At 51.2% G+C, this 57131-nt stretch carries 52 protein-coding genes and 2 tRNA genes (1 of these 54 only partly in view); 24 read left to right on the plus strand and 30 right to left on the minus strand.

What is annotated here, in order from left to right; genetic code table 11:
* From AC3QL0_RS14580 to AC3QL0_RS14590, 3 genes are all read left to right on the plus strand, one after another.
* Positions 1-749, plus strand: the 3' portion of a protein-coding gene (locus AC3QL0_RS14580) for a MurR/RpiR family transcriptional regulator (RefSeq protein WP_493009123.1). 142 nt of this gene lie to the left of the window's left edge; 749 of the gene's 891 nt are visible here — the last part of the coding sequence; its start codon lies beyond the left edge, outside the window; the stop codon is at positions 747-749.
* A gap of 239 nt (positions 750-988) precedes the next feature.
* A complete protein-coding gene (locus AC3QL0_RS14585) occupies positions 989-2026 on the plus strand; it encodes a C45 family autoproteolytic acyltransferase/hydrolase (protein ID WP_493009124.1) in 1038 nt (345 codons plus the stop codon).
* Between the two features lie 5 nt (positions 2027-2031).
* Positions 2032-2955: a MurR/RpiR family transcriptional regulator gene (locus AC3QL0_RS14590; RefSeq protein ID WP_493009125.1), complete on the plus strand. Its 924-nt coding sequence runs from the start codon at positions 2032-2034 to the stop codon at positions 2953-2955.
* A 61-nt stretch (positions 2956-3016) separates the two neighbouring features.
* Here the strand turns inward: AC3QL0_RS14590 and argE are convergent, their stop codons facing one another.
* The 6 genes from argE to AC3QL0_RS14620 all read right to left on the minus strand — a co-directional run bounded on the left by argE (position 3017) and on the right by AC3QL0_RS14620 (position 8435).
* Positions 3017-4183 (minus strand): acetylornithine deacetylase, encoded by a 1167-nt coding sequence (argE, locus tag AC3QL0_RS14595; protein ID WP_430221002.1) that lies wholly within the window; start codon positions 4181-4183, stop codon positions 3017-3019.
* Positions 4176-4853: a DUF1028 domain-containing protein gene (locus AC3QL0_RS14600; RefSeq protein ID WP_493009126.1), complete on the minus strand. Its 678-nt coding sequence runs from the start codon at positions 4851-4853 to the stop codon at positions 4176-4178. Before AC3QL0_RS14600 ends, argE begins: the two co-directional genes overlap by 8 nt.
* A gap of 15 nt (positions 4854-4868) precedes the next feature.
* Positions 4869-5300: a RidA family protein gene (locus AC3QL0_RS14605; RefSeq protein ID WP_166407454.1), complete on the minus strand. Its 432-nt coding sequence runs from the start codon at positions 5298-5300 to the stop codon at positions 4869-4871.
* Positions 5301-5338: 38 nt separating this feature from the next.
* Positions 5339-6622 carry a flavin-containing monooxygenase gene (locus AC3QL0_RS14610; protein ID WP_493009127.1) on the minus strand — a complete coding sequence of 428 codons (1284 nt, stop codon included), beginning with the start codon at positions 6620-6622 and terminating at the stop codon, positions 5339-5341.
* 177 nt (positions 6623-6799) lie between these two features.
* Complete coding sequence (locus AC3QL0_RS14615; RefSeq protein ID WP_493009128.1) at positions 6800-8206, minus strand: sodium:solute symporter family protein; 1407 nt, start codon at positions 8204-8206, stop codon at positions 6800-6802.
* 22 nt (positions 8207-8228) lie between these two features.
* Positions 8229-8435, minus strand: a complete 207-nt coding sequence (locus AC3QL0_RS14620; RefSeq protein ID WP_135861959.1) for a DUF3311 domain-containing protein — start codon at positions 8433-8435, stop codon at positions 8229-8231.
* Between the two features lie 329 nt (positions 8436-8764).
* On the opposite strand from AC3QL0_RS14620, the gene AC3QL0_RS14625 reads away from it, so the two are divergent.
* Positions 8765-9703 carry a LysR family transcriptional regulator gene (locus AC3QL0_RS14625; RefSeq protein WP_493009129.1) on the plus strand — a complete coding sequence of 313 codons (939 nt, stop codon included), beginning with the start codon at positions 8765-8767 and terminating at the stop codon, positions 9701-9703.
* A 96-nt stretch (positions 9704-9799) separates the two neighbouring features.
* Here AC3QL0_RS14625 and AC3QL0_RS14630 read toward each other — a convergent pair whose 3' ends face one another.
* The 4 genes from AC3QL0_RS14630 to AC3QL0_RS14645 all read right to left on the minus strand — a co-directional run bounded on the left by AC3QL0_RS14630 (position 9800) and on the right by AC3QL0_RS14645 (position 14955).
* Entirely contained in the window at positions 9800-10672 is an 873-nt protein-coding gene (locus tag AC3QL0_RS14630; protein ID WP_493009130.1) for a hypothetical protein, read from the minus strand.
* Between the two features lie 194 nt (positions 10673-10866).
* The gene (locus tag AC3QL0_RS14635) at positions 10867-12351 is read right to left on the minus strand and encodes a nucleobase:cation symporter-2 family protein (protein ID WP_493009131.1); all 1485 of its coding nucleotides are present in this window, start codon (positions 12349-12351) and stop codon (positions 10867-10869) included.
* A 472-nt stretch (positions 12352-12823) separates the two neighbouring features.
* Entirely contained in the window at positions 12824-13621 is a 798-nt protein-coding gene (locus tag AC3QL0_RS14640) for an EamA family transporter (RefSeq protein ID WP_493011006.1), read from the minus strand.
* Positions 13622-13785: 164 nt separating this feature from the next.
* Positions 13786-14955: a benzoate/H(+) symporter BenE family transporter gene (locus AC3QL0_RS14645; protein ID WP_493009132.1), complete on the minus strand. Its 1170-nt coding sequence runs from the start codon at positions 14953-14955 to the stop codon at positions 13786-13788.
* A gap of 334 nt (positions 14956-15289) precedes the next feature.
* On the opposite strand from AC3QL0_RS14645, the gene AC3QL0_RS14650 reads away from it, so the two are divergent.
* Positions 15290-17122: an ABC transporter ATP-binding protein gene (locus AC3QL0_RS14650; protein ID WP_493009133.1), complete on the plus strand. Its 1833-nt coding sequence runs from the start codon at positions 15290-15292 to the stop codon at positions 17120-17122.
* Positions 17123-17242: 120 nt separating this feature from the next.
* On the opposite strand, the gene AC3QL0_RS14655 is transcribed toward AC3QL0_RS14650, so the two are convergent.
* A complete protein-coding gene (locus AC3QL0_RS14655) occupies positions 17243-18052 on the minus strand; it encodes an AraC family transcriptional regulator (protein ID WP_493009134.1) in 810 nt (269 codons plus the stop codon).
* Between the two features lie 120 nt (positions 18053-18172).
* Between AC3QL0_RS14655 and AC3QL0_RS14660 the strand changes: the two genes are divergently transcribed.
* The 5 genes from AC3QL0_RS14660 (at position 18173) to AC3QL0_RS14680 (ending at position 24624) form a co-directional block, all read left to right on the plus strand.
* Positions 18173-19381 carry an FAD-dependent oxidoreductase gene (locus tag AC3QL0_RS14660; RefSeq protein WP_493009135.1) on the plus strand — a complete coding sequence of 403 codons (1209 nt, stop codon included), beginning with the start codon at positions 18173-18175 and terminating at the stop codon, positions 19379-19381.
* A 25-nt stretch (positions 19382-19406) separates the two neighbouring features.
* Positions 19407-19829: a hypothetical protein gene (locus AC3QL0_RS14665; RefSeq protein WP_493009136.1), complete on the plus strand. Its 423-nt coding sequence runs from the start codon at positions 19407-19409 to the stop codon at positions 19827-19829.
* 339 nt (positions 19830-20168) lie between these two features.
* Entirely contained in the window at positions 20169-23522 is a 3354-nt protein-coding gene (locus tag AC3QL0_RS14670; RefSeq protein ID WP_493009137.1) for an autotransporter outer membrane beta-barrel domain-containing protein, read from the plus strand.
* Positions 23523-23699: 177 nt separating this feature from the next.
* A complete protein-coding gene (locus AC3QL0_RS14675; protein ID WP_493009138.1) occupies positions 23700-24152 on the plus strand; it encodes an energy transducer TonB in 453 nt (150 codons plus the stop codon).
* A 40-nt stretch (positions 24153-24192) separates the two neighbouring features.
* Positions 24193-24624 carry a hypothetical protein gene (locus AC3QL0_RS14680; RefSeq protein ID WP_493009139.1) on the plus strand — a complete coding sequence of 144 codons (432 nt, stop codon included), beginning with the start codon at positions 24193-24195 and terminating at the stop codon, positions 24622-24624.
* On the opposite strand, the gene AC3QL0_RS14685 is transcribed toward AC3QL0_RS14680, so the two are convergent.
* From AC3QL0_RS14685 to AC3QL0_RS14700, 4 genes are all read right to left on the minus strand, one after another.
* Positions 24611-25669, minus strand: coding sequence for a DUF72 domain-containing protein (locus tag AC3QL0_RS14685; RefSeq protein ID WP_493009140.1), 1059 nt, complete (start codon positions 25667-25669; stop codon positions 24611-24613). The genes AC3QL0_RS14680 and AC3QL0_RS14685 overlap by 14 nt on opposite strands.
* Before the next feature lie 317 nt (positions 25670-25986).
* Positions 25987-26574: a lipid-binding SYLF domain-containing protein gene (locus AC3QL0_RS14690; protein WP_493009141.1), complete on the minus strand. Its 588-nt coding sequence runs from the start codon at positions 26572-26574 to the stop codon at positions 25987-25989.
* 18 nt (positions 26575-26592) lie between these two features.
* On the minus strand, positions 26593-27336 hold the full coding sequence (locus AC3QL0_RS14695; RefSeq protein ID WP_493009142.1) for a 2'-5' RNA ligase family protein: 744 nt from the start codon (positions 27334-27336) through the stop codon (positions 26593-26595).
* Between the two features lie 78 nt (positions 27337-27414).
* Positions 27415-28824 carry a DUF1254 domain-containing protein gene (locus AC3QL0_RS14700; RefSeq protein ID WP_493009143.1) on the minus strand — a complete coding sequence of 470 codons (1410 nt, stop codon included), beginning with the start codon at positions 28822-28824 and terminating at the stop codon, positions 27415-27417.
* 331 nt (positions 28825-29155) lie between these two features.
* Between AC3QL0_RS14700 and AC3QL0_RS14705 the strand changes: the two genes are divergently transcribed.
* The 4 genes from AC3QL0_RS14705 (at position 29156) to AC3QL0_RS14720 (ending at position 32945) form a co-directional block, all read left to right on the plus strand.
* Complete coding sequence (locus AC3QL0_RS14705) at positions 29156-29917, plus strand: transporter (protein ID WP_493009144.1); 762 nt, start codon at positions 29156-29158, stop codon at positions 29915-29917.
* 51 nt (positions 29918-29968) lie between these two features.
* Positions 29969-30937, plus strand: a complete 969-nt coding sequence (locus tag AC3QL0_RS14710) for an AraC family transcriptional regulator (RefSeq protein ID WP_493009145.1) — start codon at positions 29969-29971, stop codon at positions 30935-30937.
* 194 nt (positions 30938-31131) lie between these two features.
* On the plus strand, positions 31132-31677 hold the full coding sequence (locus AC3QL0_RS14715) for a helix-turn-helix domain-containing protein (protein ID WP_493009146.1): 546 nt from the start codon (positions 31132-31134) through the stop codon (positions 31675-31677).
* Complete coding sequence (locus AC3QL0_RS14720) at positions 31674-32945, plus strand: type II toxin-antitoxin system HipA family toxin (RefSeq protein WP_493009147.1); 1272 nt, start codon at positions 31674-31676, stop codon at positions 32943-32945. Before AC3QL0_RS14715 ends, AC3QL0_RS14720 begins: the two co-directional genes overlap by 4 nt.
* A gap of 83 nt (positions 32946-33028) precedes the next feature.
* Here the strand turns inward: AC3QL0_RS14720 and AC3QL0_RS14725 are convergent.
* Positions 33029-33102: transfer RNA gene (locus AC3QL0_RS14725), tRNA-Gly, on the minus strand.
* A 120-nt stretch (positions 33103-33222) separates the two neighbouring features.
* Between AC3QL0_RS14725 and trmB the strand changes: the two genes are divergently transcribed.
* The 3 genes from trmB (at position 33223) to lysM (ending at position 34699) form a co-directional block, all read left to right on the plus strand.
* Positions 33223-33927 carry a tRNA (guanosine(46)-N7)-methyltransferase TrmB gene (gene trmB / locus AC3QL0_RS14730; RefSeq protein WP_135864189.1) on the plus strand — a complete coding sequence of 235 codons (705 nt, stop codon included), beginning with the start codon at positions 33223-33225 and terminating at the stop codon, positions 33925-33927.
* A gap of 29 nt (positions 33928-33956) precedes the next feature.
* Complete coding sequence (gene thiS, locus AC3QL0_RS14735) at positions 33957-34157, plus strand: sulfur carrier protein ThiS (protein WP_135864191.1); 201 nt, start codon at positions 33957-33959, stop codon at positions 34155-34157.
* Positions 34158-34255: 98 nt separating this feature from the next.
* Positions 34256-34699 carry a peptidoglycan-binding protein LysM gene (lysM, locus tag AC3QL0_RS14740; protein WP_493009148.1) on the plus strand — a complete coding sequence of 148 codons (444 nt, stop codon included), beginning with the start codon at positions 34256-34258 and terminating at the stop codon, positions 34697-34699.
* Between the two features lie 104 nt (positions 34700-34803).
* Here the strand turns inward: lysM and ydiJ are convergent, their stop codons facing one another.
* Positions 34804-37851, minus strand: coding sequence for a D-2-hydroxyglutarate dehydrogenase YdiJ (ydiJ, locus tag AC3QL0_RS14745; protein WP_493009149.1), 3048 nt, complete (start codon positions 37849-37851; stop codon positions 34804-34806).
* A gap of 127 nt (positions 37852-37978) precedes the next feature.
* On the opposite strand from ydiJ, the gene AC3QL0_RS14750 reads away from it, so the two are divergent.
* The gene (locus AC3QL0_RS14750; RefSeq protein ID WP_493009150.1) at positions 37979-38884 is read left to right on the plus strand and encodes a LysR substrate-binding domain-containing protein; all 906 of its coding nucleotides are present in this window, start codon (positions 37979-37981) and stop codon (positions 38882-38884) included.
* Between the two features lie 2 nt (positions 38885-38886).
* Here the strand turns inward: AC3QL0_RS14750 and AC3QL0_RS14755 are convergent, their stop codons facing one another.
* From AC3QL0_RS14755 to AC3QL0_RS14770, 4 genes are read right to left on the minus strand one after another with little or no spacing between them, the layout of a single operon-like run.
* Positions 38887-39795, minus strand: a complete 909-nt coding sequence (locus AC3QL0_RS14755; protein WP_493009151.1) for an amidohydrolase family protein — start codon at positions 39793-39795, stop codon at positions 38887-38889.
* 6 nt (positions 39796-39801) lie between these two features.
* Positions 39802-41082 (minus strand): TRAP transporter large permease, encoded by a 1281-nt coding sequence (locus AC3QL0_RS14760; RefSeq protein WP_493009152.1) that lies wholly within the window; start codon positions 41080-41082, stop codon positions 39802-39804.
* Entirely contained in the window at positions 41079-41576 is a 498-nt protein-coding gene (locus AC3QL0_RS14765) for a TRAP transporter small permease (RefSeq protein ID WP_493009153.1), read from the minus strand. The genes AC3QL0_RS14760 and AC3QL0_RS14765 overlap by 4 nt, the downstream gene beginning before the upstream one ends.
* A 43-nt stretch (positions 41577-41619) precedes the next feature.
* Positions 41620-42618 carry a TRAP transporter substrate-binding protein gene (locus tag AC3QL0_RS14770; RefSeq protein WP_493009154.1) on the minus strand — a complete coding sequence of 333 codons (999 nt, stop codon included), beginning with the start codon at positions 42616-42618 and terminating at the stop codon, positions 41620-41622.
* Between the two features lie 334 nt (positions 42619-42952).
* On the opposite strand from AC3QL0_RS14770, the gene AC3QL0_RS14775 reads away from it, so the two are divergent.
* Positions 42953-44563, plus strand: coding sequence for an amidohydrolase family protein (locus tag AC3QL0_RS14775; protein WP_493009155.1), 1611 nt, complete (start codon positions 42953-42955; stop codon positions 44561-44563).
* 73 nt (positions 44564-44636) lie between these two features.
* Here the strand turns inward: AC3QL0_RS14775 and ffh are convergent, their stop codons facing one another.
* The gene (gene ffh / locus AC3QL0_RS14780; protein WP_493009156.1) at positions 44637-46097 is read right to left on the minus strand and encodes a signal recognition particle protein; all 1461 of its coding nucleotides are present in this window, start codon (positions 46095-46097) and stop codon (positions 44637-44639) included.
* Positions 46098-46191: 94 nt separating this feature from the next.
* Between ffh and AC3QL0_RS14785 the strand changes: the two genes are divergently transcribed.
* From AC3QL0_RS14785 to ampD, 3 genes are read left to right on the plus strand one after another with little or no spacing between them, the layout of a single operon-like run.
* On the plus strand, positions 46192-47043 hold the full coding sequence (locus AC3QL0_RS14785; RefSeq protein WP_493009157.1) for a cytochrome C assembly family protein: 852 nt from the start codon (positions 46192-46194) through the stop codon (positions 47041-47043).
* Entirely contained in the window at positions 47036-47293 is a 258-nt protein-coding gene (locus tag AC3QL0_RS14790) for a PP0621 family protein (protein ID WP_493009158.1), read from the plus strand. Before AC3QL0_RS14785 ends, AC3QL0_RS14790 begins: the two co-directional genes overlap by 8 nt.
* Positions 47277-47885 (plus strand): 1,6-anhydro-N-acetylmuramyl-L-alanine amidase AmpD, encoded by a 609-nt coding sequence (gene ampD, locus AC3QL0_RS14795; protein ID WP_493009159.1) that lies wholly within the window; start codon positions 47277-47279, stop codon positions 47883-47885. The genes AC3QL0_RS14790 and ampD overlap by 17 nt, the downstream gene beginning before the upstream one ends.
* A 6-nt stretch (positions 47886-47891) precedes the next feature.
* On the opposite strand, the gene AC3QL0_RS14800 is transcribed toward ampD, so the two are convergent.
* Positions 47892-48560, minus strand: a complete 669-nt coding sequence (locus tag AC3QL0_RS14800; protein ID WP_493009160.1) for a helix-turn-helix domain-containing protein — start codon at positions 48558-48560, stop codon at positions 47892-47894.
* A 143-nt stretch (positions 48561-48703) separates the two neighbouring features.
* Between AC3QL0_RS14800 and AC3QL0_RS14805 the strand changes: the two genes are divergently transcribed.
* On the plus strand, positions 48704-49432 hold the full coding sequence (locus AC3QL0_RS14805; RefSeq protein ID WP_493009161.1) for an aspartate/glutamate racemase family protein: 729 nt from the start codon (positions 48704-48706) through the stop codon (positions 49430-49432).
* Positions 49433-49558: 126 nt separating this feature from the next.
* Here AC3QL0_RS14805 and htpG read toward each other — a convergent pair whose 3' ends face one another.
* Both htpG and AC3QL0_RS14815 read right to left on the minus strand, forming a co-directional pair.
* Positions 49559-51466, minus strand: coding sequence for a molecular chaperone HtpG (htpG, locus tag AC3QL0_RS14810; RefSeq protein ID WP_493009162.1), 1908 nt, complete (start codon positions 51464-51466; stop codon positions 49559-49561).
* 106 nt (positions 51467-51572) lie between these two features.
* On the minus strand, positions 51573-52040 hold the full coding sequence (locus tag AC3QL0_RS14815) for an NUDIX hydrolase (RefSeq protein WP_493009163.1): 468 nt from the start codon (positions 52038-52040) through the stop codon (positions 51573-51575).
* 296 nt (positions 52041-52336) lie between these two features.
* Between AC3QL0_RS14815 and AC3QL0_RS14820 the strand changes: the two genes are divergently transcribed.
* A tRNA-Leu gene (locus AC3QL0_RS14820) sits at positions 52337-52421 on the plus strand.
* A gap of 86 nt (positions 52422-52507) precedes the next feature.
* Here AC3QL0_RS14820 and AC3QL0_RS14825 read toward each other — a convergent pair.
* The 5 genes from AC3QL0_RS14825 to AC3QL0_RS14845 all read right to left on the minus strand — a co-directional run bounded on the left by AC3QL0_RS14825 (position 52508) and on the right by AC3QL0_RS14845 (position 57087).
* Positions 52508-53680: a flavin-containing monooxygenase gene (locus AC3QL0_RS14825; protein WP_493009164.1), complete on the minus strand. Its 1173-nt coding sequence runs from the start codon at positions 53678-53680 to the stop codon at positions 52508-52510.
* Entirely contained in the window at positions 53677-54249 is a 573-nt protein-coding gene (locus tag AC3QL0_RS14830) for an OsmC family protein (RefSeq protein WP_493009165.1), read from the minus strand. The genes AC3QL0_RS14825 and AC3QL0_RS14830 overlap by 4 nt, the downstream gene beginning before the upstream one ends.
* Positions 54250-54321: 72 nt before the next feature.
* A complete protein-coding gene (locus AC3QL0_RS14835) occupies positions 54322-55110 on the minus strand; it encodes an ABC transporter ATP-binding protein (protein ID WP_493009166.1) in 789 nt (262 codons plus the stop codon).
* Positions 55107-55997, minus strand: a complete 891-nt coding sequence (locus AC3QL0_RS14840) for an ABC transporter permease (RefSeq protein WP_493009167.1) — start codon at positions 55995-55997, stop codon at positions 55107-55109. The genes AC3QL0_RS14835 and AC3QL0_RS14840 overlap by 4 nt, the downstream gene beginning before the upstream one ends.
* A gap of 19 nt (positions 55998-56016) precedes the next feature.
* Entirely contained in the window at positions 56017-57087 is a 1071-nt protein-coding gene (locus AC3QL0_RS14845) for an ABC transporter substrate-binding protein (RefSeq protein WP_493009168.1), read from the minus strand.
* Positions 57088-57131 lie beyond the last annotated feature (44 nt).

Raw genomic sequence — 57131 nt, forward strand, 5'->3', positions numbered from 1 at the left:
CCATGCGCACGGTTGCTAGCCAAGCAGGTGTACAGCCCGCCACTCTGGTTCGTCTGGCTCAGTCATTGGGCTATAGCGGTTGGGCAGGGCTAAAAACAGTGTTTGTGCACTCACTGCCGCAAACTGTGGTGAAAGGCTATGCCGAGCAAGCACAACGCGTAGTACGCAGCAAACGCTCACCCAACAAGCAGCAGAAAATGCTGGATGCACAAATGCTGAACATCCAAGCGTTAGAAAATCTGAATACAGAAAAGCTGCCTGCTGTTACCGACATGATTCACAAAGCCAAGCGTGTGTACGTAGCGGGGTTTAGAGCCTCGTATCCACCTGCATTTGGTTTTCACTATCTATATAGGCTGTTTCGCCCTTCCGTTTATATGCTACGCAGTGATGCGGGCACATTGGAGATGGAACTACGCAGCCTAGGCCCCCAAGATGTGGTGTTGTTGATTGGCTTTGCTCCCTACTCTCAAGAAATCGTACGGGTATACGAAGCAGCTAAAGCGGCGGGTAGTCAAATCGTCGCACTGTGTGACAGTGCTGTTGCCCCCATTGCGCTAGAGGCCAATGGTTTATTGTTGTTCAACACCGAAACCTCGTCGTTTTTCCCCTCGATCACAGCGGCGTCTGCATTGATAGAAGTGCTGGCTGAACAATTGCTAGCACGTACAGGCATGCGCGCCGTCAACGATATTGCTAAAGCCGAACAGCAACTACACCACACTGGTGCCTACTGGGCCAAGCACTAACGACAAACCTACTCTGGGCACTCGCTAACATGGCATGCCCAGTGCATGCTCTACGCATATAACCGTGCCTTGCTGCGCCTGCAGCTATAGCGATTCATACCCCAATTAAGCAAATAAATTTGCATACAATTTTAAATGCAAATTTATTTGCTTAATCCTGTCAACTATCCCATAATGCAAAAAACGAAGCGCATACTCCCAGTGCGTACGTCTATCCCCATTTTGCCGGGCCTAGAACGATGTCCAGTCTTCACTATTTGCAGATCAGTGGCTCACACCATGAAATAGGTGTGCAACTTGGTCAATTCGGGGCGCAAGCCATCCACCAAAAACTGCTGCCCAGCGATACCTGGCAGCAGTTGCAAAAATGGTTAGGCTCTGCCGAACTACAGCACATGAAAGCACAGGTGCAAACCCACTTCCCCACCATTTGGGAAGAAATTGAAGGCCTCGCCGTAGGTTTGCAGTTGTCAGTCGATGAAACCTTTATGTGGAACTGTAGGGGTGACCTGTGGGCCATGGCGCCTGATGGTTGTACCACCGTGCAGCAAGTGACACCCCCGCACCGACGCATTACCCACAATGAAGATGGTGACCCTAGTTTTTATGGTCACTGCGCCATCGTACATGCCACGCCCAAAGAAGATACCGCTTTTGTATCCTTCGCGTACCCTGGCTCTATACCCGGCCACACCTTTGCTACCAACGTGAATCAGTTGGTCATGACGGTGAACAACATACGTTCATTAGATGCCAAGCCCGGTATTCCTCGCATGGTGTTGTGCCGTGCCATTCTTAGCCAACCCTCGGTAGAAGCAGCCATTCGTTTGCTACGTAGCCATGCGCGCTCAGGTGCCTTTCACCTTAGTTTGTGTGATGCGTATAGCAGCATACACAGTGTGGAATTCAATAGAGCTGACGTGTCGGTGGAACCCATTGAGCATCTGGGCTTTCACGCTAACCATGCCATTCATGCGGCACAGCGCGATTACCCACAAATCATCACCGGTTCATCAGGCTACCGGCAAGTACAAGGCAAACGCCTGCTACAAGATGCCCGTACCCGACCAAACAGCACGGTAGATGCGCTCGCCATACTCAGTAATCATGAGCACGACACCTACCCTATCTACAGACGTGAAGCGAACGACAGCGACAACGAAAACACCATGGCAACGGCTGACTTCTTGTTTGAGGGTCACAACCTTAGGTGGTCGGTCTATGACGGCCCTAGTCATGCACCGTTGTTCTCATTTACTGGCTTACAGCGTAACTAACCTATATGAGCATTTCTCGCCCTGCCGATCTAGAGGCCCTGCGCCAACTGGCTCACCATATTAGTGATCAAAACAGTTCCGTGCGTTTGGGGGAAAAGACGCTGACTGCGCTGGGCAAAATTTTGTCTCATCCGCAAGAGGCTGCACTGCTGTCCATCACAGAATTGGCCGAGCGGCTCTATATCAACCCCTCTTCCCTGACCCGCTTAGTCAAGAAGCTAGGGTTTAGCGGTTTTGCCGACTTTCAACGTTTGTTGCGAGAGCACTTAGCATCACAATCTTCATCGTTTTACAGTGTGCAGGCCACACAACTACTCAAAGCATCGCAGCCACAGTCTCCATTACACGCTGACGATGATGCGCTGGCACATGCCACCACCTTAGCCACAGAAGCCTGTCACACTATCCAGCACAGCCTGCAACTGCTGTCTGCCGAAGCTATTATCGCGGCAGCACAGGAACTCGCACACGCACCACGTGTGCGCATTCATGGCAAACGCCAATACAGTTCGCTGGCACAGTTTTTTTGTTATGGGTTAGGCCTCATTCGTAGTGACGTAGGGTTGTTAGACCCTGCTAACTTGGGTGCGGCTGAGGGGTTGGCACAGCTAGAACCCGGTGATGTGCTGGTCACCGCCAGTGTCTACCCGTATACCCGCGAAGTCATCGCTGTTGCAGAACTGGCAAACGTAGCAGGCATTACGGTGATCGCGCTTACCGACCAAGAGCTATCACCGCTTGCTCGTGCTGCCACACATACTTTTGTCGTGCCCTATCGCAATAACTTCTTCAACAACAGCATCAGCGCCTATTTCGTGCTCTCTGAAGCTCTGATCAACCAAACGGCACGTCAGCTAGAAGACACCGCCATCGCCGCGTTGGAGAAACGCGAAAAGTATCTTGTTGCACTACAAATAGAGCAGCCCTGAGGTATTGCCGCATCACCAGCACCTCAGGGCCCTCTTCTTCACAACAACACCTACTTATTTTTTATAAGCTATGGTGGGCAAGGTGATTCGCCAGTTTCACCAGCATCGCATCGCACGCCGCTAACTGCTGCACGTGGATGAATTCGTCTGGCTTATGGCCTTGATCCATACTGCCCGGACCGCAGACCACGGTGGGAATACCGGCTTGCTCAAACAACCCACCTTCGGTACCAAATGCCACCGTACCAAAATCATCTGAACCACTGATCAGCGCCAGCAATTGTGCTGCAGTGCTATCTGGCGGTGTTACCAACCCTGGGTAGGCACTGAGTGGCTGCATTTCAATACCCGTATCTGGCTGCACGGCTTGCATAGCAGGCACCAACTCGTTCTGTGCGTACTGCTGCAGTTCATCTGCCACGGTTTGCGCATCAAAATCGGGCAAAGCACGCACTTCAAAATCGAACTCGCACTCGGCAGGAACAATGTTTAAGGCTCTACCACCCTTAATCACACCGGTCTGAATGGTGGAATACGGCGGGTCGAAACGGGCATCGTGTAGTTCAGGTTGCGCCTGACGTTTACCCATTTCACCTAAACGCGTGATCAGTTGGGCAGCGTACTCAATGGCGTTCACACCATAAGGCGCATACGCCGAATGGCACGCGGCCCCTTTGATGCAGCAACGCATAGCCAGCTTGCCTTTGTGACCCAGTACTGGCTTCATTTCAGTAGGTTCACCGATCAAGCACAGACTGTATTTCAATGGGCGCTTAGCCAGCTCTGCCAACATAGGGCGCACACCCAAACAGCCTATTTCCTCGTCATAGGAAAATGCCAAATGGATGGGTGTTTTTAATTCAGTTTTGACAAACAACGGTACCGCTGCCAACACCGAGGCAATAAAGCCCTTCATGTCAGCCGTGCCACGTCCGTATAACTTGCTGTCGTGTTCGCTTAACTGAAAAGGGTCTACCGTCCAGTTTTGGCCATCTACAGGCACTACATCGGTGTGCCCAGACAGCACCACCCCGCCCCTGTCTTTGGGGCCGATGGTGGCAAACAAGCTGGCTTTGGTGCCCTCTTCGTTATGGAACAACTCACTCTCTACGCCGTGACTCGCCAAGTAGTCACGCACAAAAGTGATGAGCTGCAAGTTGGAATCTCTACTGACCGTCGCAAAGGAGATCAGTTTTTCCAAGATGTCACGGCTAGAGAGATTACTCATCTCCAGGTACCCCGTAGCTAGGTGCTGCTGTAGGGTTCAACGCGCGAGTTAAGTAATCTTGCATTTGGGGCTTGTAGGCATGCCACAGGGCTTCCAACTTATCTATAGGCGCTTCGTCTGCCCAATCCACACGCAGATCCACCATAGGCCAGCTCACGTCACCCGCAATTTTCATTGCAGCAGAGTGCACAGGGCCTGCTTCACCACCAGCGGCCATCGCTGCTTGCATGGCAGCAAGCAATCGATCAGCCAACATGCCGATGGTGGTTTCAAACGCCTTGGTCATGGCTTCAATCACCGCCTTGCTGGACAGCAGGTTGCCGGCCGCAACACATTGCTGCCCTTCAACGGCGTGATAAATCCCCAATGCTTCACTACCACTGAACAAAGCAGTACGCCCTTGTGCATCCACCACCGTTACTTGGCGGTAGTCGTTCCAGTCGTCTGTGGATAGCGCCTGTTTCAATGCATCTGCTGCACCCAGCTTATGCTGCTGCAACTGATCCAACACACGATGCCCCAACGCTGGCAAGGTCACATTCTGAGTAGCTACTACGCCCACTCCAGCACGCACCCATGGGCAACGCGCACCCACGGCAATACTGGAGGAACTAATGGCCACACCCAACTGACCGGTTTCTGCACAACGTCCAATAATAGAGAAGGTCATGGTCTGACTCCTTACTTAGGCTTTGCTGGCTTCCCAACCTTCAGGGATCACAGCGATTACATCAATTTCCATCAACCACTGGGGCTGGCCCAGCGCTACAACTACCAAACCGGTAGAAATGGGGTACACACCTTTCAGCCATTTGCCCACTGCTTGGTACACCGGCTCGCGGTAGCGCGGGTCGATGATGTAGGTAGTGGTTTTCACGATGTGTGACAGGTCGCTGCCGGCTTCTTCCAGCAACTGCTTCACGTTTTTCATCGCTTGTTCGGCTTGCGCAGCAGGATCGCCCAAACCCACCAAGTTACCGTCAAAGTCAGTACCTACTTGGCCACGAACATAAACAGTGTTACCAGCACGTACGGCCTGGCACAGATCGTTGTCCAACGTCTGGTTAGGGTACGTGTCTTTGGTGTTGAACATACGGATACGAGTATGTGTAGGCATTGCGTTATTCCTCATCAATGGAATGCACTATTAGGTAATTACTCAGCGGTTACCGCTTGGGCTATAGGGTTTTCTTCGTGGTAAGCACGGTAGGTTTGCTGTGTAGCAATGTGACCGGCTACGTGTTTAGCGTCATGCCATACACCCCAGATAAAGGAGGAGCCACGACGTGACTGCCATGGCAAGCCCAAGAAGTACACACCACGCTCTTCTGTAGACACACCGCGCTGATGCAATGGTTTGCCTTTTTCATCAAAGGTTTCCACTTCCAACCAGCTGTAGTCAGTGGCGTAGCCCGTTGCCCAAATAATGGTGCGTACACCCGCGTTGATCAGGTCCAGTTCCAGCACAGGGTTCACCATGCAGTCTGGATCAGCCAACAGCGCACGCGCTTCTGGATCTTCAGGCAAATCCAAACCGTTACGTGTGACATACTCATCCGCTGCATCCAACAAGGCCATCAAGTTGGCATCGCCAGCGCGAATGTTGTCGCCCAAATCATTTTGGAAAGACACTTTGCCGTCGGCAAACGATTTAGTCAGACCTACCAGTTTCATGCCTTGGGCAGCCAATTTGCGGAAGTCGATGGTGTAACCACCATTAGCGCCGCTCACGGCAATGGTCACGTGCTCACGACCGGGGGTGACTTTCTCTGCATCCCACAAGCCCAACACGCCCAACCACCAGCAGAAATCACGGTTACGGTAGCTACGTGGTGGACGGTCGTGCGGGCCTACTGACAGGTAGACATCACGGCCTGCACGCAGCAATTCTTCTGCGATCTGCACACCTGATGAACCCGCACCGACCACCAACACACCACCCTCAGGCAACTGCTCAGGGTTCAGGTATGCCGCAGAGTGAATCTGGTGCAAGCGCTCATCTTTAGGCGCAATCGCAGGAATCACTGGGCATTGGAAAGGGCCAGTTGCCACCACCAAGTTCAACGCATCAAACACACCAGCGGAGGTTTCAACGCGGAAGCCTGGGCGGCCTTCGTTGCGTACAGCGCGTTTTACTTCTACGCCAGTACGAATGGGCGCATCAATTTGTTTGGCGTAGGCTTCAAAGTAATCAGCAACCTGATCTTTGCTCGCGAACGCATCAGGGCTGATACCTTGGAATGTCAAACCAGGAAAGCGATCGTGCCATGCTGGGCCGTTAGCCACTAGGGAATCCCAGCGGCCTGTACGCCAGCGCTCGGCGATACGATCACGTTCCAGCACCACGTGTGCCACACCCAATTTGCTCAAATGCTCACTGGCCGCAACACCAGCTTGGCCGGCACCAATCACCAGCGTATCAATGGATTCAATAGTCATTTTTCGGTTTCCTTCTGAACGGATATAGTCCGGCAGCGTTATCTCGCTGCTACAGCTGCCACCACACCTGCCCGGTATATGTTTGCGCTGCGTTAAATATCAAAATTAGAGTTACGACGGCACTGCTCTATCAGTGTTGGCGGTCAGGCCATGTACTGGCCTGACACGCTAGGAAAATCATGCAGTTTTGGTGCTCAAACCTGTTACGGCGCTACGCTGTGTCAATGCACTCACCACGAATACAGTGATGGAGTTCAAGACCAAGGCGATCAAACCGATGTTGATGGCGTACAGGTTAAATTCGCTGAAGTACATGGCGAACACAGCTGCAATACCTACCAACAAACCACTCAATACACCTGCTGCAGTCGCTCGTTTGAAGAACACGACAGACAACAGACCTGGCAACATCTGGCCAAAACCGGCATAAGCGGTGTTCATCAGGTTCAGCATCAAGCTTGGCAATACCACGGTCAGAATCATGGAGATGATCAGGTACACCAGAATCACGATCTGCGACAAACGCTTCTGTGATTGCAGAGGCACGTTGCTCACCAAGTTACGGGTAAAAATACCGCCCACTGACAAGGAAATTACCGAGATCAGAATCAAGCCAGACAACGCTGCACCTGCAGCCACAAAACCTACCGCCCAGCTTGGCAACACATCAATAGCCGTTGCGATAAACGCGTGGTTAGGGCTTGGCAGATTCGGAATCTTCACCATGGCGTAGTAGGCTGCTGCAATCAGGAACGGGAACATCAGCATGTACAGAGGCATGAAGCGTTTAGCGCGCTTAATACCGCCTTCGGACTTACTGGTGAACAAGATCGTGATCATGAATGGCAAGCAGTAGAACGCCATGGACTGGAACACGATGGTGGACATAGAGAACACCACTTCATCTTGGTTAGCGTACGCAATGGACGCACCTTGATCACGTGCTGCAGTAAACAGTTCTTCCACACCACCCATTTTGTGGAACGCCGCCCAACCCACACCTACAATCGCGCCAAACAGCAGAATGTCTTTCAACACAGCAATCATGGCGGGTGCTTTCACACCAGAAATAGAGATGTAGATAAAGGCAATCGCACCCGCAATAATCACTGCAATCACAGGGTCAATTTCATAGCCCAGCGCATTCAATGCCACGATCAAACCTTGGAATTGCATTTGTGCCCAAGGGATCAAGAACATCAGGTAGCACACTGCCACTACCAGTTCCAAGGTACGGTTTTTGAAATGGCTTTTAAACAAATCGGGCGCGGTCATCGCATCGTAATGCTTACCAGCTTTCCAGATTTTGGGAGCCAAGAAGTAGCCCACAGGGTAGATCAACAGCAAGAAAGCCATGAACCAAATACCGTAGTTCACGCCTTTGGCATAAATACTGCCGGGCAAACCAATCACGGTTGCCACACTGTAGATTTCACCTACGGCCAAGAAGAACAGGATGATCACGCCAAACGAGCGGCCACCCACCAAGAAATCAGCCACGTCCCCTTTCTTGGCATTGCGATTGACCATCAAGGCCAACAGCAACGAGAACAGGATGATTGAAATGAAAATAAAAGCTGCCATGAGTATTCCTTAGCGATTGTTGTTATTCGTCTTGGTAGTCTTTTTTATCCAATAACCACGCTGTGGAAATACAGATGGTGGTCAGGAAGAACCACAAGAACACCCAGAAATACAAAGGCGGAAAACCTAAGATGAACTCGGTACTGAAACGAAAATGGTAAATACCCAGCATGACGCTGGCGTAGGGAATGATCAGCCCAATAAATAGGCTCAAGAAACGTCTTGTCATGACCCCTCCTCGTGTGATGACTTGATGAGGTTGTGATGCTAGCGCAGGGATGCTTCAATCCTTAACTACTAAAAAGCTTGTCAAGCCATAAGCTAAATATCACTAGTCAGGCTAAGCCGCGCCACGATTGGGCTTCAGGGATATGTAAAAAACTCAATCTTTTAAGCTTCTAGGGAAAACCCCAGCGCCAACAACCGCCCTCAACATTGCGTTATGAGCTCTCAATTGCCGGTATTTAACGTAAAAATCCCTCACGCATCGCTTTTCAGCCCCTACAATAGTGGCAAGTACACCGGTGCAAGGACAAGCACCCCAAGCAGGAGGGCCTCATGGCTTTCTACACATTACGACAACTCAAATACTTCGTGACCACCGTACAAGCCGGTAGCGTCGCAGGCGCATCACGCCAACTGCATATTGCCCAACCTTCCATATCCAACGCCATCAAGAACCTGGAAGACAGTTTTGGGGTGCAATTATTTATTCGCCACCACGCGCAAGGCGTAACCCTCACCTCTAGTGGCGAGCGTTTTTATCGCAAAGCGGAAGAACTGCTGCGCATGTCTTACGAGTTTGAGCAAAACGCGCTGGCCGATAACGATGTGGTCACCGGCAAGATAGATATTGGCTGTTTTGAAACCGTGGCTCCGCTGTATTTGCCAATGCTCTTAGCAGAGTTTCGTGATCGTCATCCCGGGCTGAATCTGCGTCTGCGCGATGGTGATCAGCAAGACTTGGTACAAGGGCTTACTGCAGGTACATTTGACTTGGTGTTTCTGTACGAGCATGAGTTAGACGGCACCATCGAAACAGAACCCTTAATGCCGCCACAAAAGCCCTATGTCTTGCTACCCGAAAACCACCCTTTTGCGCAGCAAGAAAGCATTTCCATGTTTGATCTGTGTGCCGAGCCCATGATCTTGCTGGATATACAGCCTAGCCGTACTTTCTTTGTCAGCTTGTTCCACGATCTGGGGCTAACCCCCAATATTGTATTTGGCTCGCCATCCATTGAAATGGTACGCGGCATGGTAGCCCAAGGCTTTGGTTTCTCGCTGCTGGTAACGCGCCCGGTGATTGACCGCACCTACGACGGCAAGCGCATTGTGTGTGTGGATATCAAAGAGCCAGTAGCGCGTTCAGGCCTTGTGTGCGCCCGCTTAAAACGCACTCAACTTACCAAGCCTGCCCAACTATTCTTAGACTTCTGCCGCACCCGTCTATCGCAACTGGACGCCGTCGGGCGACTGCCACCGCCCCTAGACTGACGCTATTTCACGAATCATAAAAAACGCCCCACTACGAGGAAACTTCCTGTGTGTGGGGCGAACTCACTTATCCACGTTTTACCGCAATTTAACTACTTAGAAGTGCCACTCAGCCTGCAGCATAGGCGCTGTAGTTTTAATACCCGGTTTTAGGTTGCCATTGGCCATGTAGCGGTTACCAAATTTGTTATGCCAGTATTCGTAGCCCACGCCTAGCCAGAAGGTGTTTTTGGTGTCGAACATCACCTTACCCACGTCCATCATCAACGAGGCACGCACAAGCACTTCAGACTTAGTGCTGATACCTGCATAGTCACGACCTTTGGGGCTGTTGTAGTTAGCAAAACCTTGGAATTTGAAGGGTACAGAACCCACATCAAAGGGTAGATTCCACGTCAAGCTGGCCATAAACTGCGGATCAAACGAGGCATTACTGTCTGGACACGCCGGAGCACCCAACCCGCAGTGGTTCCACTCTTTACCGTACATCAGACTCAAATCCAAGAACCCACGAGGCACATCAAACTTCAAGGTAGGCCCTATCACCAACAACCGCTTGCGCGGGCCAAAGGCCGTGTTTTTAGTGTTCAGGTCAAACCCAGCGGTTAAGGCTACATCTCTCACGGGGCCAAAGCTTAAGTCCGTATCAAATACTTTGCCCATAGACAACTGATGACGGTAGGTAGCGTAGAACTCGGTCGCCCCGTTATTGCCACCACTAGAGGGGTCCGCCTTGCTGGATTGCAGCATGTCTACGTTGAAAAAATTTTGGCCGTAGTTATAGCCGCTGACGTGCGTGAAGCTGAGAATGTTTTTGGTCACATCCTTATCGTTCATGGGCTCGTGAAACTGTGTGCCATAACGATAACTAAAGAAGTTGTCGCTCCATGTGATCGCTTGTGCGGATGTGCTGAACGCTGCCATCGCCACTACTGATGCACCCAGCAGCGTAGTACTTAAGGTTTTCATTATTGTCTCCCCTTCGTTCTAGAGTGCGCCGTAGATCTTTGTCCGTTGTAGACGCACCTTTGGTGTAAAAAATCGTAGTGTTTACTTTCTTTTGATTACCAAAAAGGAGGTGGCTGGGCGTTAACCCTTAGATGAGCTAGCCACCAAAGCAAGAAGGCTGCCCACCACCGGACAGCCTTCTATGTTTTTTTCGTTTAGTGCTGAGAAGCCAGCTGTTGTGTAGAGCTAGGTTCCTGAGTGAGCAGCCTAGGCCCTACCTCAGTAGGGGTGGCTGCAGCAGGTGCGCTGCTGTCTTGTTTACGACGCTCTGGGCGGCTGATGCCATTGAAGAACAGGTTCAATGTGATTGCCGATACCGCCGCCAACAAAATACCACTGTGCAGCAACGGTGCCAGTACGCTAGGCATTTTGTCCAGCAAGTGTTCTGCTACCAGAGGAATCATGCCCATACCCAAGCTGATCGCCACGATGTAAGGGTTGTAGCGGTTGCTGTTCAGATCAGCGGACATCAGGATTTTGATACCTGTAGACGCCACCATACCGAACATCACAATCCCTGCACCACCCAACACATAGTTAGGGATAGAGGCCACGATGAATGCCATTTTAGGGAACAGACCTAGGGCAATCAGGAACACACCGCCCATCACACATACCCAACGGCTACGTACACCCGTCACACTCACCAAACCCACGTTTTGCGAGAATGAGCTGTGTGGGAACGTGTTCATCACACCGCCAATCAAGGTACCCAGACCATCCGTAGACAAACCACGTACCAAGTCTTCGCGGCTAGGTGGGCGACCACAAATAGAGCCCAGCGCCAGGAACATACCCAGCGATTCCACCATGATCACCACCATGATCAACGACAAGATAGCAGCAGCACCCAATAAGCTCCAGCTCAGTGTAGGCACACCAAAGGCGAAAGGTTTAACAATCGCAACCCAGCTTGCATCGCCCAAACCATCAAAGTTAATGCGACCTTGAGCCAGCGCAATAAAGAAACCCGCCAACAAACCAATTAATACGGCCACGTTAGACAAGAAGCCTTTAGCGAATTTGGTGATTCCCAAGATGATCAACAACACGACCAGTGCCGTACCCAAGTTCTGCATAGAACCGTATTCTGGGTTAGCAATCATTTGACCGGTTACTTGATCTAGGATTTGCGGCTTACCGCCCCCTACCCACTCCAACCCCACACGCATCAAGGTAATACCAATCACGGTAATGATGATGCCAGTGACGACTGGCGGGAACAGCCCCATCATGCGACTAAATATAGGCGCAATCAGAATACTGAAAATACCAGCCAAAATAGTGGCCCCGAAAATCCCCGTCAACCCTAGATTAGGATCCAGACCAATTGCAATCATGGGGCTCACCGCCGCAAACGACACACCCATCATCACCGGTAACTTAATGCCAAACACGCCTACCCCACGCGCTTGGATAATCGTGATCAGACCACAGCACAACAAGTCTGCATTAATCAACAAAGCAATCTGCTCTTTGGTCAGACCCAGCGCGGCACCGATAATCAACGGCACAGCCACCGCACCCGCATACATGACCATCACGTGTTGAATGCCCAGCGTAGCCAGACTACCTAGCGGTAATTTCTCGTCTACACCACCACAATCGACCGGCTGGCTTTTCTCTGTTTGAGCTGACATCTAGGGTCTCCTTTTTAATATACGTTCAGACTCCCTACATATCCCCAGAAATGGCCTATGGCCGTCAAACAGGTTTAGAGAGTCGGTCAGGCTTCGGGCTTGTTATGTTTGTCCCTTTGGGTTGTGATGACCACAACCACAGCCTGTACATGCTGCGATGTCTAGCAGCACACGCATAAAGTTAAAGGAAGGGTGATATCACCGAAAGGTGGTACGGTTTAATAAGTGGAATATGCAAACGCTTATAGCCCCGAAGCGTTTTCTTGCATTTGCTGATAGAGCCGATGAAATGGGGCTTAGCGTGGGTATAGCGTGATGTATATGCCACGTTTTTCTACGTTTTTTAGCCCTTAGGGGTATTGCCCATCTAGTAGGTGCAAAAAAAGTATGTTATTGCCCGTTTGCTTAATCCTGCGCAACCGTAGCCTGATCTCCTTATCAGGCTATCTTCCTTCCTGTCGTTGACGCTAGTTTAGCGTCTAGAACTTACCGCCGCCCCTGCAGAAGCGATAATCACTGCCGCAATGCCCAACCACTGTAGGCCTTGCAACTGCTCGTGCAAGAAGAGCAGGCCAAATAACGCCGCAAAAGCGGGTTCTAAACTTAGCATCATGCCAAACACGCTAGCAGGCATGCGCGTTAACGCCATCACCTCTAAGGTAAAGGGAATAGCGGTAGACAACACACCCACCGCTAGCGCTACTGGAATCAAAGAGGGGTTTAATAAGGACGAACCTGCCGTCCACACACCTACAGGTAGCACCACCAAGGTAGCAATTAAGGTCCCCCATGCCGCCGTAGACGTACCGTAGGCAGACCCCGCTTTCTTGCCGAACACGATATAAAGAGCCCAGCACCCACCCGCCGCTAACGCAAACAGCATACCAATGGGGTCTAAATCTACGCCGCTTACGCTAGGCAACAGCAGTATCAAACCGCCCGCCGCAATCACCACCCAGACAATATCGCGTATACGCCGGGAGCCCGCCAAGGCCACCACCAGCGGCCCTAGAAACTCTAGCGACACGGCAATACCCAATGGGATCGTAGACAGCGATGTATAGAACAGCATATTCATCATGCCTAATGACACGCCATACGCCAGCAACGCTTTAAACTGCCCACTGCCAGACACCGGCGTACGCCACGGGCGCAGCACCAGCATCATTAACATTGCGCCCACAGCTAGACGCAGCGTTGTAGTGCCCAACGCCCCCACAGCCGGAAACATGCTCTTTGCGAGCGTTGCCCCAAACTGCAGTGACGCCATCGCCACCAATAACACACCAATCGCAAATAATGGCACCGACACAGGCGATGCAGTAGGCTTATTCAACACAACAACCATCAAAGAAAACGAAATAACCCTTGTGCCTAAACGCACAAGACCCGTGCTAGCAGCAGAACTGTAGAAAAAACAGTATGACGCTGTGTTTACGACCGCTTGGTGACTCTGCCCATTCTAAGTACCCAGTACGCAATTAATCCTATCACCACACCCCAAAACGCTGAACCCAAGCCGCCCAGCGACATACCGGATGCCGTCACCAAAAAAGTAATGACCGAAGGCTCTATATAGGTAAGGTCATCGGCCAATAAACGTATATTGGCCACGATAGCTCCTATTAAGGCCAACCCTGCCAATGCCGACACTAACGCCGCTGGTATGGCCGAAAAAATCAGCACAATACTGCCGGCCAACGTACCGCCAATTAGATAGACCACACCACTTGCAATACCTGCCACATAGCGTTTTTCTGGGTCGGCATGGCTTTCTTTACCTGTACATAATGCAGCGGTAATAGCGGCCAGCACAATGGTGATGCCACCAAAAAACGCCACCGCCATAGACGCTAACCCTGCGCCCGTTACCACGGCTCGTGACGGTGCGTTGTAACCTGCCAAACGCATGACCACCATACCGGGTAAAAACTGGCCTGTCAGGCTCACCACTACCAACGGTATGGTGAAACTGAAAAACACTTTTAACGAAAACTCCGGCATGGTGAAAATGGGAGTACCCCATTCCAGACTTAAGGTATCCAACTGCGTATGACCTTGCAGATACGCCATCAAAAAACCCGTAATCGCGACCAGAATTACCGTGTAGCTAGGCCATAAGCGTTTGCTAATTAAATACACGCCCAGCATGGCAAACACTACCGAGGGCAAATCCATACTGGCCTGAAAGGCTTGTATACCAAACTGGAACAAAATCCCTGCCATCATGGCTGCTGCAATCCCCTTGGGGATGTATTGCACAATGCGTTCAAAGTAGCCGGTGAAACCAATCACTGCCGTAATTACCGCAGCACTGAAATACGCCCCCACCACTTCTGCCATGGAAATTTCAGGGAATAAATTAATCAGCAGTGCCGTACCTGGTGCAGTCCACGCCGTAATAACGGGCATACGCAACCACAAGCTCAGCACCAGACCACTCACGCCCGACCCAATGGAAATTGCCCAAATCCACGAGCTCAACATTTCTGCTGAAAAGCCACCTACGTGCGCTGCCTGAATAAAAATTACCAACGGCCCACAATAGGAAATCAACACAGCCAAAAAGCCGGCCACCCATGCCGACAACGACCAATTCTTCATCTAGATGTCTCTCTGTTTTATTCTCCGCCGTCAGTACTGTACACCCATCTTTTAGCCTTAGCGAAAACACGACATTTTGCTGAATTTCTTTTGCGTCTTTCATGCATCTGGATATAGACTACTTAGTCTAATTTCTAAAAATCCTTTTTAGGGGCCTGCTGAGCCCCCGAGGTCTGTACCCCTTCGTGGTACGTAGCTAGGCCGCCATTCCTTTTATCGTTACCTCACCAACCTTACTAACCAGTTAGGTTGAAACCAACCATTTACGTCGTCACCCCACCTGTGTGATGACACTACTGTTGAAAATTCCGTCTTACCCTTTCGGAGCGTTATAGTGTTACGTCGCTTTGAGGGTCTAGTTGACCCTTTCCCCCCAATGGAAAGCAAAGTCCCCCCAAAGGGCTTAGCTTCGTTTCTTTGGTATTGCACGCAGGGTTCGCGCAAGTACCTAGCCTTATTGGCGATATTCAGTGCCAGCGTCTCTATTTTTGAGGCATGGCTATTTGCGTTTTTAGGCCAAGTCGTCGATTTGTTGTCGGTGTGGCAAGCGGGCGAGCCGCTGTCTAGCAATGAGCAAACTGTGCTGTGGAGCATAGGTGCCGTGCTGGCAGGTAGCGTCTTACTGGTCGCGCTGCACACCTTTGTACAGCATCAAACCTTGGCGATTAACTTTCCATTGCGATTGCGTTGGAACTTCCACCGCCTGATGCTGCGCCAAAGCATGTCCTTTTTCTCGGACGAGTTTGCAGGCCGCGTGACCACTAAAGTCATGCAAACCGCCTTGGCCGTGCGAGAAGTGCTATTCACCTTCATTGAAATCGTGCTGGGCATAGGGGTGTACTTCTTAACCATTCTGGCCTTGGCCGCTGGTTTTGACATACGCCTGATTATTCCCTTTGTGGTCTGGATCATCGCCTTCTGCTTAACCATGTGGTATTTCGTGCCACGCTTGGGGGCAGTCGGTGCAGAGCAAGCCCACGCCCGCTCGTCCATGACTGGCCGTATTACCGACGCCTACTCCAATATCACCACCGTCAAACTGTTCTCGCACACCAAGCGTGAAGCACTGTTTGCACGCTCGGCGATGGAAGACTTTCAAGAAACTGGCTACAGGCAAATGCGCCTGATCAGTATGTTTGAAATCGTTAACCAAATACTGGTTGCAGCCTTAATTGCGAGTGCTGGTGGTTACGCCTTACTGCTCTGGCATAACGGTGAAATCGGTACAGGTGCAGTGGCCGCCGTAACGGCAATGGCTGTGCGTGTAAACGGCATGTCACACTGGATTATGTGGCAAATGGCTTCCATGTTTGAAAACATTGGTACGGTGCAAGATGGCCTAGGTACGCTCACACGCGCCGCCTCGGTACAAGACGCCCCCAATGCCACAACACTGGAGGTTAAGCACGGCGAAGTCGCCTTTGATCAGGTGAGCTTTAACTACAACGGCGAACGCCAAGTGTTAGACAACCTGTCACTAAACATCAAACCCGGTGAAAAAATCGGCTTGGTGGGACGATCGGGTGCTGGTAAATCAACGCTGATTAATCTGCTGCTGCGCTTTTACGATGTAGACAGTGGCCAAATCCGCATTGATAACCAAAACATTGCTACCGTCACTCAAGACAGTTTGCGTAGTGCCATTGGTATGGTGACGCAAGACACATCGTTATTGCACCGTTCTATTCGCGACAACATTGCCTATGGTCACCCTGATGCCACGGATGAAGACGTACGCGCGGCCGCTATTCGCGCCCAAGCAGACGAGTTTATCCAGCAGCTTAGCGATCAACACGGCAAAACTGGCTACGACACCATGGTGGGTGAACGCGGTGTAAAACTGTCTGGCGGCCAACGTCAGCGTATTGCCATTGCTCGCGTGATGCTGAAAAATGCCCCTATCCTACTGTTAGATGAGGCAACCAGCGCGCTGGATTCAGAGGTGGAAATCGCCATTCAAGACAGCTTGAACGAAGTGATGGCAGGTAAAACAGTAATCGCTATTGCGCACCGTTTATCTACCATTGCGGCCATGGACCGCTTAATCGTGATGGACCAAGGTCAGATCATCGAAGAAGGCAGCCATGCCGAATTGCTGAAACTAAACGGTGTATACGCCCGCCTGTGGCATCACCAAAGTGGTGGTTTCTTAGCGCAAGACGAGTAATTCACGTCACAAAAAAGCCCCAGCAATGGGGCTTTTTTTATGGCTGTCATAATCAATATGATTGATAAATCTCGCCATAGAGAACTATATAACTTCTAATATTTCAAAAGGCAGCGAACATTACCGCTTAGCTGAAAAGTAATGCGCCGGTGAGTCACCAAACACCTTACGGAACATGGCGATGAAATTGCTGGGGGTGGCGTAGCCCAAGGCATCAGACACCTCTGTCACCGATGCTCCACGCGCCAACAAATCTAACCCGTGCATTAACCGCATTTGCTGACGCCACTGCCCAAAGGTATGGCCAGTTTCTACCGTAAACAACCTACGCAGGGTACGCGGTGACATGGCCCCAAACGACGCCCATTCATCTAAGCTACGCGTGCTGCCTGGGTCTGCAATCATGGCATGCACTACCCGTACCAAACGCGGATCACGTGGCATGGGTACATGCAGTGACTCATGCGGGGCGCGTCGTATTTCATCGTGAACAACCGCAGCAACTCTGTCTTGCTCTGGTGACATCAAAGGCTGTATTTCCCACTGTACGGCCCGCTTCGCCAATGCCCGCAATACGTCACTAATCACCACCACACAAGGTGTTTGCGGTAACCCATCACAAAAATCCAGCTTCATGAACATCGTCCACCCGCTCATCGCGCCACTCACACGCACTTTGTGAGGCACATTAGGCGGCACCCACCCAGCTCGGTAAGGCGGTAGCACCCACGAGCCATGCTCGGTTTGTATCTGTATCAGCCCCGCTTCCACACAAAACAACTGCCCACGTATGTGGTGATGCCAATCGTATTCACGAGTGCCCAGTCGGTATTCCGTTGTTGCACTGTCGTCACCCTGAATGGCGATCACCGAGGGGCCGTCTTGCCACTCGCTGTAGTCGTCGCTGGGAGTTTCTACGTGTGTATTCATCTTGGCCATATTTCATTGTTTTGAGTCCTTTTACCGTTATAAAGCATGGCGATTCCTGTGTAAACATAAACCCATATCACTTTCTTGCCTAAGAAAGACATGACCAAACAGGAGTCAATCATGCACACATTACATATCGCTATCGTAGGCGCCGGGCTAGGTGGCTTGGCGCTGGGGCAAGCACTCAAACGTGCCAACATCGCTTTTACTATCTATGAGTACGACCTGGCGCTGGACTCTCGTTCGCAGGGTTACCGTATCCGTATTGATGCCGAAGGCCAGCGTGCATTAGCCCATACCTTGCCACCTACGCTGTACCAACTATTCAGACACAGCGCATCGATATCGTCTACCTCTGGCAGTTTCCTAACTCCACAGTTAACCCCTGCTTTTGGACGTGTTCCAGAAAGCTGGCATGACGATGCCGATGACTCTGATTCCCTAGATGCTGACCTCAGCATTAACCGACGCACATTACGTGAGATTCTGATGTGCGGCATAGAGGAGCACATCCATTTTGGATACGGCCTAAACCACTACCGAGTGCTGGACAATGGGCGCGTAGAGCTGCACTTCAACGGCCACAAAGCCTCCGCCTATTGCGACGTATTGGTAGGCGCCGATGGGGTGAATTCCAAAGTGCGGGCACAACTTGCACCCGATGCCATCCCCACCGACACAGGTGCGCTGTGCATCTATGGCAAAACAGACGTTGCTACAGTAGAAGATAAAACTGCCGCCCTGCAAGGCACCAACATCATTTTTGCCAATGGTTTCACCGCTATTTTGGATGAAATGCGCTTTGCAGCTGACCTCGCCACACAAGCAGCCAACACCTCGCCTGCATGCACGCTTAGCCCTGTAGACGACTATTTGTACTGGGCGATTATCGGCCCTCGCAGCACCATAGGTGTACCCGTCACACACGATGCAGCACCAGCCATACATCACACGCTGGCAGCCCTCAGCACCGATTGGCACCCTGCTCTACAACAGATGCTGCAAAACAGCGATGCTGCTGGCATTGCCTCGCTACCCATCCGTAATGGACGCCCTGATGTGACGTGGCCCACCGGTCCCGTTACTTTATTGGGCGACGCCATACACGCCATGAGCCCGGCGGGCGGTTTAGGTGCAAACACGGCATTACGTGATGCTTTGGCGCTTGCCGATGCCCTCATCGTTGCTCAACGTGGCGAAAAAGAGCTCTCTGCGGCCTTGGCCTCCTACGAAACCGCTATGCGCGACTGGGCGAGTGCGGCAATAGAAAGCTCTGATCGTGGCGCTGCAAAACTATTTGAATCTGCCACTACCGCCCAACACGCATAAGGCTACATTTACATAAGGCATGACTATGTGGACTACTACCTTACAGCTTCACGATGCGTCTTCATTTCCTATTTTGTATGCCACCGAAAACGAGCAGAACCCATTGCTGATAGAGCAATGGCAGCAGGAAATGAATACGCTGATCAACCAAGACACTGCATTTGTGATTATCTTTCCGCCGCATCACGCGGCAGAAGATACCACCATCACAACGCTAAACGAGGCGGCCAAACAGGCACGTAAACAACGTGCCCTGTGGGTCAAGCAGCACCGTAATCGCTTAGCGCATACCTGCAAAGGGCTCATTACCATTGAAGAAAATAGCGTGAAGCGCGCGGTTGAGATCGCTAAATTTGCGTTGCTAGAAAAAGCCTTTGGGGTGCCGTTTAAGGTGACAGCATCAAGGGCCGCAGCTCATCAACTAGCTATGGAGCTATTGGAGCGATAAGCAGCCTTAGCAATGCATGACTCATTAAGGCCCACCTAAAAACTGGGCCTTTTTTAACTCTAGAACTGCCCGCTACGTTGCCTTAACGTCTAGCCCCTTCCCCTCCCCTATGCAACCAACCGAAACCTGAATTTGGGCTGGCTTGTACGTAGTCCTACCGTGTGACGAATTTCTCTTTAGGAAAATTCTGATGGATCTTTGGGATCCAGCCCATGTTTCAGCCCTAAAGATTTTTAGATCATGAGTGTTTATTCACGCTAGAGCCTTTTATTTGTGTCGCCTCATCACAAGGCCTGCAACGCTGACCGCAGTAGATGGCTCGATTAAACAGAGACCCCTATGCCAATACGACTAAGCCCCATCATGATGGGCCTGCTTGCTGCATCCTTGCCTTCGCTCACGTCCATAGCGTGGGCAGCAGAGCACGGGCAGATTATTGTGGACGATCCTACAGGTAGTACGCATCGCACCTTAAACCCTGGCGATACCGTGACCTTCTCCGGCAACGGTGCCGCTATTGATGTTTCAGTGAAAGGCAACACGCTAACTGCCGATCAGGTCACTATTAAGGCGGGTAACAATGCAGTAGGGGTGCGCGCTCAATCTGGCAGCAAGGTTTCTCTTTCAAACAGTAATATTGAGAGCCATGCTAACTCCGCCCTACATGCCAAAAACTGGGAAAGCAGCATTACCGTAACGAACACCAACATCATCGTAACAGGTGCCTATAACTCTGCCGTTTATGCTCAATCTAGCAGTCAAATCGAGCTAGACGGCGGCTCTATCAAAACTACTGGCGATCGTTCCAATGGCCTTAAAGTAGAGGGCGTTAACTCTAGCCTCATAGCTAAAAATTTATCCATCAGCACTGAAGGTAATGGTTCATACGGAGCAGAGCTCAACAACGGTAGCTTAACGTTAGAAAACGTCAAAATAAAGGTGAGTGGGAACACCTCGTCAGCCATACTAACCTCTGGTGAAAATTCATTTTTATCACTACTCGACACACATATAGAGTCACAAAATGGTCTCGGCGTAAACCTTGCAAGCGGTAAATTTGACATGGAGGGGGGCTCTATTACCTCAGCCAGTGACGCTATTTATCTCGGTACTATCTACGGCAAACCAGGAGCCTCAGCCACACTCAAAAATGCAACACTAGTTGCGAATGGAGGTTATCTCTATGGCATCAACATTAACTCCGAAAATGCCTCTGCCGTGCTTGAAAACGTTTCTATATCCGTTACAGGCACGAGAGGAGGTACAGGTGTCTGGCTACCCGCTCTAGGCACATCCTTAAAAGCCAAACACTTCAGCATTAACTCCTCCGACATAGGCATTGATAACCGCGCTGGACAAGTCACGCTAGAAGATGGAAGCATCACCACGCAGAACACAAACGGCTATGCCCTCTATGTTTCTAGAGAATTCGGCTCATCCGCCACTGTCAAAACCAAAAACGTGCAGATCGAAACCTTTGGTCATAGCGGTGTGGCTGCGCTAACCCGTGCTTCAGGTGCAGAAATCCATTTAGAAGACAGTTCAATCACTACACACGGTGAAAACGCCTACGGTTTATTTGCCAGCGGATTTAACTCCAAGCTCACCACCCGTAATACCAGCATCACCACCGAAGGCGAAACAGCTCACGGCCTGTCCATGAGCAACCGAGCCATCATCGATCTAAACAACACAAAAATTGATGTATTAGGCGCGGACGCTCATGGCATTTGGAGCTACGTCACCGCCGCAGGTGTCGACAATGCTTTCTCGCTCAATAATGGTTCCAGCCTCAGCACCCAACATGGTGTCAGCCTACTACTGACTGGCGGTAGCCACGCCATCACACTGGATAATGCCAGTATCACCGCTCGTACAGCAGGTGAAGAAGCGAACGGCATACTGCTATATACTCGTGCAATAAGCGTTACCAGCGGTGGGGTCACCACAGATATAGACACAGAACAAGTAGACCTAGATGCCACCAAAGCCACACTAACTGGTGATGTGCTGATGGACAGCGGCGTTATTGATATTGCCCTGAAAGACCACTCCACCCTCACAGGCGCCTTACGAGAGCGAGGCACTGGCCGTATTAATAGCCTAAGTTTGGACCAATCCAGCAAATGGAATGTACGAGGTAACTCAACCTTAGACATGTTGAATAACATGGGCGTTGTAGCATTTGTTTCTCCCGACGCTAACGGCACCTTCAAAACCCTAACTGTTAAAGACTACGTGGGTGGTGGCACATTGGTGATGAACACCAAATTAGGCGACGACAATTCACCTACCGACAAGCTCATCATTGATGGCGGCACCACTACTGGTAACACCGCCTTGCGTGTGCTTAATGCCGGTGGTTCAGGGGGACAAACAACGGAAGGCATACGACTGGTGGAAACCATCAACGGTGGCACAACCACGACCGATGCCTTCCATTTAGACAGCGGCTCAACTGGCTACCGCTCCAGCACCACAACGGTGGCCGTGAATGGCTATGACTACAGCCTACTACGCGGCGGCAATAGCGGCACTCAAGACGATTGGTACCTAACCTCAGAATACACTCCGCCGGTAGACCCAGAACCTCCAGTCGATCCTGAGCCGCCTGTAGACCCCGAACCGCCCGTAGAGCCACCAGTGGATCCTGAACCACCCATAGAACCGCCAATTGTGCCGCCTGTGGTTCCACCAGTAGTCCCAGCATTCAAAAACGTGTCACCAGAAAGTGGCGCGTATATAGGTAACCAACTAGCTGCCACACGTTTGTTCATGCACTCACTGCACGACAGATCATCCGTCAGTAGCGACTCTGTCGACCTGAGTGATGGCCGTCGCATGTGGGCACGCGCACAAGCTCGTCACGACAGCGGTTTGCGCATGGCCGAAGGCAACGTACGCATCAAAACCGACAGCACAATGTTGCAACTTGGTGGCGACGTGCTAAGACGCTCAATAAATACTGAGGGCGCATTCTATGCAGGTGTCATGGCAGGCTATGGTGACGCCCAAACACGCTCCACCTCTACTATGCGCGCGCCCACAACTGGTGTCGCATCACAAGTACGAGCCAAAGGTAAAGTCTCTGGTTATTCGGTAGGCGTGTACGGCACGCTATATCAAAATGACAGCACCCGCTTAGGTGCATATGGCGATGTATGGCTGCAATATGGACGTTACTCAAATCGTATTAACAGTGAACTGGGTTCTGCCAGCTACCACTCAACTATCTGGACCGCCTCGGTTGAGTCTGGCTATGCATTCCAGCCCTTCCCTGCCGATTCAGCACTCAGCAACCTTGTAGTAGCACCTAATGCACAAGTGGTTTACTCCAACTACGACGCCAAAGATGTCACGCTACAAGGCACCAGAATGCGTAGTGGTAACGATGACAATTGGAACACTCGCGTTGGCGTCAGGCTCTACCCACATGCTAAGCCCGGTACAGACCAACCTAGCCTGCTACCGTTTGTAGAAGCTAATTGGCTATACAACGGCGACACCGCTTCAGTACGCATGGGGACCAACACCTTAGATGCACAGCCATCGCGTCATGCACTGGAGTTGAAGCTGGGGGTACAAGGCCAAGTTAGCTCTAGCGTCGATATTTCTGCTCACCTGTTCGGCCAAACCGGCAGCCATAGCCAGCGCGGTTATGGTGGTATGTTGAAGGTGGGGTATCGCTGGTAAATAAATAACGCCTTAATCCTAATTTCAGGTTGTGGATGGCACCCACAACGCTATATTTTTAATCAGGGAGAAAGTAAGCTATCTTACTTTCTCCCTATTTTTATTCTGAAGGTAGCCATGGGCAACGCGTCCACACGAATCAGACATTGGCTATACGCCTGTTTCCTCTCGCTCTGCATGCTTCCGCTTGCAGCACACGCCTCTGCTCCACAAGCCCCTGCAGCAGAGCCGAGGTGGCAACATCAGGTTCGTTCACTCATTTCCAGAAATGTAAGCTACCCCGCTAACGCCCGCGTAGCAGGTGCCTCGGGTAAAGTAGTGGTACATCTAACGGTAAAGCGTGATGGCTCTATAGAATCACTTGAGCTCGTTGAATCCGCAGGAAATCGAGACCTAGACAGTGCTGTACTTAACGCTATTAGACGGGTTAGACAATTTCCACCCTTTCCTGAAGAAATGGCTGGTCAAGACAGCGTAGCCTTTGCAATACCTATTGATTTCCACCTCGACACCCCATCCCCTAATCCCTATACCCCACCCACTGCCCGACCCAAGGTCAAACCGTCGCCTGCTGCAGATGCATTTGCTGAGTTTCTAAAGTCACTATCAAAACCAGCGAACTCACGATAGCCACCGTATCCTTACCCCTACTTTTGCGATGGAAGCGGCCATGAGCAATGCGACTTTTACCATTGATGCAGATCTAATCCGGTTCACACAGCCAGCTCGCTCTTTAGCCATTGGCTACCGCACGCTTGCGCAGCAATGTTTTAGTCACACGCCCCCAACGCCCTACGAAGTAGAGATGGCGATCGCCACGGTAGAAGATCACATTGAGTCCATGCCTGAACTACTGCAAACGGCCTCGCAGCAAGTCTGTGCTGATGCTTATCTGCAAGACATAGTGCGTAGGGCAGGTGGCGAACAATCACTCAGTCAGCTTGAGCTTGAACACCTCTTTAACCGGATGGCAGATGTAGTGTCGGGAAGCCCGATGAAAGACGGTGAGTTTCCCGATGATAAGAACTTCTTTAGTTATCTGCTGATCGTGCGAGAACTGTCGCACCATTTGGGGATTCAGCGCATTACTATTTCGTCGTAAGAGCCTGCGCCAACTTCTGTATGGACAATGGCGCACTGCCCTCAGCATCGTTGCTGATGGTTACGTAAGCAGGCTGCCCCGCCCCAGTAATCCCACGAATAGTACGCGCTAACACAGCGCGAGTAGGCTCATCCTCGCTGAGAATGGCATCAAAAGGATCATGCTTTTTCTGCGCATCCGCATAGCCGTATGCACCAAAGATGCGATTCAAACTCCACCGGCACACCAACGGGCCCGGCCATAACGCACGCAGTATAGGTAGTTGTGCTTCTATAGGTGGCATTTTCCCGTGCAGACCTAGGCAGAACGTGGCCCCATGCGCCTTTAACGTATCCACCAAGGCTTGTCCTAAAAGTTCGGGGTCTCGTACTTCGACGGCAACAACTATCCTATCACACCCATACAACCCTTCCCGAACTGCCGCCAGCATATGACCCATTTTTTCAAATAACTCAGCAGTGCGGGTCAACCAGCTCAAAGGTAAAGGACTTAGCTGAAACACTAGAACACCTAGCTTGTCCCGTAACCCCTCTAACGCAGGCCGCACAAAATCTCGTATAGCTAGTGAGGGATCAAGAAAACTAGGATTCAGCTCGCGCGACCTACCTTCTTCGCTACGCACCTGAGCATCAGTAATACTGGCGGGACATTTCACCACAAAGCGAAAATCATCACTCACCTGCCCGGCATACGCTGCATACTGACTGGCCGTTAACGGACGCCAGAAGGTGCGATCAATACACACCGTGCGTAACAGCGGATGTTGATGATAGGCCCCTAGGCCATGCTTAGACAGCACACTAGGATCGTAATCGCCATCCCAGATCAGCCCATCCCAGCCGGGGTATGACCAGGTAGAAACACCAAAACGCAGTTGTTCTGGAAGCTGCTGCGCAAGCGATTCCCACTCTTTTCCCGCAGGAGCAGGCAGCACTTTGGCTGTGCCTTTGCGTGCGGCAGTCGTAGGTTTCTTACGTGAAGTCGCCGGTGTAGCGGCGGCGGTCTCAGGCAACGGCAGCGCATTGCCGAAAAGGTCGTCTTGCATACTGGTCTACGGGCACTGAATTAAGCGTGAACACCACCGTACAAAAGCTATGCTTCGCCAGTAAGCGAGCAAACGTAATAGCTAAAGCGGGGTATCAAAAGTGACATTTCCCTAGCCAAATGGCATCAGGGATAAAACACTTTATCGCATTTCAATCAAGTGTAGTGCGTAGAACAGTGACGAGATGGAGTGGAGCGTGTGAAGCGAAGGGCCAGATTGCAGTAGCTGCGTCAGCCTCAAACGCGCTGGAGTAAATGGTGAGAGGCTGGTGAAGCACCAGCCTACACGAATGCACAGTAATATTTGTACTCGTTGTCTTACGGATTGATTTTGGTAATCTTAGAGCCTTCCAGCCCCATACCAGCCATCAACCCCTGCCCACCGAAAGGAACTGCGAAAACGTCCTGAGACACTGTGGTCGTAGACAGGCTGGATGCGATGGATTTGTCCCAAACGACCAAGCTAGGCCCACTGCCCAACGCCCAACCATCGCTTCTGTCTAGGTAGTTCAGTGCATGCTGACTCATAAAGAAAAGCGCATACCCAAACGTCTGCGCCCCTGCTTGAAGGCCTAGGGACACAGCGGAAATTTCGTAGTAACCCACAGGCTCTCCACCCTTGAACAAGGTGCCTTGCCCATGCTCACCACCCAAAACAAAGCCTGCTTTATATATTCTGGGGAAAATCAGAATCGCAGTCGCTTTCTCGGCGAGTTCTTTGGTACTTGGTTCTACCGCATAAAGATGGTGCAGCGCTTGGGTAGAAGCCGTGCGGATTTCGTGCGCGGAATCGGCTAAGGCACTGTTCACTGGTGCGAGCGCACAGGCGGTGAACACCAGCAAGGCCGACAGTATGCGATGGGCCAATAGGCGGCTAGCACCTTGAAAATATTGATGACTGATCATGACCATGAAAGCATTATCCTAGTTGGGAAAATCAAGCTGTTTTAGCTTTTTGGAGGCCGTTCCAAACTGCCCTAACTGATAGATCGCAGCACCAGCAGGAGCAAACGAAAACTCCTGAAATGGCTCGGCCAGCATCTTGTCTAGATCTGCCTTCAGCGCCACCCCTGTTGTGACATGCGGGGTGTATTTTTCACCCGCCGCTGCCGAAACGTAGTTCGACACATAATCAATAAGAACGGGGTCAATGACCGGATCATCGGGGGTAGTTACGAATGCCGCCGAGTCACTTGTCGCTACCGTGTAAGGTGCTACGGCAGCAAGCAATTCAGCCTGTAACGCAAGCAGCTCTGGGTTGGATCTAACAGAAATACCCGCTAGGCCTGTAGCACCGGTTGGCAGGTAAAAGTACTTGAACGCCTCAAGTTTCATCTCTTTTGCTTTGGATTGCACAAGCACATCATTGGCAGCCGCATACACCTTATCCAGATCGTCTGTCCGCACGAAGCGCTGGACGATTGTGATATGTGGACGATGGGTGTCATCGAGTGCGAACCCCTGTGGATACACCCCAAGCAAACGGGCGTTGGTAGCCTCTGCTTTTTCAAGCATTGCTGCATCAGGCTCCAGCAGAATATCAATTGCCGTGACATCGCCTGGGGCGGCCACCGCCTGCTGCATCGTTATGCTTGAACCAATCAAGGTTGCCAGCCCGATGACGCAGGCACGACTGACCCATCGGAGGCAATGTAATGTATTTCTCATCTGGGAAATCCTGTGAAGCTACCTTCTGACGAGGGTCGACGATAAGCCGACCCACTGATATGGCGCGCGCCCTACAGATCAACTAACTTTGCGCACTGCTGGGATCGCCCACGTTCCATCCAGAATGGATGGGTCCGTGTCGCGTGGCCAATACGTTCTGAGCATCAGGGTGAACTCCCCGGGTGGAGCTGGTAGCCAATTTGACTCTTTATCCTTGCCAGGTGACTCCGTCTGTATATAAAGGTCGGTCGATCCATCTTCATTGACCTGCAAGTTTTGACGCGGACTGATCGAATACCGATTCAGAGGATTGTCTACAAAGAAGTAGTCTTTGTCATACATCGTCAGTGACCAAAACCCCTCTACAGGCGGTAAATTGCCTTTAGGGAATCGCATCACATACTTCTGCGTCCCGCTGTATGGCTGCCCGTGATCATCCATTGTAGAAATTGGGTAGACAGCATCCTGAGGTCGATTTGCCCCAAGCCCAATAGCAGTGATGAACGCCCGCATCACGTAATCAGTACCGTAATTCCCCGTGTCTACCGTGTACGACCAGCCGTTCTCATTGGTGAGCGCTTTATATTGCCCCATGATGCGCTCAACACCGGCCTTCGGAACACGGCGGGCAACATCTGTTAGGAGTTTACTGGAGTCAAAAGACTGACCAGGAACAAGCCCAATGCGCTCGTACCTTGCGACCTCAGTCGCGTCGGCACTCGCTGGCGGGTTCGTTTTCATCAGCTCGGCAAGCAACGTAAAGTAAGCCACTGCATCCATTTGGTTGACTTGGTCACGCACTGCAGTAGCCATGTCTACGTTCAGGTCTACCTCACCCTGCGGCGGCGTATAAGGCTGGCCATAGGCACTAAGAGGAAACAGCTTGAACTCATCTTGCAACTTGTGGACTGCCGCGTAGTCTTCGGGTGTGCCAGTGCAATATATACGGCCTAGCAACCATACCAAACTCGTGGGCGACTTGTATTCCTGCATGCCCTCCGGAATCGTTCCTTTCCAGCCCGGCCCTGTGATCAGGTAGGTCTGCGAACCAGTACCAGTAGTACGTTTACCGGGAACCTCAAAGACATTTGTCCAGCCATCGAGCATTGGCATCAGCGCATAACGGCCTTCCATATCCGGGATGCTGAGTACCCAAGGCTCATTGCCAACATCAAAGAAAGCATTGGTGTAAAGCGTATCGGCGTTGGGAGCGGTGACATCCCTGAAGGATGCATCGGGATAGCTGCGCATCTTGATGATTTGGCCCATCGGACCATGTACACCATTTTGTTCGGCAATGTTAGTGATAACACGGCGCGTCATCTCCATTGTCACCAGCGGATACCCAAAAATATAAGCATCTACTGCCAGATCCAGCTCATCGGAGCCTTCGCCCATCAGCCCCGCTTTAGCGAATACGGGTGCCATTGCCATACCAGCGATTAAGCTCGAGCCAGCCACCAAGACAGATCGTCTAGTCATCTTCATATGCTTTCCCCTATGCATTGCAGCTCCGTACGCTTATGTTTTTAGAGCATTGCTAGTTATTCACACAGCGAAGAATATCAAAGAGGTACACCCAGGGCTTGCCATTTGGTGCCACACAGGGAAAGCCTCATGTCACCTGTGGCGCCAAATGGCAAGCCCGTGAGGAAACATTCTTATAGAGTCTCACCATATCCGCCCCACTCAGCCACTACGTATCAAGGACTAGGGGCTAGCAACCAGAATTATTTATTGGTGCCGTGCTGACAAATCCGGATTGGACATGCTCATAAAAAGGGATGCTATGAACATCAGTAAAATTTTAGTAGCGATAGTGCTGATTGGGGTCTCCACGACTGTCGTGGCAGAAGAAGCGGAGCTTGCCAAGAAACTCGCTAATCCGATCTCTGCAATGATCAGTGTTCCCTTTCAATACAACTACGATTCTGGCTATGGCTCAGAAAAAGGCTATCGCTCGGTCTTGAACATTCAACCCGTCATCCCGATTTCGGTGAGCCACGACTGGAATCTAATCTCGCGCACCATTTTGCCAGTGATTGAGCAGCATAATATTGCCGGTAACTCAGGCAGGCAGTCCGGCTTGGGTGATATTACACAGAGCTTTTTTCTATCCCCAAAAGCCCCCACGGCTGGCGGCTTGATCTGGGGAGTAGGGCCAGCACTAGTGCTACCCTCGGCAACTAGATCTACGCTAGGCGGGAAAAAATGGGGAGCCGGCCCCAGTGCAGTACTGCTAACGCAACAAGGTGGCTGGACCTACGGCTTCCTGACGAACCATATTTGGTCGTTTGCCGGCAGTCGGAATCGCAAAGATATTAGCGCAACGTTCCTGCAGCCTTTTATTTCTCACACCTCCAGCGACGCTTGGACAGTGGGATTGGATACGGAAAGCTCATACGACTGGGAAGACAAGGATTGGGCGGTCCCGATCAATTTCACCGTTTCCAAACTCGTGAAGATCGGAGCTCAGCCCGTCAGTTTTCAAGTGGGTGCGCGGTACTGGGCAGCAGCTCCTGAAAATGGTCCCAATGGGTGGGCTATTCGAGCTGGTGTTACCTTTCTGCTCCCCAACTAAAACAACTATCGTCGAAGATTGCTTCGGGTTACCTGTCAGGAGGAAATGTCTATGCGCTCCCCCGCTCCTTGCATCAAATTACGAAGCATGCTGCAAATGGCACCCTATCTGACGATGCGAGGCGTCTCGGTGCTAGAGTTCCTCAAGTTGCTAGGAGTCTCTACCCAATTTTTTCAGAACCCGGATAGTTGGTTACCACGCAGTGCCTGCTTTCGCATCGCTAACAAAGCGTCTGCTATTACTCAGGACGCGTTCTCCGGTGCCTATGTGGGCCATTTAACTGAGATTCGTTCCTTAGGCGATTGGGGTGAGCTAATTATGCGCTCCGACAATATTGCCCAAGCTTGCGCACTAGCGGCCACGCACGCCTCTATGCTGCATCAAGGCGGTGAAGTCTCCATTGTGACCGAGGGTAGCCGTATCAAAATGATCCACCAGTTCACCGGTAGCTATGAAGACGATCCAGGACAGTTTATTTTAGGCAGTCTGGCAGTGCTGCGCAAAGTTCCCCTAATGGCTGGGGAGCCGTCTGCCATACAAGTCCATATCAAGACACCCCGCCAGAAAGGAGATAGTGCACTGGAAGAATGCCTAGGGCCGAACATCGTCACCAATGCGCCGTACAACATGATTGAATTTGACCGTGACTTGATGGATAGCCCATTAAGCCATACGCGTGACGAAGCTTGGAAAACAACGGACGCCCTGCACTCCACCATGAAAACAGCCGATTTGCTATTCCGAAACATCTCGGACCAAGGGTTGTCTAAACTCGGGCCTGTTTCAAAACAAGTGGGGCTATCCACACGCACGTTACAACGTCGCTTGAATTATTGTGGTGTTGATTTCGATGCGCTGCGCGATGAAACTCGACGAGACCAAGCCCTGAAATTGATTGCTACCGGCCGCTACACCGCCACTGAAATCGCCTACATGGTGGGTTATAGCGATCACGCGCACTTTACCCGAGCTTTCAAGCGGTGGACGGGTAGTGTCCCGTCGCGCTATTCGAGCTTATAGCAAGGCTGGGGCTTTCGAACTGAACACACTCTTTTAAAGTGCTAATATTTTAGTATTATTATAAAAATAAAGACAAAATATTGGCATAAACCAAAAACACAGATCTAAAACCCAAGGCAGTAAAATGGTGAATTTTCTCCAAAAGTGCTAATATTTTATCTAAATACACAGAAAAAAGAAGGAATAATAGCGCTATGGCGAAAAAGACTGCGCCCCTCTTACCGTCGACCCAGAACCTGCTCGTTGAGTTTGGAGAGCGGCTCAAACTCGCCCGGCTACGTCGCAAACTCACCGCCAAGCAAGTGGCTGAACGGGCGGGGATGACGCCGATGACCCTTCGCTCCCTAGAGTCAGGAGGCTCTGGCGTGACGATAGGGGCGTATCTCTCTGTGATGCAAGTCTTGGGCATAGAAAATGACCTCGCACAACTTGGCGCCGACGACGAACTTGGTCGCCTGCTTCAGGATTCTCGTCTTATGAAGCCAAGCGCCCCTACGTCACGCCGTGCCAATCCCAGAGAGAGTGCTCGAACATCTAGAGAAAGCATAGGAACCTCCAAAGATAGTCCCTCCGCAGAGGTCGAGGTATCCAGCCATAGTACGCAGGGAGGGGAGTCCAGCAGTCCAGCCCATGCCGACAAAGAGCGTGCCTCTGACACATCCTCAGGAATCACTGCGAAAAGCCTTGCTGCTCTCCTGAAGCCCTCCCCGAAAACTCAAATAGAGGGTGGTAAAAAATGACTATGATTGGTGTTTATGCTGATTGGGATGGGCTGCCACAACCCCTGCGGATCGGCGAGCTGAACTCTCGCAGAACAAGATCACAAGAGACCTTCGAGTTCCAATACGACCCTGCCGCCCTCACTGCCCCTTTCATTGGCCAACTTGTACTTGACCCAAAGATTTTGCTATTTGAAGGTCCACAATATCCGGTTCCACCTCAGGACAGGTTCGGCGTGTTTGCCGACTCGAGTCCCGATCGCTGGGGCCGTCTACTGATGGATCGTCGTCTCGCCCGAGATGTACGTGCAGGTATCCAACCTGTGGGCACTCGACTGTATGAAACAGACTATTTGCTAGGTGTGCACGACCTCTATCGCGTCGGTGCATTACGCTACAAACTCGAAGATCAGGGTGAGTTCCTTGATAACCAAGTCGGACTAGCTGCTCCGCCATTTGCCGAAATTCGAACACTAGAACAAGCAAGCCGAGCACTGGAAGAGGATCCTGACAACGTGTCTCGTCAAGGCCAGGAGTGGCTAAGGATGCTTATCGCTCCCGGAGGCTCCCTAGGTGGCGCTAGACCTAAGGCAAGCGTGGCGCATGATAATGGGCACCTGTACATAGCCAAGTTTCCGAGCATTCGCGATGAGTACGACGTCGGAGGATGGGAGATGGTCGTCAACGCCCTCGCTGTAGGCTGCGGACTAAATGTCGCGACAGCAGAAGCGCGAAAGTTCGCATCTGACCACCACTGTTTCATGGTTCGCAGGTTTGATCGCACGAACGAAGGGCGTCGACTCCACTTTGCTTCCGCTATGACCATGACCGGCCACGTAGATGGTGAAGATGCGTCGACAGGAGTCAGCTACCTGGAGCTGGCAGAGGTGCTCATTAGACACGGCTCCCAGACCAACGCCGACCTGCGTGAACTATGGTCCCGTATCGTATTCAACATGCTCGTCTCCAATACGGACGATCACCTGCGGAATCACGGCTTCATTTTAGTGCCTGGCGCTGGATGGCGACTCTCTGACGCCTACGACATGAACCCTGTGCCCATTGCTGACGGCCTGAAATTGAACATCAATGAAGCAGACAATGCTCTGGATCTTGAACTGGCGCGCGAAGTCGCTACGTACTTCCGATTAGATCTGAATGAGGCTGATGGAATCATTGAAAACTTCCAAGGCATCGTCAGGCAATGGCGAACTATGGCCAGAGAACTAGGATTACCGACACGCGAGCAAGATAGAATGGTTGGAGCCTTTAGACTTGCAGAGCAATAATTCTCTGTGAAACTCAAATCGGCGATAGACCTTTTGAATTCAACAAACCTGCGGAAATCACTGGAACAATACGAAAAGCGGAGTGGAGCGGGTGAAGGGAATCGAACCCTCGTATGCAGCTTGGGAAGCTGCCGTTCTACCATTGAACTACACCCGCATGGTGATATGACGCAATGCTGCGTAAAATAGAGACTTTGTCTAAGCAGCAAAGTATACCGCCGCACTGACAAAGTACCAAGATTTTTTTAGTGCTGGCTCACCCCCTATACCGAACACCATGACACACGACACCCAAGACAACGATAGCCCTGAGTCGCCTCACGGCCACATCAAGAGCTTTGTACACCACCGCTCTCATATCACTCCAAATCAGCAATTGGCGTTGGAACGCCTGAAGCCGCTTTGGTCTATAGACTACCGCAACAATATCCTGCAACCGGCTACCGTCTACAAACGCGAAGCGCCACTGATTCTAGAGATCGGTTTCGGGATGGGTGAAACCACACTCAGCATTGCTCAACAACGCCCTCAAGACGATTTCTTGGGCGTTGAGGTTTACGATGCGGGTGTGTGCTCGTTGCTGCGCCGTATTGATGACAATAAGGTCTCGAATATCCGTATCATCCAGCATGATGCTGTGGAAGTGGTGCGTGATATGATCGAACCCGATAGCCTCGCTGGGGTACATATTTATTTCCCTGACCCTTGGCCCAAAAAGCGTCACCACAAGCGCAGGCTAGTTCAATCGCCTTTTATCAATCTGCTGAGCACCCGTCTGGCCAAAGGTGGCTACATCCACTGTGCAACTGACTGGGAACACTACGCTCACCAGATGCTGGAAGTATTGTCTGCCGAGCCGCTGCTGCAAAATACTAGCGACGGTTTTGCTGAAAGGCCTGATTACCGCCCCCTCACCAAGTTCGAAGCCCGTGGCTTGCGCTTAGGACATGGCGTGTGGGATCTGATTTTCCGCCGCATTTAATTGCGCATCCTTTTTGACGAGCTACACCGATGAATATTACGTTAAATGGTGAAACCCGCCCGTTACAGACTCCATTCACCGTACTGGAGTTGTTGCAGGAACTGGATTATGTTGGCAAACGTATTGCTGTTGAGATCAACGGAGACATTGTTCCCAAAAGTCAGCATGCGACACACCAACTGAACGACGGCGACCAACTGGAAATTGTGGTGGCTGTGGGCGGAGGTTAAGCCTGTCTCACAATCGTTAACAATCAGCGCCATGTCTGTTACACATTTGTGGTGAATAATGAAGGCTCTTTGCATTATTCACCACAAGGACAGACACCATGAGCGTACTAAGCTTTCTGAAAAGTGTAGGCGAGAAACTACTGGGTGCCAGCGATGCCAAAGCCGCTACCCCAGAAGAGCTGCATAAAGAACTGGCCAAGCACCAGCTGGATGCCGAAGGGCTGGATATTAGTGTGAGCGGCGACACCGTCACCGTTTCCGGTACTGCAGCGACTACCGAAGCCGCTGAAAAAATCGTATTAGCACTGGGTAACACCTTGGGTGTTGCGGGTGTGGATAACAAACTGGCGGTTACTGCCCCTGCTACGGCTGCTCGTATGGTTACCGTACAAAAAGGCGATACGCTGTGGAAAATTGCAGAAACCGTTTACGGCAAAGGTAAAGGCAACGAATACAACCGTATTTTTGAAGCCAACAAACCTATGCTGAGCCACCCAGACAAAATCTACCCAGGCCAAGTTCTGCGTATTCCTGAGCTCTAAGTTCAGGCCTACCACCAGCTACAAATAAGGCCGTTTACGCAACCTAGCATAAACGGCCTGTGTATAAGTAAGCCGCCCCTGGCCTTAACACCAGAGGCGGTTTCTTATTTTACGTGCTGACTTACGTGCGCCAACAACACCTGCAACGGATGACGCAAGGTTTGTTCGTTCATGCGCTTCACCTGACTGCGGCAAGAATACCCCGTTGCCAAGACTTCTCCTTTTTCAGCGGGTGCTTCCAAGTGCTTAGCCCATGACTGACTAAAGATAGTCTTGGACGTTTCTTGGTTACGGCTTTCATGACCGTAGGTACCCGACATGCCGCAGCACCCTGCTGGCGGAATGTTCAGCGACAAACCACAGCGTTTGAATAACTGTGCCCACGGCTGAATGCTGTTAGGAGCGTTAGTTTTTTCGGTACAGTGCGGCAGCAATCTATACAGTTGTTCAGTCGTTGCCACGGCTACGTCTTCAGGCAACGCCTTGAGTAGCCACTCTTGCGGCAACTGTACTTGCGGCACGATACCAATGTCTGGCACCGAGGTGTATTCCTGACGGTACACCAGCGTCATGGCGGGGTCTAAGCCCACCAACGGAATATCAAAGCCCGCTACGGTCTGTAACTGGCGCGTATTGTGTATGGCCGCTTTGGCAAAGGCTTTACGGAAACCCTGTACATGCAACGGTTTACCGTTGGGGTTCAGCGGTGCCAACCACACTTGATACCCCAAACGCGATGCCAGCTCGATTAAGGCTGCCAATACGGGGGTTTCAAAATAGCGGGTGAATACGTCTTGCACGAGGATTACGCTACGTGCGCGTTCTTCAGCCGTCAACGCCGTTAATGCTAAGGGGGTAGCAGGACGCACATTCCACGCTTTTAGCACGTCGCCAAAATCCATAGAACTGAACATGGGGCTATCCACCATGCCAATGCGCTTTTCTAGAATACTTTTTACCCATTTTTGGCGCAGCATGCCGTTATACAACCACGGCATTTTGCTTAACGTTGGCATGCTGTATTCCAACGAGGCAATCAGGTAATCACGCACAGGGCGAGCATAACGACGGTGGTACAAACCCAAGAATCTAGAACGCAGCTCGGGGATGTTCACTTTAATTGGGCATTGGCCTACACATGATTTACAGGCCAAACACCCCGACATGGCGTCATACACTTCGTGCGAGAAATCGGGTGTTGCTTGTGGGTCTTGTTTAGACGCACGCTTTTTCCACAACCCTTTCCAGAACGATTGCGGCTCTTGCTCTACGGCGAGCACATCAACGCCAGACTGCTCTTGCAAGCGCAGCCATTCGCGCATCAACGATGCACGCCCTTTAGGGGAATGGGTGCGTTCACGCGTGGCTTTCCACGATGGGCACATGGCATCGTTCAGATCGTAGTTAAAGCAGGCACCATTACCGTTACAGTGCATGGGCGTGCCAAAACTTTGCCATGTACGCAGTGGCATTTGGCGGTCGTACTCACCACGCAGTGTCACTTTGTCGATCTTGAGCAAAGCCGCTTCTGGCTGTGTGGCTGGCGTCGCAATCTTGCCGGGGTTTAGCTGGTTATGCGGGTCAAATGCGGCTTTAAGCTGCTGCAAGGCGGGGTACAAATCGCCAAAGAAAGCAGGCGCATATTCAGAGCGCACGCCTTTACCGTGCTCACCCCACAGCAACCCGCCGTAACGCTGAGCAAGCTCAGCCACCGCATCCGAAATAGGACGAATCATCGCTGCTTGCGCTGGGTCTTTCATGTCTAGCGCCGGACGCACGTGCAACACACCAGCATCCACATGACCAAACATACCGTATTCCAGATTATGGCTATCCAACACCGCACGGAATTCGGCAATAAAGTCGGCCAAATTTTCAGGGGGTACAGCGGCATCTTCCACAAAAGGTTGTGGGCGTGCCTCGCCCTCTACGTTACCCAATAAACCTACTGCACGCTTACGCATGCCATACACGCGTGTGACGGCTTCAGAACCTTGCGCAATGGTATGGCCCAAACGGGTAACTGTCTGATCTTTCAGCAAATGCTCAATAAAGGTGCGTACCTGCTCGTCTACTTCAGCTTCGCTGTCGCCGCTAAATTCCACCAAGTTAATACCCAAGGTTGGGCGCTCATCTTGTGGGAAGTACTCCGAAACGCTGTTCCAGACGAAATCTTTCATCGCCAGCATCAGCACTTTGGAATCCACGGTTTCGATGGACAAGGGGTTTTGTGCTTGCAACGCATGCGCATCACGCAGCGCATCCATAAAACTGCCGTAACGCACGTTAATCAGCGTGGAGAACTTGGGAATGGGAAGCACATTTAACTTAGCCTCAACCACGAAACCCAGTGTACCTTCAGCACCGCACAACACGCTGTTCAGGTTAAAGCGGCCGTCTTGCTCCCACAGGTGAGCCAAGTCGTAGCCCGTCAAACAACGGTTTAATTTAGGAAAGCCTTTTTCAATTTGCTCAGCACGCTCTTCGCTGATTTGGCGCGCTGTACGGAACACCTCACCCACTTTACCGGGCTGCGCACAGGCTGCGTCTAGCTGGTCTTTGTTCAGTGGTTCACCGTGCAGGGCTTCGCCGCCTAGCAGCACCATGTCTAGTTCTAAGACGTGGTCACGTGTTTTACCGTACTTACAGCTACCCTGCCCGCTGGCATCGGTATTAATCATGCCGCCTAAGGTTGCCCGATTCGAGGTGGACAACTCTGGCGCAAAGAATAGACCGTGGGGTTTTAGGGCGGCGTTCAATTGGTCTTTCACCACACCGGCACGCACTCGTACCCAACGCTCTTCTACGTTGATTTCCAATATCTGGTTTAGGTGACGTGACAGATCCACCACAATACCGTCGGTTAGCGACTGGCCATTGGTACCTGTGCCACCACCACGCGGCGTCAGGGTGATATTGCTATATGCCTTCTCGCCCATCAGACTCGCCAGACAATGCACGTCTTCTATAGAGCGCGGAAACACCGCCGCTTGTGGCAAACGCTGATAAATGGAGTTATCTGTAGCCAACACGGTGCGGTGCGCGTAGTCGGCTTGAATCTCACCCGTGAAGCCACGCTGCGCCAGTGCCTTCAAAAATTCGGCATAACGAGGGGCTACTGGATCGAGGGTCTGGACGGAAGCAATATTCATAAAAACAAAACCACAGATTCCTGAGTTTTACTCATGTAAACTAATAAGAAAGGGCTAGTCTATAGTTTCAGTGATTACAGGCTAGACCACAAACGAAATCTTCACCGTCGGATGGTGAACAAAATTCATGAACGCTAGACATCTCACTCCTTCCATGTCGTTGCTATTGGTGTTTGAATCCGCCGCGCGCCATGAAAGTTACACCCGTGCTGCTGAAGACTTATCTCTTAGCCAAAGCGCCATCAGTAAACAGGTGCAGGCGCTAGAGAGCCATTTGGGGCTACAGTTGTTCAGACGCGAAGGCCGTTCGGTACGTTTGACCGATGCTGGCCGCCGCTACTACCTAGAGCTTGCACATGCCCTAGGTTCTATACGTAGCGCAACCCTGCAAGCTATGTCACATCAAAGCGGCAGCAGCACCCTACGTCTTGCCACCTTGCCCACCTTTGGTTCAAAGTGGCTATTACCGCGTATTCATGAGTTTTATACCGCCAATTCCGGTATTACCATCCATCTGCATTCACGCATTGGTGATCTGAATTTTGAGCAAGGTGACTTAGATGCTGCTATCACTGTAGGCACAGGATATTGGCCTGATTGCACGGCGCACCCACTGCAAAACGAACAGTTGATTGCCATCATCAACCCCGACGTGGCCAAGCAGAATGACATCACCCCTGAATGGCTAGGCAAACAAACCCTACTGACGATTAACAGTAACCCCCAAGCGTGGGCTGACTGGTTCTCACATTTCAATTTACCGCATACTCAAATGCGCATGGGGCCAAGCTTTGAGCTGACGTCGCATTTGATTCAAGCCGTACGTGCTGGTATTGGTGCGGGTTTGGTGCCGCAAGCACTGATTCTAGATGAGCTGCAACGCGGCGAATTGCAAACCGTAGGCCCCACCTTGATTAGTCCACGTAGCTACTACTTGGTCTACCCCAACCGTAACGCGTCGTTGCCTTCGCTGATTGCATTCAGAGAATGGCTATTACAGCAATCGCCGCATCACGCGGCGACCACTGCATAAACTTAGAAACCGTATAACTGCGCCGGATTATCCGTCAGGATCTTCTGGCGTAGTACGGGGTCTGGCAACAAGCGCAGCACCTCATTTACCAAGTCCTCATCACGTGGCATAGGAGTAGACAACTGCACATGCGGCCAGTCTGTACCAAACACACAGCGATCAGCACGTTGTTGCACTAGGGCTTCGAAAAATGGGTCTACATCGGTAAACGGTGCGACATCCAATGTGGAAATACGATTAGGGCCAGTCAGTTTCACCCACGTATTGCCCGCTTTCATCAGTTCCAACAAACCTTGGAAACCCGCTTCTTGTGTACCTTTAGCGGTAGACACATGCCCCATGTGATCAATCACACACGGCGTAGGCAACGCCGACAATCTATCTACCAAATGCTCAAAACGGGACACATCTACCAAGAATTGAATGTGCCATCCCAATCCCTGCAAACGATTAGCCAAACTGCGTACATCATCAAAGGTGATACCGCCGGGGAACACCAAGTTGATACGCACGCCGCGTATACCCAACGCATGCATACGCTCTAGCTCAGCGTCGGTCACCGAGGCATCTACCACGGCTACACCACGCCATTGCATGTCATCGTTTTGCGGCAAACCAGCCAAGGTGTCCAGCATAAGGCTGTTATCGGTACCGTACACACTAGGTTGTACCAACACTGCACGCTGGAAACCTAAGGTACGTAACAACGTTCTGTACGACGCTTCGCTGGCATCAGGCGGCGTATAACTGCGGTTCGCCTGATACGGATATTTCTGCTGCGGCCCAAACAAGTGGGCATGACAATCACAGGCCCCAGCAGGTAAAGCCGCCTTATACAAGGGGCTTACCGCCAATGGACCGGGGATTGTTGGGGCAGCAATTGCTGCCTGTTCTACAACCAAACTAACCATCTATGTTCAACCTACCAAACCTGGCAGCCACAGTGTTACGGCAGGCACATATGCTACCAACGCCACCACGGCCAACAGCACCACCAGGAACGGCCACAAATGGCGCGCTACTTGTTCTACTTTCAAACCACTAATACTGGACGCTACGAATAAGGAGTAGCCCAACGGTGGAGTCACCATACCCACGGCGAAGTTGATCACCACCATCGCACCCAGTTGGATAGGGTCCAAACCAATCTGCAAACCAACGGAAATCAGCACACCACTCAAGATCACCATGGCAGACACGGTATCCATAATGGCACCCAACACCAGCAGCATCAGGTTAATCAACAGCAGCAATACAAAGGGGTTAGAGGTCAGGCTCAGCAATACATCGCTGATTTGTGATGGGATTTGCTCACTCGCAATCACCCACGCAAAACCGTAGGCCACCACAATGATGAACATGATCACGGTAGTAGTACGCAACGAACCCATCAAAATAGCCGGCAAGGCTTTCCATTTCAGGTCTTTGTAGACGTACAAACCAATCACCAAGCTGTACAACGCACCTACCATCGAGGCTTCGGTAGGTGTGAACACACCACCGTAAATACCGCCCAGAATCACAACTGGTGCCATGATGGCCCAGAAGCCTTCACGCAATGCTTTCAACACGTCGCGACCACTAGGACGCTTTTCCGGTTGAATTTTGTGCTTACGCGCATACAACACGCTGACCACGCAGAAACCACCTGCCGCTAACAAGCCAGGTACTACACCAGCCAAGAATAGTTTGGAGATAGACTCTTCTGCCAACACACCCCAGATAATCATAGGAATGGAAGGTGGAATCATTTGCCCCAACGGCCCAATGGATGTCGCCAGCGCCGCACCGTAACCACGTGAGTAACCACGTTGTTCCAGCTCGTTGATCATGATGGAACCTACCGCTGCCGTCGTGGCAGGAGCAGAACCTGAGATCGCGCCAAAGAACGTACCAGCCGCCACGGTGGACATGGATAGCCCACCCGTGAAGTGGCCAAACAACGAGGAAGCAATACGCACCAAACGTCGTGACAAGCCACCAGCAGTCATCAAATCACCCGCCAGAATGAAACCAGGAATAGCAATCAAACTGGTGACGGCACTACCGGCCAACAAACGCTGTACCAGAATCATCTGGTCAAAATCGGCCATCCACAAACCTACTGCGGTCAGTATGCCCAGCGTAAACGCAATGGGCACACCCATCAGTAGCATGATGAATAGCCCTGAAATCAGTACGATGCCGATTTCACTCATGATGCTTTCTCCTCGGAAGCGTTAGCAGGTACAGGCTGGAACAACAGCACCAGCGAGTGCAGCACAATCAAGACACCGCTCACTGGGATAGCAGCGGTTTGCAGCCACAATGGGTAACGCAACGCAGGCGAGACTTGCCCTGCGGTGAAGCCCACGAACTGCCAACCTGCCCATGCCATCAGCGCACCAAACAGCAGCACTAAAATGCAGCTGATTTTTTCCAAGCTCACCTCTAGCGGACGTGGCAAGGCAGACAACAACAACGTGATACGCACGTGGCCTTGCTCTTGCACCATCACACTAGAAAACAAAAAGATGCTCCAGCTAAATGCCAATACCGCTACTTCATCTGACCACGTCAGAGAAGCATTCAGCACATAGCGGAAGAACACACCATCCAGCAAGGAAAACACCATAACCAACAAGCAAAGAGCGGCCAGAACGGCCGTTCCTCTGCTTATCCACTTGCTGACATTCTCAAGATACTTGTTCATGTCGCTGCTCACGAGAAAAAAGACATCACACTAGACCTGCGACTTACTGTGTCACTTGACCCAGAGCACGATCAAATACCTCAGCACCAATGCTGTCACGGTATTCGTCGTACACAGGTTTCACAGCTTCGCGGAACGCCGCAGCATCCGTCACTTCGTTCACTTGCATGCCTTCAGCCGCAATACGCTCCAACAAGTCCAGTTCGTTCTGGGCTACAGCAGCACGTTGACGCTCGATAGCTTTGCGAGCAGCAGCTTGCACAATGGCTTGCTCTTCCGCGCTCATGCGGTTGAATGCACGTTTGGACATCAACAGTGGCAACGCGTTGTACGTGTGGTTAGTCAAGGACAGGTATTTCACTTCGCCTGCGTATTTGTTGGCGTAAATCACAGCCAAGGGGATTTCCAAGCCGTCTACGGTGCCTTGTTGCACAGCCGTGAACGCATCGCTCCATGGCAGCGCTACAGGGTTCGCACCCAATGCTTTGAAGCTGGTCAAGAACAGGCTGCTAGGCTGAACGCGCAGTTTCAAACCTTTGAACTCGGCAGGCTCAGTGATAGGACGCTGGTTGTTAATCGCGTGGCGGAAACCGGCCTCAGCAAAGCCCAAGCCCACAATCCCTTTGGCATCCAGACGTTGCAGCAGATCTTGACCCACTTCGCCATCCAACACCTCGTGTGCTTGTTGCTTGCTTGCGAACAAGAAAGGTAAGTCAGTCAATTGGAACGCTGGTTCAATCGTGCCTACCTGTGTACCGGTAATCACACCCGCATCCAAAGTCCCCATCTGCATGCCTTGCAGCATCTCAGTGTCGTTACCCAACTGATTGCTAGGGAAGAATTTCACGCTGAACTGGCCTGGTGCTGCTGCTTCCAGCTCTTCTTGAAAGTAATGTGCAGTAATCGCGTATGGATCCACTGCGCTATCCGATGTTGTCCAACCCAAACGGATGTTGGTCACAGCCTGTGCTGCCCCAACCACACCCAGTGTTAATGCACAAGCCAGCGCTACGCGCCATTTACCCTGTTTGCTGCCAATCATTGCATCGCTCCTAAATATTCATGTCGTGTGCTGGTTTTATTCCTCTTTGCACACCCTACTTGTACTACAAGTTTTTTTATCATAACATTTAAAACATAGAGCTTTGCAACCAAAAGCCTTGCCACAAAACAAAATAAAGTAAAAACCCCCTTTGAATAACCTGTTTACCAAGTGATAAAAACAAGGAAAAAAAACACAAAAAACAAACAACTTGACCAACAAGAGGCACAGCAACTTCTGTAAAACAGACCTGAATCCGGTACTTTTCAGGGCAAAATAAACAAGTAGCGGTAACTTGTTATCAAGTAACAAGCTCCGATGTTATGATAGCCACATGAAAAAAAGCCCTGCTACCTCTAGACGTCAGCTATCGGAAGACATCTCGCGTTATTTAGAAACCGAGATTGCTCAAGGCCGCCTAAAACCTGGCGATCGTATCCCCACAGAATCACAGCTGACAGCTATGTTTGAGGTCAGTCGCAACGTCGTACGCGAAGCTGTAGCACGGCTTAAATCTGACGGCTTAGTAGAAAGCCATCAGGGGCTGGGTGCCTTTGTGTCTGAGCGTGGGCTACACAACAGCTTTAAGATTGATCACGAAGAGCTCAAAACCCTCTCAAAGCTACGCCAGCTCTACGAGATGCGGTTAGATTTAGAGGTATCTGCTGCTGGCATGGCCGCCAGAAGGCGCACTCGTAGCCAGCTAGAAGCCATTCAAAATGCCTTCTTAGAACTGCGCGAAGCCTTGCATCTCAACCAAGAGCTTATTGAAAAAAGCTTGGCGTTTAAGCGTGCTATTGCTGAAGCCACCGCCAACGAATACTTTAAGAATTTCATTCTGTTCCTGACGGCACACATCTTTGAAGTAGCGGCACTAGAACGACGTGTTGAGCATTCCAGCACACTGAAGCGAACACTACTGCAAGAGTATCAAGCCATCTTTGATGCCATCTTGTTGGGCGACCCAGACTTAGCACGGCGCGCAACTTGGCAACAAGTGATCAACTCTGCTGAACGCAATGGTTTACAGGGTTTACAGGGCTGGGAAATCACCCGCATGACCTCACTGGGTGAAACTTATGCACCACCTTGCCCTGCACCGCTGCCCGTTTCCACACCACCATCTATTACGTTGCCTGAAGGCGCATGCGACTGCCACTTCCACATTATTGGTGACTCGTCTGTACACCCTTTCACTGCACACCGCTCCTACACACCACCACTAGCCACACTGGAAAGCTATAAAGCCTTGCAACAAACATTGGGCCTTAGCCGTGGCGTTATCGTGCAACCTAGCGTGTACGGCTATGACAACAGCGTACTGCTAGAGGCCTTAAAAGAAGGTGGTGAAAACTATCGTGGCGTTGTAGTGATTAGTCAGCAAACCAGTGATGAAGAACTCTGGCGCATGCATGCGTTAGGAGTACGCGGTGTGCGTATTAACTTGTTGTACAAGAGTGGTGTAGAGGTATCTGACGTCACTAGCTTGGCATACCGTATTGCGCCACTGGGCTGGCATCTGCAATTGCTGGTGGATATCTCTGAATTTGCAGACCTGTACGATACGCTGGCTTACCTACCCGTAGAAGTGGTCATTGACCACATGGGCCACATGCCAGCCAGTATTGGTACGGCGCATCATGGCTTCCAAGCGTTGCTGCGCCTGCTACGTGAAAATAAAGTGTGGGTGAAGCTGTCTGGCCCTTATCGCTTCACCAATCAAGACGCCACGCCCTATCAAGACGTAGCACCTTATGCCACCGCATTGATTGAGGCCAACGCCTCACGCATGTTGTGGGCCACTGACTGGCCACACGTGTGCATACGTGTACCTATGCCTAACGACACCACGCTATTGGAAGACTTCTTTAGCTGGGTAAACCACGACGAAAAAATCATCCACCAAATTCTGGTAGATAACCCCGCTCGTCTATACGGTTTCTAAAGTCTGTACATAAAAAAAAACCCTGCTTGTTGCCACAACGGACATACACGCAGGGCTTTTTTGCGATGGTAGATTAACGGCGTTTAGAGCCGCCTTTCTTACCACCGCCGCCACCAAAGCCGCCCATCATATTACGCATGCCGTTGGCCATGCCGCCCATACCACTCATGGCGCGCATCATTTTAGCCATACCGCCGCCTTTCATTTTCTTCATCATGCCGCTCATCTGATCGTACTGATTCAGCAAACGGTTTACCTCTTGCACAGGCACACCAGAACCCGCCGCGATACGGCGTTTGCGAGAGGCTTTCAACAGCTCAGGCTTGGCACGCTCTTGCGGTGTCATGGAGTTCAAAATACCTTCAGTACGACGCAATTGTTTTTCAGCTTCGCCACCCTGCAACTGTTCAGCCGCTTGCGCAAATTGCGCAGGCAGTTTTTTCAGCAATGAGCCCATGTCGCCCATTTTTTTCACTTGCTGCAGTTGATCGCGGAAATCGTTCAGATCAAAGCGGTCACCCGATTTGATCTTTTGTGCCATTTTCTCGGCTTCAGCGATGTCGATGTTGCGCTGAGCTTGCTCAACCAACGAAACAATATCGCCCATCCCCAAAATACGTTGCGCCATGCGCTCGGGGTGGAAAGGCTCCAGACCATCAACTTTCTCGGACACCCCAACAAATTTTAGGGGCTTGCCTGTGATGTGACGCACGGACAATGCCGCACCGCCTCGGGAGTCACCGTCCAGCTTGGTCAAGACCACACCAGTCAGTGGCAACGCATCACCAAAGGCCTTGGCGACGTTCACCGCATCCTGACCCTGCATCGCATCCACAACGAACAGCGTTTCTACCGGCTTCACCGCTTGGTGCAACTGCTGGATTTCTAGCATCATGGCTTCGTCTACACCCAGACGACCAGCCGTATCCAGAATCAGCACATCGTAGTGATGACGCTTAGCATGATCTACCGCACGCAATGCGATATCTACTGGTTTTTCAGAAGTATCGCTAGGCAGGAAGTCGACGCCTACTTGTGCGGCGACGGTTTTCAACTGCTCAATAGCGGCGGGTCGGTACACGTCGGCACTGACCACCAATACTTTTTTCTTACCAGTTTTGCGACCATGCTGGGTGTGACCACCCTCGTACAGCCATTTCGCCAGTTTGGCTGTGGTGGTAGTTTTACCCGCACCTTGCAAACCAGCCATCAAAATTATGGCAGGAGGTTGTGTGGCTAAAGACAGCTCGCTGGCTTCATCGCCCAGATCGGCACCCATCAGCGAGGTCAACTGCTTATGCACCACCCCCACCAATGCCTGACCTGGATTCAAGGAGTCGGCAACATCACTGCCCAAAGACTCTTCTTTGACCTTTGCAATGAACTCCCGCACAACGGGCAACGCAACGTCAGCCTCAAGCAATGCCATGCGCACTTCGCGCAGCATATCCTGTGTGTTGGCTTCGGTAAGTCGCGCCTGACCTCGCATTGTTTTTACAACACGGGCCATGCGCTGAGTAAGATTTTCGAACATATGGCTGGTTTCGCTTAAACTAGTGATTCGTCGGGGTTACTACCCGGTTCAGGGCCAAGCGCCCTGTAAAGCTTTAATCGTCTGTCGGATATTTATGTCTGCAAGCATTGTATTTCACTTGCTGGCCGCTCTGGCTTATATTGTATTAGCGATTGTCTTATGGCGTCCTATTACTCGAGGCAGCCAGCAACCCGTACTCAGCGGAACATGCCGCATAGCCCTGCTTGCTGCCATCGTACTACATGGTGCCGGGCTATTGCTTACCATTATATTGCCACAAGGTCTGCACTTAGGGTGGGCACTGGCACTTTCAGCCGCAATCTGGCTGGGTATGGTGGTGTTCTGGTTTGAAAGCCTTTTCCTGCGCTTAGACAGCCTGCTGCTTATCCTGCTACCTGCCGCCACCATCGTGAGCTTACTCGCCGCCTTGGTACCGGGTGGCGCCATCATTTTGCACGGCGATAGCGAATGGCTACGCATACACTTATTGATCGCCATTGCCGCCTATGGGCTAATGACGGTTGCTGCGCTGCACGCCATCTTAATGACAGCACTAGATAGACAGCTACACCGCCCTGCCTCGCACCCTGAAATGCCTACTCTGCTGCATCGTGCGTTAGACACCATGCCACCGCTACTGGTGCAAGAAGAGCTGTTGTTCCGCTTGGTACGCATAGGTTTTGTGATGCTAACGCTCACCATTTTGTCGGGCAGTGCTGTCAATATGCACCTATCTGGTACGCTGTTACCGCTGGATCACAAAACCATCTTCACGCTGCTCTCTTGGTTTACTTTTGGTGGGCTGCTCTTGGGACGCCGCATCTGGGGCTGGCGCGGCCGTACTGCTTTGCGTTGGATGCTGGCAGGCTCGGCTTTCTTGATTTTGGCGTACTCTGGTACCCACTTTGTTTTAGACGTTATTTTGCAGCGAGGCGCTATTGGCTAAGGTTTTACTCTGGGTCATCGTTATTCTGGCCGTTATTCTGGTGATGCGCGTAATCGCTGCACAAAAAATCAGACAAAACCAGCAGACCCGCAATCCCCAACAAGGCCGCACACAATCCAAACGCGGTAAGGCCGAACCTATGGTGCGCTGCGAACACTGCGGCGTACACCTGCCTCGCTCACAAGCCCTAATGAGCGATGGCCATACGTGGTGCAGTCTGGAACACGCTAAGCATGGCCCCCGCAAATAACAGCGCCTTACTCCTACAACCAGACGGCTGGCTTGCCCCCGCCGCTGGTGTCATGCTTGCGCCCTCACCCAATTTTGATACACGCCCCGAAAACGAGCCTATAGATTTATTGGTAATTCACAACATCAGCTTGCCGCCTAATGTCTTTGAGGGCAATGCGATTATTGATTTCTTCCAGAACAAACTGGATATCAGCAGCCACCCTTGGTTTGAGAACATACGCGGCGTTACCGTGTCGGCGCATTTTCTGATTCGCCGCAACGGTGACATTGTGCAGTTTGTGTCTACCCTGGATAGAGCCTGGCATGCTGGCGTTTCCAACCATCATGGTCGCCAAGGGTGTAATGATTTCTCTATTGGCATCGAGATGGAAGGCAGTGACTTCTGTCCCTTTGAAGTTGCACAGTACCAGCGCCTAAACGAGCTTTCACAGGCTTTGGCTGAACGCCACGATCTACACGCTATTCGTGGCCACGAGCACATAGCACCAGGCCGAAAAACCGACCCTGGCCCATTCTTTGATTGGGAAACCTACGCCAGCAACAGCCCGTGGCCGCGCCCACATTTTCCTGATTTAGCAGATTCCGACTAGCGGTGTTTACACACCAATATTGCTAGGCACGGAGCTGTGGTTATCGCTCACCCACATTACTACAGCATCTTTTTCTGATGTGGAGATCAGTGCGTGACCCATCTGACCATCGAAGTAAATACAGTGCCCTTCGTGCAGCTCTACGGGGCCGTAGAACTCGGACATAAACATCACGCTGCCTTCTAACACGGTCAAAAACACTTCGCCCAAGTGACGAATCAGTTTGCCATTGAAGTCGCGTAAGTTACGTGCTCGCACCACCGTGCGAAACGGCAGCATTTTCTTATGAGAAAGGTCGGACGCTAACAGTTCGTGTACGTAAGCCTTACCTTCTAACAAGGGGCCTTGTTCACCCTGCATCAGGCTACGACGCGCTGCCGCACCTTGATTACTGCCACCCGCCCCTACTAGATCGACGAGATCCAACCGCAGACCCGCGGCGATTTTCTGTATGAGGTCAAAGGTAGGTGACATGCCGCCGTTTTCAATTTTAGACAGCGTAGACTTGGCTACCCCTGTTTCTATACTGGCTTGTTCCAGTGTCCAGCCCAATTCGCGACGCAAGTGTCGCAGACGCTCACCAAATGCATTGCGGCTAATAGGTGCTGCTGGCTCAGTTAACAGAGTATGTTTTGACGCCCTAGACAGTACAGTGTCGTTTGTAGATTCCACCATCGTAGATTTTTTCAATTTTTAAGAGATAATAAGCACTATAACGTAGCTACTATGGAATACGCTACTTAGCATTTAGGCATAGAACAGGCTACGAACATAAAGTTTCCCATTGGAAACATATAATTTACGGAGACAACTGCTTCATGTACCACGTTCAAAAAACCAGCCAATCTTGGTATGGCCAAAGCATCGGTATTCTAATTTTAGACGCTGCTTACCCCTGCATTCCCGGCAATGTGGGCAATGCAACCACCTTTAGTTATCCAGTGTGTTACCAAGAGGTTAAGGGCGCATCCATTGATAGGCTGTTAAACCAGCGCGACCCCGAACTCATCAAACCCTTTATTGAAGCCGCCCAAGAGCTAGAACGTCGTGGCGTAAAAGCCATTACCGGCGCTTGTGGGTTCATGGCCCTATTTCAAAAAGAAGTGGCTGCAGCGGTCAATATTCCGGTGTTTTTATCCAGCCTGATGCAAATCCCCTTTATCCACGCTCTGACTCGTAAACCGGTAGGCATTATTACTGCCAACGCTTGCCAGCTAGGCACCATGCATTTTTCAGCGCTAGGCATTTCTGACAGCATTCCCGTCGTCGTGGCAGGCATGGAGCATCAACCTGAATTCAACAGCGCTATCCTTCAAGAAAAGGGCACGCTATGCTCTAACACCATTGAAGAAGAAGTCACTAGCGTTGCCCGCCACATGCTGACGCAAAATCCAGACTTAGGGGCAATCTTACTGGAATGCAGCGACTTACCCCCCTACGCCCATGCGGTGCAACGTGATACCCAACTACCCGTCTTCGACTTCATCACCATGATTGATTACGTGCACCATGCATTAGTGCGTAAGCCGTATCACGGCCATATGTAATCGGTACACAGGGCTTACACCGCTCGCTTTACCTAGTTGCAATCCACAATACAAAACACCCCAACAGCATTGAGCCCTTGGGGTGTTTTGTTGCACAGACTACTGCCTGCGCTATGCCGTTTGAGTTTAGCCCAGCAACAGCTTGTTCACGCGCTTCACGAACGCTGCAGGATCTTCTACCTGCGCACCTTCAGCCAACAAGGCTTGATCCAGCAATACCAACGCCAAATCTTCAAACTGGCTGTCATCAGCAGATTGCAGACGTGCTGCAAAAGCGTGCTCAGGGTTCAATTCCAAAATAGGTCTGACGGTTGGTACTTCTTGACCAGCAGCTTGCAGCATACGAATCAGGTGTGGGCTGAGTTCGTTCTCATCCACCACCACACACGCTGGGGAATCCACCAAACGGGATGTCACACGTACTTCTTTCACCTTGTCGCCCAGCGCTGTTTGCAGACGCTCAACCAAAGGTTTGAAGTTTTCAGCGACTTCTTCCTGATGTTTTTTCTCGGCTTCGTCTTCTAGGCTTGCCAAGTCTAAACCGCCCTTAGCCACCGATACCAACGCCTTACCCTCAAACTCGTGCAGGTAAGACAACATCCATTCGTCTACGCGGTCAGACATCAGCAATACTTCGATGCCTTTTTTGCGGAACACTTCCAAGTGTGGACTGTTCGCTGCTGCGGTGTATGAATCAGCCGTGACGTAGTAAATCTTGTCTTGGCCTTCTTTCATGCGAGAAATGTAATCGGCAAACGAAACATCTTGCGCAGCGCTGTTGTTGTGGGTTGAGGCAAAACGCAGCAAAGCAGCGATTTTCTCTTTGTTGCCCTGATCTTCGCCAACGCCCTCTTTCAGCACTTGGCCAAAGTTAGTCCAGAATTCAGCGTATTCCTCTTTACGGTTTTCAGCCAAATCTTCCAGCAACACCAGCAATCTACGAGTATTACCTTCGCGGATTGCCCGTACATCACGGCTTTCTTGCAGAATTTCACGCGATACGTTCAGCGGCAAATCAGCAGAATCCACCACACCGCGCACAAAGCGCAGGTAGTTAGGCAGCAACTGATCCGCGTCATCCATGATGAATACGCGTTTTACGTACAGCTTCACGCCATGCTTGGCATCGCGGTCCCACAAATCAAAGGCGGCGTGCTTAGGCACATACAACAATTGCGTGTACTCGCTGCGGCCTTCCACACGGTTATGTGTCCATGCCAGCGGGTTTTCGTAATCGTGGGCGATATGTTTGTAGAACTCTTGGTACTGTTCGTCAGAGATCTCATTGCGGGAACGCGTCCACAGCGCATTGGCTTGGTTAACAGTTTCCCAATCGTTCAGTGTGATTTGCTTGGATTCTTTCTCGTCCCACTCTTCTTTGAGCATTTGTACTGGCAAAGAAATGTGATCGGAATAACGGCGCAACACAGCGCGCAAACGCCAACCGTCTAGGAACTCTTCGGCGTCATCACGCAGGTACAGGGTAACGGAAGTACCGTGATCGGCTTTCTCGGCCGGGCTTACTGTGAATTCGCCCAAACCTTCGGACTCCCACAGCACACCTTCGGTTTCAGCATCGCCAGCGCGACGTGACAATACCGATACTTTGTTCGCCACAATAAAGGAGGAGTAGAAACCCACCCCAAACTGACCAATCAACTGGGCATCTTTTTGTTTGTCGCCAGTCAGTTGGGTAAAGAATTCTTTGGTGCCGGAGCGTGCGATAGTACCTAAGTTGGCAATCGCTTCTTCGCGGTTCATACCAATACCATTATCGCTAATGGTCAGTGTTTTACCTTCTTTGTCGTAGGTAACACGTATACGTAGTTCGCTGCTGCCTTCCAACAGCTCTTGGCGATCAATCGCTTCGAAGCGCAACTTATCGCAAGCATCTGACGCGTTGGATACCAATTCGCGCAGAAAAATCTCTTTGTTGCTATACAGCGAGTGAATCATCAACTGCAGCAACTGCTTGACCTCGGTTTGAAAACCTAGGGTTTCGGCTGCCTGAACATTATTCTCGGTTTGGCTCATGGTTACGTATTTACTCAGTTGTCATCAACAAGCTATAGCGGCTTTCGCCACCAGCGCATTAATCTCTTAGTTGGGGACGGCTACGTAAATATCAAGAGCCATAGTGTTACACCCTTTCCAGATAGCGCTGATACGCCTGCGTAGCAACGCTTTGCACATCAAAGCTGCGGGCGAGTTCTATATGCTCCAACTGGCTCAAATCAAACCATTTGGCCTCTAAGGCATCGTCGCCTGCACACGCCTCACCACCCAGCCATTTGCACGCCACAGCGATCAGAATATAGTGCTGACGCAGCTCGCCTGCACTGTCTATATCGTGTGCATCCACCGCAGTCACCACCTGCAAGGCTTCAGCCTGTACAGCTGCTTCTTCCATGATTTCACGTTGTGTCGCCTCTAATATGGGCTCCCCAAAATCAATCTTGCCGCCAGGGAAACTCCACCGCCCTATATCGGGAGCATTACGTCGCCGTATCAACAAAACCTGATTATCTTTACACACCACACCCAACGTCGCGGGTATAGGCCTACGCACAAGCGTCGCAGGGGTTTCTACGGTAGGGGTTATGCTCATTTATCGTTAGTCCTTACTCTTACAGCCTGACGTAGTCGCCAAACCCTAGAACAGTATCACCACTACGCCGTTTCTGCCCGCTATAACCTTAGTGACGGCCTGTTCAGCGAAATCGCGATTCTTATCACTCTGGACACCTGAATTCCTCTACAACGAGCTACCCACAGGCTAAAACAGGCTCTTTTTGAAGAAAAATGAAATATTTTGAATTTAGTACTTGATCATCTTCAAATTCGAGGTATAATTCTTTTCTTTCCTAGCACATGTTTCCAACGAAACATCCACGCCTAGAAGTTGCCCGGGTGGTGGAATTGGTAGACGCGTCGGACTCAAAATCCGATACCGAAAGGTGTGCCGGTTCGATTCCGGCCCCGGGCACCAAGAACACTAAAAAAAGACCGCTTTTTAAGCGGTCTTTTTTTGTATGTAGCCCCCCTTTAGTACTAGGGGGAAGCTATACATACAACTCATAGCGCCATTTGCAATTGCCGCTTCACTGCTTTTGCAGTTCTGTACGCCTCCAGACGAATCTCACGTAACTGGCCACTAAGCGGGTTCACTTGCCCCAGACAATATAAGCCGTACTTTTGAAACTCCAAGCCCGCTTCTTTAGCCTGTTGCCAATCGGCTGGTATTACATGCCCTGGAATACTCACCAATTCATCCAATTGCGATTGAAACCCAGTTGCTGCCACAATTAAATCTGGCGTAAAGCACATTGTGTCCTTAACGTGCCCCCCCACCTGCGACCTCATTTCAACCTCATTACCTTTTATAGACTGCACAGGCCCCACTACCTTAATACGACCGTTACGTAGCGCATGCGCAAAGGGTGTATATAAGGTTGGCGTAACCCGTGTACGTGCAAAGTTTTGTGTCAAGCTGCCAGTAGGCAACGGCAACCCATAAGCACTGAGATCACCCACGAAGTGACGCTGTAACCATGCCAGCGCAACGTCTGTCACCCTATAAGGTAATTTACCCAACAACACACCCAAGGCTGGTAACGGAACACCATATATACTTTTAGGTAGTATATAAGGAGGCGTACGTACCGAAATAATCACTTCCTCTGCATGCTCAGCAAGTCTACTGGCAATCTCAGCCCCAGAGTTCCCACTGCCCACCACCAACACACGTTTACCTTGATGCTCTTGTGCACTAGTAAACCGTGAAGAGTGCACAATTTCAGCAGTACAACTTCCCAAACCCGGCCATTCAGGAATCCGGGGCTTACCTGCTGCCCCAGTAGCTAGCACCACTATGCGAGCCGCTATAGACTCTCCCGTATCCGTTACGACCGACCACCGCAATAGCGCAGGATCATAAACCACACGTTGCACATGCACCCCGGTATTGACACTAAAGCCACCACGCTCTGGTATGCGCGCCAACATCTGCGCCACTTCCTCTTTTCCAGGCCACGCTCCTGCAAACTTTGAAAATGAGCCTCCTGGCAAACGAGAAAAAAAACGACTAGTATTTAATCGCAATCCCTCATAGTGATTCCGCCATACATCACCCACTTGAAGCGATCGCTCTAGTACTACCGGCTGAATACCCTGACGCCGTAATGTGTATGCAGCACTTAACCCCGCAGGCCCTCCCCCTACAATGACGACCTCGTGAACGCTAGTCATGGCTCAATCGCCTTCACAGCTGTATGCAGCACGTCGACCTTTAACGGTACAGGCCGCAAAATGGTGTCAGGAATTGGCGCAGTAGGTAGTAACTTATTAAGTAAAGCATCTACTTTGTCTTGTGGTGCATCAGTCTGTATATTGACGTCTACCTGAATACTCTCAAAACCTGGGTATCCTTTTTCCACACCATAAGCCGCACGGAAGTTAACTCTTCCACTGACATTGACCGTAAGTTGGTGTACACGTATACCAGCCGCCGATAATCCACCTACATAGGTTGCAGTAAGGCAATGCCCTACCGCCGCCAATAATAAGTCTTGTGGCGTTGCACCCGCCCCTTGTCCACCGTATACAGCAGGCTCATCGCCTTGCAGTGACACGCCCCCTGACAACACCGCCTCGGTACGGTAACCAGATTGCCAGAGCACTGTTGCTTTATAAGTAGGCTTAGCCACGTCCCCCTCTGGATCTATACGCATCTGTTCTTGGGCTCGTCTTACTGTTTGCGTATCTATACCGTTTAAGGGACTAGCGCCGTTAAGCGTCGTGTGAGTATTCGTAGTCATATAATCAATTGAGTCTTTGTAAAAATAAAATCGCTAAATGCTGTTGACGTTAACCGTCAATAATCCGAAGCTTTAACTCTGCTCAGCAAACAGCATTTCATGCTCCAGAAAACGATCTAAACGCTGATGTAGCGTTCTAAAATCTGGATGATCAGGGTCACGCGGATAAGCCAAGTCCACATCAATCACTTCTGCAATATGTCCACTAGGCTGACTGGCCATCAGTACAATTCTGCTGCCTAACATCAAAGCCTCAGACAAGTCGTGAGTGACCATCAGAACGGTCGCATTAGTTACATGCCACGCCTTCAACAAGTACTGCTGCATTAAGCGTCGCGTTTGCGTGTCCAAAGCAGAAAAGGGCTCATCTAGCATCATGAGTCGCGGCTTAAGAGCAATACTTCTTGCCAGCGCCACCCTCTGCCGCATACCTCCTGACAGTTGCGCTGGAAAGCGATCATGCAGTGCACCCAAACCTACTTGCTCCAGCAATTCACGTGCGTGCTGACGCGCATCCACACGTGCTATTCCTTGATTCTCCAAAGGAAAACTAATGTTTTCCTGAGCAGTCATCCACGGGAACAAATTGTTATGCTGAAAAATAAATGCACACTGTTGTGCTGGTTGTTGTAGCACTGCACCGTCATGTAAAACTTGCCCGCTATCTGGCACATCTAGGCCAGCCGCCAGATTGAGTAGCGTGGTCTTACCACAACCACTACGCCCTAAAAGCACAGTCAAACTACCCGCCTCTATCGTCAGTGCCTCGGCCTCAATCGCGGCTGCTGCTCCAAAGCTTTTACGAACAGACATAAACTCCAGCTGTAAGCCTGTTGAGCGAGTGAATAATTCAGTACTCATTGTGGCCACCACATCACCCAACGACTAAACGCCATCAAAAGCCTATCCACAAGAAACCCAATCATGCCTATAGCAAAGATGCCCAACATCACCATTTTCATATTGAACATTTGCTGCGCCATGATGATGACGTAACCCAAACCAGAGTTCAGACCCGCCATTTCTCCTGCCAGTACCGCCATCCATGCACCGAAGAAACTCATCCTGACTGTAGTCATCGCGCTGGGAGCAATCGCAGGCAATAAAATACGTCGCCACAGCCGTAATCGCGAAGTACCCAAGTTATGTGCAATACGCAAGTACTCGACGGGGACATTACGCAAAGCGGCTATTAGCGATAAGGTCATGGCACCCACTACAGTAATAAACACAATAAACACCGCTGCAGGCCCACCTATACCTATTACAGCTATCGTGAATGGGATCCAAGCAACGGGAGCAATAGGCGCTAGCGATTGCACAATAGGCATAATCAATCTCGCTAACCACACCGACTCAATCACAAGTAGCGCTAGACAAGAGGCGGCTACAATCCCCGCTGACATACCTATGCCCACGCGGAGCAAGGTATCTACGATGGCCTGAAACAGGCTGATACGCTGCATACCAAAGCCTAATGAAGCCTCGCCGGACAACAAATAAGGAATCGTTTCACTGGGTGGTGGCAAAATGCGTGGGTTTAGCCAACCTTGCCATGCTCCTAGCTCCCACACGGCAATAATCAACAACCACGCTAATCCGAACCAAACCAGCTCATTAAGAACACGTAGCAGTTGGCCACGTCTTTGCAGCGCCACAACCATTGGTGATGTATGCGACTTGCCTGTTTTCTCTGACACTACGTCCTGCTGCGAGACTGCGAGACTTGTGTGATGCACCGTACTCATATAGGTACCTATCTAAGACTTAGGCGGGTTGATGCCGCAAATCCAGCAACGCATCCACGTTGTCTTCTTTGAGGTAACCCAGCTCTACCAAATACCGCACACCTTTATGCAGTCCCTCTACACCAACAGGACTAATCACAGGGTTAGGAAACTGCCGCTTCAAAGCCACGCGCAACACATCTTTAGGGGCACCATAGATAGGCTGCAAATCGTCTAACGCATTCTCGTAATCACTACTCAGCAGATCAGCAGAACGTTGCAACACCCCCAAATAAGTAGCCAATGCATCCGCTCGTTGATTACTGGTAGCCTCTTTGGTAGTAATCACACAATCCGCCGCCTCTGGCCCCCACACCGAGTTAGAGTCAGTTAAGTACACTCCGCCTGCTTCACTCACGACACTTTGCGCATAGGGTTGGGCCAATGTGCACACATCCACTCGGGCATTCGCTATAGCTTCACCCATACCCACCATGCTATTGAAAAATGTCATGTCATAGTCGTCATACGACTTTCCATGATTAGAGAGGGTGCCGTAACCCACTAACTCCAAGGTATCTAACCGCAAAGTCCCTATACGCAGCCCTGTACCAGCCTTAGCGATAAGCTCTTCTACACTGTTAACGGACCCCTTCCGAGCGACAAGCTCAATCCCCGCTTGCCCTGAACCACCGATAATACGTAGGTGCTTCGCCCCTTCTGCGTGCGCTGCCACGCTCATCGTCCAAGGGCCATGCATCAAATCAATGCTATTCGCCTCCAACGCTTGAGTCGCCTCACCTGGGCCATTAAATTGGTTCAGCTCTACTGTTAAGCCCGCTTCTTGAAAAAGACCACGTGCTTTCGCTAACAATACGTGCGACACACACCCAGCAGGCATATGTCCAACACGGATCAACTCCCCCCCTGCTGCAGCCTCTGCACGCGTAGCTGCTGCTAACAACGCAGAGCCCGCTAATCCGGTCGTCAGAACGGCGCAGCCACAACCACATAAAAATTGACGTCGCGATACTGAGGTAAGCGTACTCTGTGCATCCAACGATGCATGTAGCGAATTGAGTTGACGAAAACGCGATAGAAAAGAAGGCATAATGACTCTCTTTTAATAAGTAGACCGATCGGTCTTATGATGAG

It is taken from the genome of Paenalcaligenes sp. GW821-LYS-B07-1 (assembly GCF_058803365.1).

What these genes read in the sequence shown, in the direction of transcription:
- AC3QL0_RS14840 (WP_493009167.1), bottom strand. Translation starts at nt 55,997, where the DNA reads ATGAGTACGGTGCATCACACAAGTCTCGCAGTCTCGCAGCAGGACGTA.
- AC3QL0_RS14615 (WP_493009128.1), bottom strand. Translation starts at nt 8,206, where the DNA reads ATGGCAGCTTTTATTTTCATTTCAATCATCCTGTTCTCGTTGCTGTTG.
- AC3QL0_RS14695 (WP_493009142.1), bottom strand. Translation starts at nt 27,336, where the DNA reads ATGAGAAATACATTACATTGCCTCCGATGGGTCAGTCGTGCCTGCGTC.
- ydiJ (WP_493009149.1), bottom strand. Translation starts at nt 37,851, where the DNA reads ATGAATATTGCTTCCGTCCAGACCCTCGATCCAGTAGCCCCTCGTTAT.
- AC3QL0_RS14640 (WP_493011006.1), bottom strand. Translation starts at nt 13,621, where the DNA reads ATGGCGTCACTGCAGTTTGGGGCAACGCTCGCAAAGAGCATGTTTCCG.
- AC3QL0_RS14645 (WP_493009132.1), bottom strand. Translation starts at nt 14,955, where the DNA reads ATGAAGAATTGGTCGTTGTCGGCATGGGTGGCCGGCTTTTTGGCTGTG.
- AC3QL0_RS14670 (WP_493009137.1), top strand. Translation starts at nt 20,169, where the DNA reads ATGCCAATACGACTAAGCCCCATCATGATGGGCCTGCTTGCTGCATCC.
- AC3QL0_RS14835 (WP_493009166.1), bottom strand. Translation starts at nt 55,110, where the DNA reads ATGAGTACTGAATTATTCACTCGCTCAACAGGCTTACAGCTGGAGTTT.
- AC3QL0_RS14690 (WP_493009141.1), bottom strand. Translation starts at nt 26,574, where the DNA reads ATGATCAGTCATCAATATTTTCAAGGTGCTAGCCGCCTATTGGCCCAT.
- AC3QL0_RS14585 (WP_493009124.1), top strand. Translation starts at nt 989, where the DNA reads ATGTCCAGTCTTCACTATTTGCAGATCAGTGGCTCACACCATGAAATA.
- AC3QL0_RS14675 (WP_493009138.1), top strand. Translation starts at nt 23,700, where the DNA reads ATGCTTCCGCTTGCAGCACACGCCTCTGCTCCACAAGCCCCTGCAGCA.
- AC3QL0_RS14625 (WP_493009129.1), top strand. Translation starts at nt 8,765, where the DNA reads ATGGCTTTCTACACATTACGACAACTCAAATACTTCGTGACCACCGTA.
- lysM (WP_493009148.1), top strand. Translation starts at nt 34,256, where the DNA reads ATGAGCGTACTAAGCTTTCTGAAAAGTGTAGGCGAGAAACTACTGGGT.
- AC3QL0_RS14825 (WP_493009164.1), bottom strand. Translation starts at nt 53,680, where the DNA reads ATGACTAGCGTTCACGAGGTCGTCATTGTAGGGGGAGGGCCTGCGGGG.
- argE (WP_430221002.1), bottom strand. Translation starts at nt 4,183, where the DNA reads ATGAGTAATCTCTCTAGCCGTGACATCTTGGAAAAACTGATCTCCTTT.
- AC3QL0_RS14635 (WP_493009131.1), bottom strand. Translation starts at nt 12,351, where the DNA reads ATGTCAGCTCAAACAGAGAAAAGCCAGCCGGTCGATTGTGGTGGTGTA.
- AC3QL0_RS14600 (WP_493009126.1), bottom strand. Translation starts at nt 4,853, where the DNA reads ATGACCTTCTCTATTATTGGACGTTGTGCAGAAACCGGTCAGTTGGGT.
- AC3QL0_RS14590 (WP_493009125.1), top strand. Translation starts at nt 2,032, where the DNA reads ATGAGCATTTCTCGCCCTGCCGATCTAGAGGCCCTGCGCCAACTGGCT.
- AC3QL0_RS14700 (WP_493009143.1), bottom strand. Translation starts at nt 28,824, where the DNA reads ATGAAGATGACTAGACGATCTGTCTTGGTGGCTGGCTCGAGCTTAATC.
- AC3QL0_RS14785 (WP_493009157.1), top strand. Translation starts at nt 46,192, where the DNA reads ATGTCTGCAAGCATTGTATTTCACTTGCTGGCCGCTCTGGCTTATATT.
- AC3QL0_RS14620 (WP_135861959.1), bottom strand. Translation starts at nt 8,435, where the DNA reads ATGACAAGACGTTTCTTGAGCCTATTTATTGGGCTGATCATTCCCTAC.
- AC3QL0_RS14660 (WP_493009135.1), top strand. Translation starts at nt 18,173, where the DNA reads ATGCACACATTACATATCGCTATCGTAGGCGCCGGGCTAGGTGGCTTG.
- AC3QL0_RS14760 (WP_493009152.1), bottom strand. Translation starts at nt 41,082, where the DNA reads ATGAGTGAAATCGGCATCGTACTGATTTCAGGGCTATTCATCATGCTA.
- AC3QL0_RS14680 (WP_493009139.1), top strand. Translation starts at nt 24,193, where the DNA reads ATGAGCAATGCGACTTTTACCATTGATGCAGATCTAATCCGGTTCACA.
- thiS (WP_135864191.1), top strand. Translation starts at nt 33,957, where the DNA reads ATGAATATTACGTTAAATGGTGAAACCCGCCCGTTACAGACTCCATTC.
- AC3QL0_RS14805 (WP_493009161.1), top strand. Translation starts at nt 48,704, where the DNA reads ATGTACCACGTTCAAAAAACCAGCCAATCTTGGTATGGCCAAAGCATC.
- ampD (WP_493009159.1), top strand. Translation starts at nt 47,277, where the DNA reads ATGGCCCCCGCAAATAACAGCGCCTTACTCCTACAACCAGACGGCTGG.
- AC3QL0_RS14610 (WP_493009127.1), bottom strand. Translation starts at nt 6,622, where the DNA reads ATGACTATTGAATCCATTGATACGCTGGTGATTGGTGCCGGCCAAGCT.
- AC3QL0_RS14685 (WP_493009140.1), bottom strand. Translation starts at nt 25,669, where the DNA reads ATGCAAGACGACCTTTTCGGCAATGCGCTGCCGTTGCCTGAGACCGCC.
- AC3QL0_RS14800 (WP_493009160.1), bottom strand. Translation starts at nt 48,560, where the DNA reads ATGGTGGAATCTACAAACGACACTGTACTGTCTAGGGCGTCAAAACAT.
- htpG (WP_493009162.1), bottom strand. Translation starts at nt 51,466, where the DNA reads ATGAGCCAAACCGAGAATAATGTTCAGGCAGCCGAAACCCTAGGTTTT.
- AC3QL0_RS14665 (WP_493009136.1), top strand. Translation starts at nt 19,407, where the DNA reads ATGTGGACTACTACCTTACAGCTTCACGATGCGTCTTCATTTCCTATT.
- AC3QL0_RS14765 (WP_493009153.1), bottom strand. Translation starts at nt 41,576, where the DNA reads ATGAACAAGTATCTTGAGAATGTCAGCAAGTGGATAAGCAGAGGAACG.
- AC3QL0_RS14775 (WP_493009155.1), top strand. Translation starts at nt 42,953, where the DNA reads ATGAAAAAAAGCCCTGCTACCTCTAGACGTCAGCTATCGGAAGACATC.
- AC3QL0_RS14830 (WP_493009165.1), bottom strand. Translation starts at nt 54,249, where the DNA reads ATGACTACGAATACTCACACGACGCTTAACGGCGCTAGTCCCTTAAAC.
- AC3QL0_RS14845 (WP_493009168.1), bottom strand. Translation starts at nt 57,087, where the DNA reads ATGCCTTCTTTTCTATCGCGTTTTCGTCAACTCAATTCGCTACATGCA.
- AC3QL0_RS14755 (WP_493009151.1), bottom strand. Translation starts at nt 39,795, where the DNA reads ATGGTTAGTTTGGTTGTAGAACAGGCAGCAATTGCTGCCCCAACAATC.
- AC3QL0_RS14655 (WP_493009134.1), bottom strand. Translation starts at nt 18,052, where the DNA reads ATGAATACACACGTAGAAACTCCCAGCGACGACTACAGCGAGTGGCAA.
- AC3QL0_RS14815 (WP_493009163.1), bottom strand. Translation starts at nt 52,040, where the DNA reads ATGAGCATAACCCCTACCGTAGAAACCCCTGCGACGCTTGTGCGTAGG.
- AC3QL0_RS14750 (WP_493009150.1), top strand. Translation starts at nt 37,979, where the DNA reads ATGAACGCTAGACATCTCACTCCTTCCATGTCGTTGCTATTGGTGTTT.
- AC3QL0_RS14715 (WP_493009146.1), top strand. Translation starts at nt 31,132, where the DNA reads ATGGCGAAAAAGACTGCGCCCCTCTTACCGTCGACCCAGAACCTGCTC.
- AC3QL0_RS14630 (WP_493009130.1), bottom strand. Translation starts at nt 10,672, where the DNA reads ATGAAAACCTTAAGTACTACGCTGCTGGGTGCATCAGTAGTGGCGATG.
- AC3QL0_RS14605 (WP_166407454.1), bottom strand. Translation starts at nt 5,300, where the DNA reads ATGCCTACACATACTCGTATCCGTATGTTCAACACCAAAGACACGTAC.
- AC3QL0_RS14720 (WP_493009147.1), top strand. Translation starts at nt 31,674, where the DNA reads ATGACTATGATTGGTGTTTATGCTGATTGGGATGGGCTGCCACAACCC.
- AC3QL0_RS14710 (WP_493009145.1), top strand. Translation starts at nt 29,969, where the DNA reads ATGCGCTCCCCCGCTCCTTGCATCAAATTACGAAGCATGCTGCAAATG.
- ffh (WP_493009156.1), bottom strand. Translation starts at nt 46,097, where the DNA reads ATGTTCGAAAATCTTACTCAGCGCATGGCCCGTGTTGTAAAAACAATG.
- trmB (WP_135864189.1), top strand. Translation starts at nt 33,223, where the DNA reads ATGACACACGACACCCAAGACAACGATAGCCCTGAGTCGCCTCACGGC.
- AC3QL0_RS14770 (WP_493009154.1), bottom strand. Translation starts at nt 42,618, where the DNA reads ATGATTGGCAGCAAACAGGGTAAATGGCGCGTAGCGCTGGCTTGTGCA.